Origin of the sequence: Parasphingorhabdus flavimaris (assembly GCF_013371215.1) — a bacterium.
In the GTDB taxonomy this organism is placed as follows: domain Bacteria; phylum Pseudomonadota; class Alphaproteobacteria; order Sphingomonadales; family Sphingomonadaceae; genus Parasphingorhabdus; species Parasphingorhabdus flavimaris.
In genome coordinates this window covers 1-57,671 of the sequence record NZ_JABWMH010000005.1, presented here as the reverse complement: position 1 = coordinate 57,671, position 57,671 = coordinate 1, and the positions used below count along the sequence as shown (strand labels likewise).

Sequence of the window (57,671 nt, the reverse complement as noted above, 5' to 3'; positions counted from 1 at the left end):
GCGAATATTATGACGAGCATATCACGGTAATCGGTTCGGGCGACGCCGGTATCGAGAATGCGCTCGGCCTCGCCGCCGATGCGGCGCAGAATAATGTCGTCACCATTCTCAACCGCTCGGCGGAATTTGCCCGGGCCAAGAAAGCCAATGTGAAGCTGCTGATGGAAGCGGGCGAGCAGGGCAAGGTGATGATCCGCAACGAGACCACACCGGCCGAGGTCAGGGACGGCGAACTGGTGCTGGAAACCCGCGACGGGCAAGAGACGATCAAGTGCGACCGGATCATCGCGCGCATGGGCAGCGCGCCGCCGCGCAAATTTGTCGAGGAATGCGGCATCGAGTTTACCAGCGATGATCGCGAGGCCTATCCCAAATTGTCGCCCGCATTCGAAAGCACCAAGAAGGGCATCTATGTCATCGGCGCGCTCGCCGGCTATCCGCTGATCAAGCACTGCATGAACCAGGGCTATGATGTTATCGAGTTCATCAACGGCAACACCGACCTGAAACCTGCCGACGAACCGATACTCGAAGCCAAATTTGCCAGCCTGCCAAAACGCCGCTCGGTCGACGAATGGCTGGAATTTTTCCGCTCCAACGTCACCATCCTCAACGACCTGTCGCCGCTGCAGATGCGCGAATTCATGCTCGACAGCGAGCCGCAAAGCTATCGCCGCGGTGAGGTGATTTTCGAGAAAAACGATCCGGGAAGCTCGCTTTTTGCCATAGCCGAGGGCTCGGTCGCAGTGGAGATCAACCCCGACGATCCCTCGATCACCGTGCCGATCGAACAGGGTTCGATCTTCGGCGAAGTCGGTCTGATTTCCGGACGCCGCCGCGGGGCGACGATCAAGGCCGCCGAAGACGTGGTCGTGGTCGAAATCTCGCGCACCGCCGCGCTGAAATTGCAAGCGTCGGTACCCGCCGCAAAACGCGCCATCACCCGCATTTCGACCGAGCGCCAATTGCTGCAGATGTTCGGATCGGGCCTGACCAAGGAAGATATTGCCGAAGTCGTCGAATCCAGCGAGATCGTCAACGTCCGTGCCGGCGAGACGATCATCGAGGAAGGCGGGGACGGCAACGACATTTACGTCATTCGCGTCGGTTCGATGGTGGTCGAGAAGGAAATCGGCGGCAAGCCGGTGTTCCTGTCCTATCTGCCGGCCGGTTCCTATGTCGGGGAAATGACGCTGATCGCCGGTGGCTATCGCACCGCGACGGTCAAGGCCGCGATCAAGTCGGAAGTCATCAAGATCAATGGCGATGCGTTCAAGAAAGTCCTCGACGCCCATCCCGACCTGATGCGCAAGGCGAAGAAGGAAATGGCCGCGCGGCAGGATATCAACGCCTTCGTCGAAGCGAAGAAGGACAGTTTCTCAGGTGTTGTCGACATGTATTCGGGGATTGCCAATTTCCTCGTCGACAATGGTATCGGCGAAGCCACCGACGTGCTGCTGATCGACGAGAATCTCTGCGTCGGCTGTGACAATTGCGAGAAGGCCTGCGCCGACAGCCATGAAGGCCTGTCGCGTCTCGATCGCGAGGCCGGGCGCACCTATGCCCATCTCCACGTGCCGACCAGCTGTCGGCACTGCGAACATCCGCACTGCATGTCCGACTGCCCGCCCGACGCCATCCACCGCGGTCCCGATGGCGAAGTATTCATCGACGACAGCTGCATCGGCTGCGGCAATTGCCAGCGCTATTGCCCTTATGGCGTGATCCGGATGGACAAGGTTCCGCCGAAGAAGCCGGGCATATTGAACTGGTTGCTGTTCGGTTTCGGTCCGGGGCCCGGCGAACCCGACAAGCAATGGTCCGCCGAGCACAGCGATCCTGCAGTCGAAAAGCCCAAGAAAGCGATCAAATGCGACATGTGCGCCGGGATCAAGGGCGGCCCCGCCTGCGTCCGGGCTTGCCCGACCGGCGCGGCCATCCGCGTGGCGCCGGAAGAATTCCTGACCGTCTCCAAGCTGGAAGGGGAAGAGGTGTGAGGTTGTTGGTTTGGCTATTCCCCGTTCGTCCTGAGCTTGTCGAAGGACAGATGACAAGACGCGGTGCTTCGACAAGCTCAGCACGAACGGCAAAACTGGCCACCGATCCCGCAGCCAACGGGGGGACCATATAATGGCCAGCACCGCCATCACCGGACAGGCCGGGCGCAAGAAGGTCGCCATGCACGACGGCTTCCTCAAGCACGCCGGTTTCCGCTGGCTGAAGATTTCGTCGGCGATCATGCTGATCTGCATCGTCAGCTATCTGTTCATCGACGTGTCGCCGCGCCACAATGGCGGCAGCTGGTACGGCTATACGCTGGGAACGATTGGCGCGCTGCTGATCCTGTGGCTGACCATGCTGGGTGTGCGCAAGCGCGCCATGACGCCGGGCCAGTGGTCGCTCAAGGCCTGGACCTCGGCGCATATCTATCTCGGGCTCAGCCTGATCGTGATCGGCACGCTGCACACCGGGTTCCAGCTCGGCTGGAACATCCACACCGCCGCTTATGTCTTCATGATGATCGTGATCATTTCGGGCATTGTCGGCATTTATTTCTACGCCACCATCCCTAAGGCGCTGTCCGACAATCGTGACGAGATGACCGAGACCGAGATGCTCGAGAATCTGCGTTCACTCGACCGGCAATTGCATGAAGCAGCGCAGCCGCTGTCCGGAGAACATGCCGCTCTGGTGCTCCAGTCGCTCGAACAGGATCCGTTTGGCGGCGGATTTTTCCAGCGGATATCCGGTCGCTATCCCGATTGTGCTACCCGGCAGGCGCAGGCAGATTTGCGCCGCGAACGGGCCTATCAGCCGAAAATGGGCGGCGATGATCCGCTCGACAAGGTCGATGCGCTGCTCGAGAAAAAGGAGGCGACCCTGGCCCGGGTCCGGCGCCATCTCAAGCTCAAGGCGATGCTGCAAGTCTGGCTGTTCGTCCATGTCCCGATGACCTTCGCTCTGATCGCCTCGCTCACCGCGCATATCATCAGCGTATTCTTTTACTGGTAGGATGGAGAGCCAAAAATGACCTTCATAGTACGCCAGATCGCGACCACCGCCGACGGACGGGAGATCATCCGGTCCAATCCGTTCCAGACCAACGAAATCGGCATCGGTCGCAGCACCACCAACCCGATCCATCTGCCCGATCTTGCGGTCAATCCTGACCATGCCGTCATCAGCAAGCGTGATGACGGCCAGATCATCGTCGAAAGCACGTCGGGCCAGAATTTCACTCTCGATGGCAAGCAGCGGATTTCCGTCACCATCGATCCGGCGGCCGGGGCGGAGCTGGGCTTTGGCGGGCATGTCATCATCGTCGGCGAAGAGGGCGACGATATTGTCCTCACCGTCAAGCGGGTCGAGGCCCTGTCCGATTCCGCCGAGACGCGCAGCGAATCCACGCTCTATACGCTCAAGGGCTTGCTCCCGGGCAAGCGAATGACGGCCTGGGGCTTTATCGCCCTGGTACTGGCTGCATTTCTGGTCTGGCCGATCTACACCTGGGCGACCTGGCGCGGTGTCGAGGAACGGCCCGACCAGTTCCACGCCGACACCATGTGGTCGACCGGCGCCTTGAGCAAGGCCCACCACGGGCTCGAAAAGGATTGTCAGGCCTGTCATGTCGATGCTTTCGTCACCGTCACCGACAATACCTGCCTGACTTGCCATGAAGACGACGCCCATGATCATGCCGCGAAACCACGGTTGCTGACCGCGCGCGGCGGGCCGGAGGGGCTGGAGAAAATCGGGGCCGCTTTTGCCTCGGCTTTCAACAAGCCACCGGGCAGGTGTGTCGAATGTCACAGCGAGCATGAAGGTGGCGGTGCTATGCAACCGACTGCGCAAAAATTCTGTGCGGATTGCCACAATGGGATGGATGAACGTTTGACCGATACAAAACTCGAGAACGCATCGGACTTCGGGATCGAACACCCGCAGTTCCGGCCTGCCGTTCTGGTATCGCCGGGCGGCAAGAATCCGGAGCGCAAACGCATCTCGCTCGACCAGAAGCCGACCGAATATAATGGTCTGAAATTCCCGCATGACCTGCATTTGTCCAAGACCGGCGGTGTCGCTCAAATGGGACGGAGGCTGTCGAAGGAATTCGGCTTTGGTTCGGCGCTGGCCTGCAAGGATTGCCACACGGTCGATCCCAAGGGCGTGCGCTTCGAGCCGGTCGACATGAAGGAAGACTGCAGCATGTGCCACAGTCTCGCCTTTGACGAAATCGGCGGCACGGTCCGGACCTTGCGGCACGGCGAACCGGCGATGGTCCAGGCTGATCTCAGGGCCTATTATCGCTCCAGCCGCCCCAACCGCCCGATCAATCTCGGCGGCATGAAACGGCGGCGTCCGGGCGAGAATAACGAAGTGCGGGTCGCCAGCGACTATGCCCGCGCCGTGCAATTCCGTCCGAGCCGCGCCAATCTGGCAATCAACCAGGTATTCTCGCGTGGCGGGGCCTGTTTCGACTGTCATGGCGTCACGCCGCCGACCGCGCGCGGGCGGGTCGATTATGGCATCAAGCCGGTGACCCAGACCGATCGCTATATGGAAAAAGGCTGGTTCAGCCATGACGCGCATAATGACGAGGATTGCACGAGCTGCCACAATGCAACCACATCGAAAGCTGCGGAAGACCTGCTGCTGCCGGGCATCAAGACCTGTCGCGAATGTCATGGCGGGGAGTTCCAGAAATCGTCCGACGTACCGTCATCATGCGCCATGTGTCATGATTATCACGCCGATGATGGCGCGCCCTGGATGGTCAGGGATCAAAAGAAAGACAAGCAAGTCAAGCCGGAGAAACAGATTGCCGGTCGTTAGGGCCAAGGAAGATAGGGGAAACCGCCCATGCTAATGGCGCAGATCACGGATATTCATCTCGGTTTCGACCCGGATAATCCAGCGGAATTCAACCGCAAGCGGCTTGATCAGGCGATCAAGACGATATGCGACATGAAACCGCAGCCCGACTTTCTGCTGGCTACCGGCGATCTGGTCGACCGCGGCGATCAGGAAAGCTACCGGCGGCTTGAATCCGCGCTGTCAGCCGTACCTTTTCCGGTCTACATGTGTCTCGGCAATCACGATTTGCGGGCACCATTTTCCAGGCAGTTTCCCGATGTCCCGACCGTCGACGGCTTTGTCCAATATGAAGTCGACACGCCGGAATTGCGCCTGCTGTTCCTCGATACGCTGGAAGAGGGCAGGCATGGCGGGGCCTTTTGCGAGGTCCGGGCCCGATGGCTGGCCGACCGGCTGGCCGAAAACAAGGACAAGCCGACGATCCTGATCCTCCACCATCCGCCGGTGGAAAGCGGCATCGACTGGATGAACACCCATCCCGACGAGCCATGGGTGTCGCGGCTGGCCGACACGGTCGCCGGCCATCCCAATGTCAAGGGCATGATCACCGGCCACCTTCACCGCAATATCTCGACCTGGTGGCGGGACATCAGCCTGGCGATCTGCGCCTCGACCGCGCCGCAAGTGGCGCTGGACCTCAACCCGATCGATCCGGACCATCCCGACGGTCGCAACATGATCGTCGCCGATCCGCCGTCGATCGCCTTGCATTACTGGAACGGCCGCCAGTTGATCAGCCATTTCGAGACCGCCGAAGAGCATGTCCTGCTCGCCCGCTACGACGAAAATCTCCAGCCTCTTGTCCGCGCTTTGCTGGCGGAGAGACCCGAATAGCGGTCTTTTTCGTTGCGGTTCATCGTCGGCTAATAGTCGTTCGTCTAAAAGATGATTTCCAACGAAACCTTTTTTGCGTTTCCGCTTCGCATTGGCTAGACCATCCCCAAATACACATCAGGTGCTTTTGAGAGACCCGCGACAGCGGTTCGATATTTGGAGAAAAATACATGCGATTCACGATTACCAGCCGTAAAATCTTTCTGGGCGTATCCAGCGCCGCGCTGATCGGCGCGACCGCGTCACCCGCTTTAGCCGACAATCATGGGAAAAAAATGACCACAGCTGAACTGAACAAGATGAGCGCGATGCAGTCGGCGCCCGAAGCGACGACCGAAAACAGCGTCCTCCAACCCTGGACCGGCCCCTATGATGGCGTCCCGCCGTGGGATGAAGTCAATGTTGCCGACTTCCCGCAGGCCTTCCAGCAGACAATGGACAAGATCCAGACCGAAGTGAACGCGATCCGCGACAATCCGGCCCCCGCGACCTTTGAAAATTTCACCGTTCCGATGGAACTGGTTGGCAATGAAGCCAATAATCTGTTCGCCATCTGGGGCGTGCACAGCAGCAACCTGTCCAACGACCAGGTCCGCGAAATCCAGGGCGAATGGCTGCCGAAAGTCTCCGCTTTCTTCGACCAGCTGACTCTCGACCCCAAATTGCTCGCCAAGACCAAAGCGGTTTACGACAATCGCGCTTCCGCCGGCCTCGATGCCCAGCAGACCCGACTGGTCGAGCGCAACTACGAACAGCTGGTGCGCAATGGCGCTCTGCTGGGTGGTGCGGACAAGGAACAGCTGATCGCCTACAACACCGAATTGTCGAAGGCGTTCAACGACTTCTCCAACAAGGTACTGGCCGACGAGGAAAGCTTCATCTTCCTGACCGACGAAGCCGATCTGGCTGGCCTGCCGGACAGTTTTGTCGCCTCGCTCAAGGCGGCCGCGCAAGAGCAGGGCAAGACCGGCTGGGCGCTGAAAAACACCCGCTCGGTGATGCAGCCCTTCCTGCAGAATTCGACCCGTCGCGATCTGCGCGAGAAAGTCTACAACGCCTATGTCAATCGCGGCGACAATGGCGACAAGAACGACACCAACGCGACCATCGCCAAGATCCTGAAGCTGCGCGCCGACCGCGCCAAGCTTCTGGGCTTCAAGACCCACGCCCATTACCGCATGGCTGACACGATGGCGAAAGAGCCGGAAGCGGCTATGGACCTGATGATGAAGGTCTGGCCAGCCGCCGTCGCCCGCGTCGGTGAGGAAGTTGCCGACATGCAGGCGATTGCTGACGCGGAAGGCGCCGGCATCACCATCGAACCCTGGGATTATCGCTATTATGCGGAGAAGGTCCGCAAGGCGAAATATGACCTCGATTCCGCCGAGATCAAACCCTATTTCCAGCTCGACAAAATGATGGACGCGCTGTTTGATGCAGCGGGCAAGCTCTACGGCATGACCTTCACCGAAACCACCGGCACCATCCCTGTTTTCGATCCCGAGGTCCGCACCTTTGAAGTCAAGCGCGGCGACAAGGTCATCGGCGTCCAGTTTTTCGACAATTTTGCCCGCAACGGCAAGCGTTCCGGTGCGTGGATGACCACCTACAAGGACGCCTATAAACTGGGTGGCGAGAATGAATATACGATCGCGTCGAACAACAATAATTTCGTCAAGGGCGGCGACGGTGAGCCAACCCTGATCAGCCTCGATGACGCGACGACCCTGTTCCACGAATTCGGTCATGCGCTGCATTATCTCAACTATGACATCACCTATCCGGGCCTCGCGGGCACGCCGCGCGACTTTGTCGAATATCCGAGCCAGGTGAACGAGAACTGGTTGATGACGCCCTATATCCTGTCGACCTACGCGCTCCACTACAAGACCGGAGAGCCGATCCCGCAGGAGCTGGTTGAAAAGATCCAGGCGTCCAAGACCTTCAACGAGGGTTTCTCGACGGTTGAATATCTGTCCTCGGCGATCGTCGACATGAAGCTGCACAACCGTGCGGAAGCGGTCACCGACCCGGACGCGTTCGAGCGCGAGACCCTGACCGAAATCGGCATGCCGAAAGAGATCGTGATGCGGCACCGTCTGCCACAGTTCAACCATCTCTTCTCGTCGGACGCCTATTCGGCCGGCTATTACAGCTATCTCTGGTCGGAAACGATGGACGCCGACACCTGGGCCGCCTTTGAAGAGGCTGGCAGTCCGTGGGACCAGGAAACCGCCGAGCGCTTCCGTTCGATCCTGCTGGCGACCGGCAATGAAACCGACCGCAAGGAAGCCTATCGCAAGTTCCGCGGCCGCGATCCGGAGGTCAAATATATCCTCAAGAAGCGCGGGTTCCCTGTACCGGGTGAGTGAGGTTGAGGGCGTCGCGGCGAAACAGGCCGCGGTTGTCCGGATGGAATTTGAGAAGGGGGCCGTTCTTGGCCCCCTTTTTATTCGTCCCGGCGCCGTCGGGCGATCAGCGCCTGAATTTGCCGCAAGCGTTCCTCGGTCATCGAGAAGCGAAAGGTGAAGTAAAAGGCCACCAGCATCAGCGGCACGATCGCGGCGGCGCCGATCCAGACCAGCGCGTCGAGCGCCGACTGTTCAACCGCTCCCGGTCGCATGCCTTCTTCCAGCCCGACCATGTCGAGCGCGAAACCGCCATAAAGCGGCCCCACCGCGCCGCCGAGCTTGGTCGTGAACTGCAGCACCGCGTAGAAACCGCCCTCCTGCCTGAGGCCGGTTTCGGCTTCATGCTCGTCGGTCAGGTCGGCGGTCAGCGAGGTGATCGCCACGATCCGCAGGATGAAGAAGCTCATGAAAATGGCGTTCTGGATGACCAGGATCGCGAAGATCAGCGGATCGCCATTGTCCGGGATCAGGGCGAACCAGCGCAGCAGATAGGGCCAGGACAGATCGAGCAGCATCACGATCACCGCCCATTTGACAATGTCATGCTTGGCCATCCGCCGGCCGGCGGTCTTCAGGAAGACCATCGCGATCGGCACCGCGATCAGCACGGACAGGCCGAGCACCAGTCCCGTCTCGGTCGCCTGCAATTCCCAGAAATAGGTCCAGAAGATGATATTGAGCGCGACGGTGATGCCATAGGCCGCGGTCGCGCCCAGATCATAGGCGAGCACGTTGCGGAAATTGCGGTTCTGGAAGGTCGAGAGAAAATCAAGCCACAGTCCGGCAAATCCGGGCGTCGACGGCGCCCGCCTGGGGTCGATCCTGGTATGGCCGATGAATTTCCAAGTCCCGGCGATGCACGCCGTCGCGGTGATCCAGACGATCAGCGCCGACAGCCAGCCATAGGTCACGTAATTGCTCGCGACAAAGCGGCCATCGCCGCCCGCGCCCTCGTCGAACAGGAAATAGAGGCAGGCCGAGGGCAGCAGCAGCGTGGTGAGAAACAGGAAGGCGGTCCGCTGTCCCATCAGGGCGCTGCGCTCGTGATAATCCTGCGAGATTTCCGCCACCAGCGTATAATGCGGAATCGAGAAAAAGGTCAGCGCGGTGCGGATCCACAGCGAACAGCCCAGCAGCCATGCCGCCAGCCACAGCTGGCTGTCGAGCACGAATTCCGGCGGCGCAAACAGCGCGACAAAGCCCAGGCCCATCGGCACGGTGGCATAGATCATGAACGGATGCCGCCGCCCCCAGCGGCTCTTGTAGCGGTCGGACCAGCTGCCGACCATCGGGTCCGACACCGCGTCCCAGACCAGGCTGAGCGACAGCACGATCCCGGTCGCCGTCCCGCTCAGCCCCAGCACCTGCGTGTAGAACAGCAGCACGAACATGACATAGGCCGCTTCCTTCACCGCATAGACCGCCCCGCCAAGACCATAGGACAGGCGGTTGGGGAGGGTCAGGTGGAGGGGGGCGGGTTCCGGGTTTTTCAAAGTGGAGCGAAGGTGGCATATTCGGGGGCGGGACGCTACCGGAATTGCGGGGAGGGGGTTGAGATCAAGCCGCAATGCAGGCAGCTGGCAACGATTTAGTGCATTTGGTAAACTGTCACCGTTATTCCCCGTGCGACCAGGAAATCGCCGAGCGCTTCCGCTCCCTATTTATATCTGACGGCATTTAGTGCTTGTGGCTACTCGGGAGTCAGGCACATTGCACCCATGTGCAACCACTATCAAAATCATCCCGAAGCCATTCCCACATGGCAGGAATATATCGGCAGCGACATTGTTCCGCCCTTTTCCGAAATAAAGATCGATATCTGGCCGAAATATCAGGCCGCGGTTGTGAGGGTCGATCAGGGGCAGAAAATGCTCGACAGCATGCAATGGGGTGTGCCGCTGACCATGAAGGGCAAGCGGCCAGGAACCACGGTAACCAAGCGCATCACCAATGTCCGCAACCTGTCCAGCCCGTTCTGGCGATCGATGCTGACAAGGCCCGAACAGCGCTGCCTCGTTCCCTTCACCCGCTTTGCTGAGCCCAAGCCCAATGCGGGGCGGGAGGAATGCTGGTTCACGGTCAAGGAAGCGCCGGTGTCCGCCTTCGCCGGAATCTGGCGGCCATCGGATGAGGGCAATGTCTTCGCTTTTCTGACCTGTGAGCCGAACCCGCTGGTCAAGCCCGTCCATCCCAAGGCGATGCCGGTGATCCTGCAGCCCGATGATTATGACCGCTGGCTGGCTGGCGATGATGCCGAAGCGCTGGCGACGCCCTTTCCGTCACAATTGATGACGATGGCGGACGCATAGGTCGTTCGCGGCAGACCATTTCCTGAAACAAGAAAAGGGCGCCCCGTCCATCGAACGGCGCGCCCTTCTGTGGTTAGGCTAGCTCCAGCCTAGAAGCGGAAACCAACGCCCGCGACGACCTGGTGGCGGTCGAGGTCGACGCCGATTTCATTGTTATCATTGAACAATGTGTCGTTATATTTGAGCGAGCTATAGTTGGAATAGCGATACTCGAGCTTGACGAACGCGCCGGAGCCATTGCCGTTGCCGCCGGTGCCGATCACCTGCTCGACGCCCGCGCCGAGACGATAGCCGTCAACCTGCTGGCTGTCGTCAAAGTTCAGGTCGACGCCATCGGCTTCTGCGCGGTCCTGGAAGCGGGATTCGACCGCGGTGTTGGTGTAGCCGCCCTTGGCATAGAGCAGGGTGGTCGGGGTGACCTTGGCACCGATACGCGCACCGATATAGAGATCGCGCTTCAGGTTGATGCGATATCCGAACGGCGCGTTGACGTCTTCATCGCCTTCCTGGCTGCCGGTCGAGTCCATATATTCGCCTTCGAGGCCGAGAACGACCGGGCCGGCGTCAATGTCATAGCCGAGAGCGACGCCATAAGCGAAACCGTCGACCGACTGGTCGAGCGTGTTATTTTCGAAAATGCCGTCATTGTCGGTGTCGACATCAACGTCGCTGCCCGAACGCAGCGTATCATAGCCGCCGAGGATTTCAGCGCGGGGACCGGTGAAGGTGGAGTCGGACTGGGCGGCGGCAGGAGCGGCCACGGCAAAGGCACCAACAACGGAAGAGAGGATCAGGGGGGTGATCAGGGGGGATTTCATCATTTTACTCCAATTAACTAACTATGGAACGAAAGCGTTCCGGTGATGTCCGCTATCATTGCGGCTTTATCGTCGACAGCTGGCCAAATACTGGGCGCAATTGATCGGCGAGTAGGGTGAACGGTCCACAGGCCAATGTCGTTCCATCACAAACCGGATAAATTTCGATAAGCTTGGAAAGTTGCAAAAATAGCACGTTTTGATGGTGGAGCCGGGCTGGCGAGGCCGCCCCGTCAGGGTGCTGGAGCAACGAGGGCTCTGCCACCGTCTGGACCATCTGTTGGAACGATAATTTCGTGGTTCCGCAACTATCTATCCAACATCACGCAAAATAACCGGTCCTTGGCCCAAACTTTGACGAACTTTGGCCATTTGGGGCGCTATTTCGACAAGCCGCATTTCGCCCCTATCCGACTTCTGCTAGGTCAGGGCAGAGACAGACAGGAGCCTCCGCCATGACCGCAATCCCCGCCCTCCGCACGCCGGAAGACCGTTTCAACAATCTCCCCGACTTTGATTATCCGGTGGAATACGCCGATGACCTGCCCGGCTATGAAGGATTGCGCGCCGCCTGGGTCGATACCGGGCCAGCTTATGCGGAGAAGACTTTTCTCTGTCTGCACGGCGAGCCGAGCTGGTCGTTCCTCTATCGCAAGATGATCCCGCATTTCACCGCCACCGGCGCGCGGGTGGTGTGCCCCGATTTCTTCGGCTTTGGCCGCTCCGACAAGCCGACCGATTTCGCGACCTATAGCTTCGACTTCCACCGCATTCATATATTGGCTTTGGTCGAGCGGCTCGACCTGAAAAATATCACCCTGGTGGTGCAGGACTGGGGCGGGCTGATCGGGCTGACTCTGCCGGTGGACGCGGCGTTCAAGGCGCGGCTGTCGCGGCTGATCATCATGAACACCGCGCTCGGCCTCGGCACCGGAGCGGGCGACGGCTTCAACGCGTGGAAGCAATATGCGCTGACCGTGCCGGAATTTGACGCCGGCCAGATTATCGCCCGCGGCACGCCCGAGATGGGCGAGGCAGAGATTGCCGCCTATAATGCCCCTTATCCGGATGACCGCTATCAGGCCGGCGCGAGGACCTTTCCGGCGCTGGTGCCGGTCGAGCCGGACATGGACGGGGTTGCGGTCAGCCAGCAGGCGGCGGCCTTCTGGAGCGGCGAATTCTCAGGCCCCAGCTTCATGGCGATCGGCGGCTCCGATCCGGTGCTCGGCCCGCCGGTGATGAAGATGATGCATGGTCTGATCAGGGGCTGTCCCGAACCGCTGCTGATCGAGGAGGCAGGGCATTTCGTGCAGGAATGGGGCGATGTCGTCGCGCCGGCTGCGCTCAAGGCATTCGGGGATATATAGGGCGGGCGGTGATGTTCGGATCGAATCCGTTAGCCCTGAGCTTGTCGAAGGGTGCTTCTCGTCCCGGAGGCGTGGTTCGACAGGCTCACCACTAACGAAATCTATCGGATCGCCGCCAGCTGGTAGAGGAAGTCAGCATAGCCCATGGTGGCGTCGACAAGGCCGGCGACCTTGGCATTGGTCGACTCGACGACATAATATTCATCCGGCGCATGCGCGCCCGCGCCGTGGCCCATGCCGAAATGACCGGCGGGAATGGAGACCGGCGGCGCGGTGAAGGTGGCTCCCGGCCATGATCCGGCGAGCCGCGGATTGAGCGTCGCCGTAATGCCTGCGCGTTCATAGGTGGCCAGCTCGGTGCGGATCAGGCGGCTGTTTTCATCGGTCTCGGTCGGGTCATAACCGCCGCTGACATTGACCTCGACGTCGGGGAATCCTCTGGCATCAAGATGGGCGCGCAATTTGGTTTCGGCTTCTGCGCGGGTCTGGTTGGGAACGAGGCGCAGGTCGATCTTGGCGGTGGCGGCGCCCGGCAGAATGGTCTTGCCGCCGGGTCCGGTATAGCCGGCGACCAACCCTTCTATATTGACTGTTGGTTCCTGGGCGAGGCGTTGCAGCGCTTGCTCGAACGGCAGGTCGTCAATCCAAGTCTCGACGCCCAAAATCGCCTTGCGCTGGGCTTCGTCGGAATTGCGGGCGGTCTCGGCGATCAGGGCCTTCTCGCGCGCGGTCAGCGGCCGGACATTCTCGAACCAGCCGTCGATCGCCGGCGTGTTACCATCTGGCGTGACCAGAGTCTGCAGCGCCTGCACCAGCCGCCAGGTCGGACTGTCGACCATCGCCTTCAGGCTGGAATGAATATCGCCCTTTGGTCCGCGGCCCCATTTTTCGCCGCTGGCTACCAGTTCGAGTTCGACGATGCCCTTGGAACCGAGATTGACGCTGACATTGCCGTTCTTGTCCTGCCAGCTCGCCGGAATGAAGATGCCCTCGCACTTTTTCAGCGCCGCGAGTACATTCGGCTTGGTCGCGACCTGCTTGAAATGCGGCGAGCCAATCTCTTCCTCGCCTTCGGCGATTAGGACAATATTGACGGGAAGTTTTCGGCCCGCGGCGCGGATCGCATGCAGCGCGGCAAGGAAGGTCGCTTCCGGCCCCTTCTGGTTGACCGCCCCGCGGCCCATGATAGCCTTGCCAAAACCGGGCCGGTCGACGATCGCTCCAGCTAGCGGAGGGGAAGACCATTCCGCCGGGTCAAATTGCTTGACGTCATACATGAAATAGATGCCGAGCGTCCGTGGAGCGCCTGCATCGAGCGTCGCGAAGACGCCAGGATACCCGTCGGTTGGAACGATTTCGACATGCTGGAATCCGGCATCCTGGGCCAGCGATGCCATATAGTCTGCTCCTTCGGGCATGTTGCGGTCTTCCGCTGCAATCGAGGGGAGCTTGATCCAGTCCTGAATCCGTTGAATTGACGCTTGGCGACCCGCTTCCGCAGCCCTGCGAATTGCGGACATATCGCTACTGGCCGACAGCGCCATGGCGGGCGAAAGAAACATTGCGCCCGCTCCAGCCATGGCCGCGCCGCGCATAGCCTGACGGCGATCAATCAAAGGGTTGTTGTCTGCCGCAGTCATAAGCATTCTCCCTGTCAGGAGATCATGAATGACTGTAAATCGAAATTATCGCAAGCCTGAACAGCCGACGATTCCTCAGGCCGCCATTGCGGTCTTGCTGAAATGTTCGGTGAAGCGCGGCTGCATCGGCTGACTGGCGACCATCGCCAGCGGCAGAGCGGTTTCGCAGTGCGCGCATTCGGCGCTGAACCGGCCGACGTGCCAGTGCGACTTGCCGCAGCCGGGGCAGCGATTGACGATATCAAGATGATAAAGTGGCTGATAGCCGCGCTCGTGTCCCTGCTCGGCCAAAGATTGAACAGGCTGATTGATGAATGATCTAGGAGATAAGTACATCGTTTCTTCCTTCCTTGGCTGTGCCGAACTTACATCGCTTACTTCGCACCAACTCGCATTTCGTTGCTGTACCAGCGATGAACCGTTCGTTTTGGTAGATGAAATGATAATCGGTTCGTCCAGAATCGATAGGAGTAATTCGACATATCCCGGTGATTTCTGTCACAATCGTGTTCAAATGCCTGATTTTGAGCGGGAAAAATTTCCCGACCGAGTCCCGAATTGAACCAGGGGATTAACGGGCAGGGTTGAAGGACAATGTTAATGCGGTGCCCGGTTCAACCTGCGGGCGACTCAGCGGATCGCAAGGCGCGGCCTGCGCGACCCTCCGTTCAGCACGAGCGGTATCAGCCTGTGCCCAGCTTGCGCCAGGCCAGATCGGCAAATTCGCAGAGCAGCGGGCGGGTTTCGCGCGGATCGATGATATCCTCGACGCTGAACTGCTCGGCGGTGCGGAAGGGCGAGGTGACCTTGTCGAGCTTGGCCTTGATCTCGGCCAGCCGCGCGGCCGGATCGGCGGCGCTTTCGATATCGCTCTTGTAGGCGACCTCGAGACCGCCGGCGATCGGCAGCGAGCCCCAGTCGCCCGACGGCCAGGCGAAGCGATACTGGAAATTCTCGGCATTGCTCATCGCGCTGCCGGCGATGCCATAGGCGCGGCGCACGATCACGCTGGCCCAGGGCACGGTCGCCCGATAGACCGCGTTCATCGCCTGTACGCCATAGCGGATGGTGCCGGTGCGCTCGGCCTCGCCGCCGATCATGAAGCCGGGATTGTCGACGAGATGGACGACCGGCAGATGGAATTGCTCGGCCAGCTTGGCAAAGCGTTCGACCTTTTCCGAGGATTTGGCTTCCCATGACCCGCCGAGAAAGGACGGATCATTGGCGAGAACCGCCACCGGCCAGCCGTCGAGCCGGGCAAAGGCGGTGATCGCGGCGCGGCCCCAGCGCTTGCCCATCTCGAACACGGACCCTTCGTCAAACACCGATGTCATGATCTTGCGCATCGAATAGACCTGCTTGTCGGCGCGCGGAACGGCGGAAAGCAGGCTTTCGTCGCGGCGGTCGACGGGGTCCCAGTTTTCGGTACGGGAAGAGAGCTGGTTCACATTGCTGGGCAGATAGGACAGGAATTTGCGGGCGGTGACAAAGGCCTCCGCTTCGCTGGCGACTTCTTCGTCGACCACGCCGTTGGTGGTGTGAATGTCGGAACCGCCCAGCTGCTCCTTGCTGAGATCATCGCCGATCGCGGCGGCAACAGCGGGACCGGCGGCGAATATCTGCGACAGGCCCCTGACCATGATCGAATAATGGCTGGCCACGGTGCGCGCCGCGCCCATGCCCGCCGTTGGTCCGAGCGCCAGCGCCACCACCGGCACCGTGTCCTGGTTCTTGATGATATCTTCCCAGCCCGGTACCGCCGGGACATAGGTGAAGCCCATATCCTCTAGGCTTTTAACCGACCCGCCACCACCGGTGCCGTCGATCATCCGGATCATTGGTATTCCCAGCGTATGCGCCATCTTCTCGCATTGCGTGAACTTGCGGTGCAGCGCCGCATCCGCCGCGCCGCCGCGCACAGTGAAATCATCGGCGGAGGCAACCACTGGCCGCCCGTCGATATTCGCGCGGCCGAAAATCAGGTTGCTCGGCGCAAAATCCTCGAACGTGCCATCCTCGGCATAGGTCCCGCGCCCGGCGATCTTGCCGATCTCGCGAAAACTGTCCTCGTCGACGATTCCCGCAATCCGCGCCCGCGCATCCAGCTTGCCGCGCCCGTGCTGGCGGGAGACTTTTTCCTCGCCACCCATTTTTTCGGCCAGCCGCTGGCGCTCGGCCAGTTCTTCAAGTTCGGGTTTCCATGTCATGTTAAGGGTTTAACCGAGTGATTAAGCTAGGGGAAGCGGGAAATTATCTGCTGTGCTTGTGCAGTGGGATAGGAGGTTCCATCCACCCCAAAGCTGCGCTTCAGCGAGAAAATATGACGGCTCACTCATCCCCGTAGATCGCGACGCTCTGCTCGCCCTCGCTGGTCGCGCGCCCGCGGTACATGCCGGCGGTGTTAAAGCTGTAGCCGGCCTGACCCCAGGGCGTCGCGTAGATGATGCCGCCGTCGCCGCCCAGTTCGCCGAGTTCGGCGATCACGTCATCGGCGATCTGCTGGATTTCCGCGTCGGACAACATGAATTCGCTGGCGTGGATGATATAGGTGTAATTGCCATCCTCATCCTTTGGCACGGTTAGTTGTGCTTCCTCGATCGCAATCGGCCAGCGCATGCGGATGCGGGCGCAGATTTCGTGGGCGACGCCGAGGCGGATGAAATATTCGCCCGATCCGGTGGCGGAGATCGCGCAGCTGCGGTTGTCGGCATAGGTGCCCGCGCCGATCACGGGACTGTCGCCGATCCGGCCCCAGCGCTTTCCGGTCATGCCGCCGGTCGAGGTGCCGGCGGCCATATTGCCCCCGCGATCGTGCGCTACTGCCCCCACCGTACCGAATTTATAGTCGACATCGGCGGCGCTGATTTCCCTGGCGAGAACGGCTTCAATCTGCTGCAGCCGGTGCGGGGTGGCATAATAATCCGGTGTCACCTGCTCCAGCCCCTGTTCGCGGCTGAACTGGTTGGCGCCTTCTCCGGAGAGCATGACGTGCGGGCTGTTGTCCTTGACCGCGCGCGCCAGCAGGATCGGGTTTTTGGTGCCGTTGATCCCGGCGACCGCGCCGGCTGACAGGTCGCTGCCGTCCATGATGCTGCTGTCGAGTTCGTTGGTCCTGTCCCAGGTGAACACCGCGCCCTTGCCGGCGTTGAAATTGGGATTGTTTTCCAGCGAGATGATGGTGGCGGTGATGGCATTCATGGCGGTGCCGCCGTCTTTCAATATGTCGGAGCCGATGGTCAGGGCCTTGTTCAGCGCAGCCCTGATTTCCGTGTCTTTCTCAGGTGTTATCTTGTCCCGGTCGATGGTCCCGGCACCACCGTGAATGGCGATCGACCAGTTGGCTTCCTCTTCCATATCATCCTGCGCGCTTGCAGCTGCCGTCATGGTCGAAAACAATATTGCCGACCCGAACAGGCCGAATAAATTCCGGATCATTAAACATCTCTCCCGATTGGCTCTTATCATTGTGTCGCCGATTGCGTATATGTCCGATAAACCAGCCCTTCTGACAAGAGCAAAGATATGACCATAGACAATCCATCGCTGCGTCCCTGGCGCGATATCGATCGGCGCAAGTCCCGCCAGATCATGGTCGGTGATGTTCCGGTCGGTGGCGATGCGCCGATTACCGTGCAGACGATGACCAACACCTTAACCTCCGACGCCAAGGCGACGATCGACCAGATCCGCCGCTGCGAAGAGGCGGGCGTCGATATCATCCGCGTGTCCTGTCCCGATGTCGAGAGCACGGCTGCGCTGAAAGAGATCGTGCGTGCCAGCAATGTGCCAATCGTCGCGGATATCCATTTTCACTACAAGCGCGGGATCGAGGCCGCCGAGGCGGGCGCGGCCTGTCTGCGGATCAATCCGGGCAATATCGGTTCTGCGGCGCGGGTGAAGGAAGTCATTGATGCGGCGAAGTCCAACGGCTGCGCGATCCGGATCGGGGTGAACGCGGGCAGTCTGGAAAAGGACCTGCTGGAAAAATATGGCGAGCCTTGTCCCGAGGCTCTGGTCGAAAGCGCGCTCGACCATATCAAGATATTGCAGGACCATGATTTTCACGAGTTCAAGGTGGCGGTGAAGGCATCCGACGTGTTTCTCGCGGTTGCAGCCTATTCACAGCTTGCCGATGCAGTCGATTGCCCGCTGCATCTCGGCATTACCGAGGCTGGCGGCCTGATCGGCGGCACGGTGAAAAGTTCGATCGGCATGGGCAATCTGCTCTGGGCCGGGATTGGCGACACGATCCGCGTAAGCCTGTCGGCGGAACCCGAAGAGGAAGTGCGCGTCGGCTATGAAATGCTCAAGGCGCTTGGCCTGCGCACGCGCGGCGTCCGGGTGGTCAGCTGCCCGAGCTGCGCGCGGCAGGGTTTTGACGTGATCCGCACGGTGCAGACGCTGGAGGAACGGCTGCAGCATATCCGCACGCCGCTGTCGCTCTCGGTGCTCGGCTGCGTCGTCAACGGGCCCGGCGAAGCGCGCGAGACCGACATCGGTATCACCGGCGGCGGCAAGGGCAAGCATATGGTCTATCTCTCCGGCGTCACCGACCATCATGTGGCGGATGATGATATGGTCGATCATATTGTGAAGCTGGTTGAAGCGAAGGCGGCGGAGATCGAGGCGGGGATTAGCGAGGCGGCTTGAAGGGTTGTGCGGTCATAATGACCGTTCGCCCTGAGCCTGTCGAAGGGCCTTTCCGGGCTATTGCTTTGTCGGTGTTGCGAGGGCCAAGGTGCTTCGACAGGCTCAGCACGAACGGGATTACGAGAAGTTCATTTTGTGCTAAAGAGCAATTCTGCCAATTTTAGCTGACGGATGATCCATCATGACCCCGACCCGCAAACGCGCAACCGACTTCCACCCTCATATTCTCGAGATATTCGACGGTTATGTCCATGGCGTGATCTCGAAGCGCGATTTTATCAAGCAGGCCGGGAAATTTGCCGCCGCCGGAGTGACCGGGGCGATGATCCTTGATCAATTGCAGCCCAATTATGCCTGGGCGGCGCAGGTCGAGCCGGATGATCCGGCGATCATTGCCGAGCGGATCAGCTATGACAGCCCCGAAGGCCATGGCACAATCAACGCGCTGATGGCCAAGCCGGCGGGGGCGACTGATAAGCTGCCTGCGGTTCTGGTGATCCACGAAAATCGCGGGCTCAACCCCTATATCGAGGATGTCGCGCGGCGGGTGGCCAAGGCCGGTTATCTGGCGCTGGCGCCCGACGGCCTGTCCCCGCTGGGCGGCTATCCCGGCAATGATGACGACGGGCGGACGATGCAGCGGACGCTCGACGGCGCGAAACTGATGGAAGATTTCTTCGCCGCTTTTGAATTTCTGCGCGATCATGACGGATCGACCGGCAAGGTGGGCGCGGTCGGTTTCTGCTATGGCGGTGGCGTCTGTAATGCGCTGGCCGTGGCCTATCCCGATCTGGCCGCATCGGTACCCTATTACGGACGCCAGCCGGACGCGGCGGATGTCCCAGCGATCGAAGCGCCGCTGATGATCCATCATGCCGGCAATGACGAACGGATCAACGCCGGCTGGCCGGCCTATGAAGCCGCATTGTCGGAGCATCAGAAAGAATATAGCGTCCATTTCTATCCCGATGTGAACCACGGTTTCCACAATGACACGACGCCGCGCTATGACGAGGAAGCGGCGAGATTGTCGTGGAAACGGACGCTGGCCTTTTTCGCTGCGCATCTGCGCGGCTAGCGGGCAAGGCGGGCAATCAGCTTGTGTCGCTTAGCGGCATGGTCTCGCTCTCCAGCCAGTTGCCGACATCCGACAGCTGCTCGGGCCGGGCATTCTGTAAAACCTGCGCCGCCAGATCCACGAGTGTGACTGTCTTCAAACTGTCCCGAAACGCGCGCTCGGCGACAGCGAAAGCCGAAGCAATTTGGCAGGGGTTCCTGCAGTCCTTTCGCTTCAGGCCACAGGGCCCGTTCTGCCGGATTTCGGTGCAACGGAAAGCGGGGGCATGGCCTTCGATCGCCGCGGTGATATCCCAGAGCGAGATGCCGGTGGCGGGCTTTGCCAGCCGGTAGCCGCCATGGGCGCCGCGCGAGGATTGCGCGATCCCGGCCTTGCTGAGCGCCTGCAACTGCTTCGCCATATAGGCGGTGGGCACGTCGTGATAGCGGGCGAGCGCTTCGGCTTTCAGGCCGCGGCCTTCCGGCAATGCGATCATCATCACCGCGGCATGGGCGGCCCACTCAACCCCTTTGGAAATCTGCAAGATTTGACTCTCTGTTTAATTCGGACAATATATATCCGAATAACATGGACTCGGGTTGATTTGAAGGACAAAATTGCATGCTGATGGGAAAACCCGACTTGCTCGACCGCGTGGCGCAGATGTTGGTGCTGGGTGTGGGCCTGTTCGCTTTGTTGTTTGGCCTGTTCATGATCATTTGGCCGCTCGACTGGTATGTCGCCATCCCAACGGTGATCACCACCGGACCGCCGAACCAGCATTTCATCCGCGATATCGGGATTGCCTATGCGGCCTGCGGGGTCATCCTGCTTTACGCGAGCATCAATATCCACATGCGCTGGCTCGCCGCTTTTGCGGGCGCATTATGGCTGTCGCTGCACGGGGTTCTGCATATTTACGAAGTCTCGGTCGGGATCTGCTCGCCCGACGCCTTTGTCGCCGATGCGCCCGGTGTGCTGGGGCCGCCACTGCTGGTGTTCCTGGCGCTTGGCATCTTGTTTGTCCGTCAGCGCGTGGCGCCAGCGGGTATTCCAAAACCGCTATTGCTCAAGGCCTCGACAGCGGGAGCCGATGAGAGCGAAAAGCAATATCTTGAGGAAATCGCTGCCGCGCCCGGTCGTGCATTTGAAAAATTCGCCCATTTCCTGCCCGCGTCCCTGCATCGCCATGCCGCTCCCGCGCATCTTTGCCACGCGGCGCGCCTGGGCGCCAATATGGTCGAGGATTGCGGTCCCTGTGCGCTGAGTTCGGCGCAATGGGCGCTGTTCGACAATGTGCCGCGGGAAACGGTCAATCGCTGGCTGAGAGGCGATCCGGATATGCCGGAAGACGAGGCGCTGGCGCTGCAATTCGGCCGGGCGATTGGCTTGCAGTCGATCGATGCCTTTGAACTCGGTGACCGGATCGAGGCGCAATATGGCCGTGATGTCCGTTTCGAGCTGGCGATGGCTGCTGCAATGGTGCGCGCCTTTCCCGCGATGAAACGCGGGCTTGGCCTGACAAAAGCCTGTTCCCTCACGCCGCTGGAAGTGTAATAGCCGGTGGATGAGATTCTTGCTGCTTGCTCTGGCCGGTCTGGCCCTTGTTCCCCTGTCTGCCGTGTCGGCAGAACCGCATGGTGGTGATCACCCCGAAGCCCGGCCGTTCGATCAGGAAGCAGACGCCTCGGCGCTGATCGATGCGGCGCTGGCGCGTGCCCAAATTGCCGAAAAGCGGGTGATTGCCGTGATGGGGGCCAACTGGTGCCATGACAGCCGCGGACTGGCGGGATGGTTCGCCGAGCCGCGTTTCGACGCGATGCTGAAGCCCAAATATGAAATTGTCTATGTCGATGTCGGCTACAAGGACCGGAATATCGATATCGCGAAGCGCTTTGGTGTGAAAGCGATCAAGGGTACGCCGACGGTTCTGGTGCTGTCGGCGGACGGGGCGTTGCTCAACCGCAGGTCAGCACCGAAATGGCGCAATGCCGCGAGCCGCACGGAAGAGGATATCTTCACCTATTTCGCACAATTTTCTCCCGAACTCTGAACCGAAGGAAAGCAGGTGCCCCGCGCATTGACCTATGTTCTGATCCTGTTGGCGGTAATCGCCGTGGCTCTATTTTTTTTGCCGCTGAGGCTTGCTGTGGGTGTGGCCGGGCTGGAAGGTTCGCGCTTCTCGGCGAAGGCCATCTCCGGATCGGTCTGGAACGGACGGATCGAGGGCGCGCAGATTGGGCCGTTTCCGCTCGGCGATCTAGACGCCGGGGTCCGGTTCCTGCCGCTGCTCACGGGAAGGTTGCTGATGGATCTGGAGCGACCGGCGACTCCCGGCGATGACGGACTGGTCGCGACTGTCGGCAAGGCGGGCAAAAGCCTGCTGGTGCAGGATGTCACAACGGTACTTGGCGTTGGCCGCCAACTGGCGCCGCTGCCAGCCTCGGATATCGACCTGCGCGGGGTTAGCATCAGCTTTGCCGGAGGTCGATGCCAGTCGGCGAGTGGCCAGGTGCGGGTGTCGCTGGATGGGAATATTCCGGGACTCGACCTCAAGCAGGGCTTGCTAGGCAATGCACAATGTCAGGACGGCGCGCTTGTGCTGCCGCTGCAAAGCGGTTCCGGCATGGAGCAGTTGACGCTGAAACTCGAAGGCAACGGCTTCTATACCGCACGGCTGTTCCTGTCGGGTAGCGACCGTGCATGGACATTGCTATTGCCGACGCTGGGCTTCCGCAACGTTCCGGGAGGCTATGCGATCAAGGTGGCTGGCCGGTTGAACCGTTGACATCAATTAGCAGCGGGGAGTCTCCCGTCACGTCAACGTCTATAGTGATAAAGGTTATATCTTTTTTTGCGGAGGGTTTTTCTGCCGGACAGTTTTTCGAACAGCGATCTCAGCCCTTGCATCGGGACATTGATCATCCACCCTCCCGTCTTTACCATTAGCAAACCGATTGTTGCGGGCGGGACAAGAGGAAAAATATAGAAATGTTTCAGCACAAGCCTCGATGCAGAGGATTGGTTGGTCTTGCGGACTAGCAGGGCTGTAAATAAAAACGACAATAGCATGTAAAGACTGATTACGAGCGCCAAACCGATGGGTGTTTGCACAGTTAGATTCCTTCTATCTATGTTCGCACTGCTCCTCTGGTCATAGAGTATTCCGAATCATTAGCTCAAAATCGACCCTTTACATCAGTTTACATCTGGTCGGTTCTCAATTCAAGGTGGCTATTCCAGGTGGGCCAGAATAGTCCCAGACAGTTGATTCAAGAAGCTATAGACCTCGTTTGAAACCTCAGGAGCAAGACCGGAAAATGTCAGGCAAATTGAAATTCTCGATTCTCGATCTTTCCTCGGTGTTGCAGGGAGGTGATGTCAGAGGCGCACTCGACCGGTCGCTGGCGCTCGCGCAACACGGCGAGGCTCTCGGTTACGAACGGTTCTGGATGGCGGAGCATCACGGAATGGAAGGCATTGCCAGCGCAGCAACGGCGGTGGCTCTGGCGCATATCGGGCAGGGGACCAAATCGATCCGGATTGGTGCCGGCGGGATAATGCTGCCTAACCACGCGCCGATGGTGATTGCCGAGCAATTCGGGACGCTCGAAGCGCTCTATCCGGGACGGGTCGATCTGGGCCTCGGTCGCGCGCCCGGTTCCGATCAGCGTACAGCCCAGGCGTTGCGCCGCAATCTGACTAGCGACGCGAATGAATTCCCGCGTGATGTCTTGGAGTTGCAGGCCTTTCTCGCGGGGGATGACAGGCTCGGCATCAAGGCGACGCCGGGACAGGGGACGAATATTCCGCTATATATATTGGGCAGCAGCCTGTTCGGCGCGCAACTCGCAGCGGCTCTCGGCCTGCCTTACGCCTTCGCATCCCATTTCGCGCCGCAGATGCTCGATGATGCACTGACAATTTACCGGCGTGACTTCAAGCCGTCAGAACAGCTTGCCGAGCCATATGTGATCTGCGGTTTCAACATCTTTGCCGCAGATAGCAGCGAGGAAGCGGAGTTTCATGCCACTTCGATGCTGCAGAGCTTTGTCGCGCTGCGCACCGGCAATCCGGGCAAGCTGCCACCGCCGGTTGAAGGCTATCGCGAAAGCCTGCCGCCTCAGGCCCAGGCCATCCTCGAGCAGACGCTTCAGGGTAGCGCCGTCGGATCGCCGGATGAAGTGAAGCAGGGTATCGAGCGGTTCATCGAACGCACCGGCGCCGACGAGTTGATCATAGCGGGGTCGATCTTCGATCAGGCTGCCCGCGAAAAAAGCTATGCCATCGCCGCCGATATTCGCGATCAGATCGCGGGCTAGGGCCAATTTCGTTTCACACAAGTCTTGATTTTATGAACGGGTCTGCGCATGACTCTGGCCGATCAAAAATCCGGAATAGACGTCCCCGAGGGAGAAGAAATATTGCCACGTTCAGGTAGAAATTCAGCGCTTAGAGACTTCCTGAAAAGTGAAGCAGCGGGCGGCATATTGCTGATGTTTTCCGCCGCGCTGGCGATGGTGGTGGCCAACAGCCCGCTTTATGAAATGTACCATCATTTCCTGCATGAAATTAAGGGGCCGGTCCTTTCTGCAAAACTGGGTCCCATGACCCCGCATTTGTGGATCAATGACGGGTTGATGGCGATCTTCTTCCTGCTCGTCGGACTGGAAATCAAGCGGGAATTTGTCGACGGCCGGCTCAATAGCTGGGATCGCCGACGTCTGCCGGTGGTCGCTGCTGCGGCCGGGATGGCGGTTCCGGCGCTGATCTATCTGGTCATCGTCAAGGATTTTCCCGCACTCTACAACGGCTGGGCGATACCGGCGGCGACCGATATTGCCTTTGCAATCGGCGTGCTGGCCCTGCTCGGACCGCGCGCGCCGACTTCGCTCAAATTGTTTCTGGTTACCGTCGCGATCGTCGACGACATGGGCGCAGTGGCGATTATCGCTCTGGTCTATACTGCGGAGATCAACGGCGCTGCCCTCCTCGCCAGCGCGGCGATACTGGCGATCATGTACACGATGAACCGCAACGGCGTACTCAAGCTCTGGCCCTATCTGATTTTCGCTGCATTGCTCTGGTATGCGGTGTTGATGTCCGGCGTCCATGCGACGATAGCCGGCGTATTGGCGGCGATGGTCATCCCGATCGTGGTCACGCCGACCTCGCCGGATGCCGAAAATTCTCCGCTTCACCGGCTCGAACACGCGATTTCGCCGTGGAGCGCATTCCTGATCGTGCCGGTATTCGGCTTTGCCAATGCCGGCGTCTCGCTTCAGGGCATCGGCATGGACCAGATTTTCGCACCTTTGCCATTGGGTATCGCTGCCGGCCTGTTCTTCGGCAAGCAGATCGCGATTTTCGCCAGCGTCTGGATTTCGGTCAAAACCGGCTTCGCCGGACGGCTGGGCGGCGCGAGCTGGCTGCAGGTCTATGGGGTCGCGATGCTCTGCGGCATCGGTTTCACGATGAGCCTGTTCATCGGGGCACTGGCCTTCCCGGGCAATGAGCTCCTTATCGAGGAGGCCAAGATCGGCGTGCTCGGCGGATCTCTGCTTTCCGCGGTCGTCGGTTTCTGTGTCCTGCGCTTTGCGCCGCAGGGACGGCATCTGGAATCGCTGGACGAGGATGAAGCCGAGGAGCTGCTCGAGGCATTGCCGAATAGCGAAGCGCAGAAGCTGAAAGACGCTCTGTGAAAAACACCGGGCTTGTTGCCGCTGCCTGTCTGGCTATCTCGGCCTGTGCGCCGGCTGTCGAGCCATTGCCTGCCCCCGTTGTCACCGACACGATCGGCCTGAAAGCAGCGAATGAACTTGGCGATATCGCCGCTGACTATGTGAAGCTTACGCTTGCTCTCGGCGAAAAGGAAGCCGGCTATGTTGATGCATATTATGGCCCGCCGAAATGGGCGGAAGCGGCCAAGAACGATCCGCGCGATATGCGCGAACTGGGCAATGCGATTGTCGATCTGATGCTCCGGCTTGACGCGCTCGCCACCAGCGATGATCCGCTGCTCGAGGCCCGCAAGCGCTTCCTCTCCGCCCAGCTCGAAGCCGCGCTCACCCGCCATGCGATGATGCAGGACGAGGTCTTTCCATTTGCCAAGGAAGCCAAGGGCTTGTTCGGAGTGACGCCGGAGCTCAGGCCGCTGGCCGAATTTGATCCCGTCCTCGAGGAGATCGAGAATATAGTCCCCGGCGAAGGGCCGCTGAGCAAGCGCGTGGCGGCTTTTGAAAATGATTATATCATCCCCAAAGACCGGCTGAAGAATGTGTTCGACACCGCGATCGCCGAGTGCAAGGCACGGACCGCAGCCTATTTCGATCTGCCCGCCGGCGAGAATTTCAAGATGGAGTTCGTGACCGGAAAAAGCTGGAGCGGGTATAATTATTATCAGGGCAATTATCAGAGCCTGATCCAGATCAACACCGACCTGCCGATCTTCATCGGCCGCGCGGTCGATCTCGGTTGTCACGAAGGCTATCCCGGCCATCATGTCTTTAATATGCTGCTCGAGCGCAATCTGACCAATGGCCGCGGCTGGCAGGAATTCTCCGTCTATCCGCTCTATTCACCGCAAAGCCTGATCGCCGAGGGCTCGGCCAATTATGGTATCGAGCTGGCGTTCAGCGGGCAGGAGCGGCTGGATTACGAGCGCGACGTGCTTTACCCGCTCGCCGGCCTAAATCCCGACACGGCGGCGGCCTATTGGGCGCTGCAGATCGCCAAACAGGCATTGAGCGGCGCGCGGATGACGATTGCACAGCAATATCTGGATGGTGAAATCACTCGCGATCAGGCGATTGCCCTCAATCAGAAATATCAGCTGGTCTCGGCAGAACGCGCGGCGCAGATGACCGACTTCAACGAACAATATCGCAGCTATGTGATCAACTATGGCCTCGGCATGGAAATGGTCCGCGACTGGATCGAAGCCCAGGGCGACGCGCCGGTGTGGCGCTGGAAGGCGATGGAGCGGTTGCTGAGCGAACCGGTGTTGCCGGAGGATCTGTTAGGCGAATTGGCTGAAGAATAACGAACTGGAACTTTTCTGAGTTCAGCGGGCTATTCCACGCCTGTCTTCCCTGGAAAAGAAGAGGAAGCTGTCGGCCCAACCGCCGAAAAACCCAGCCAAATTTACCCCCGTAATAATTGTGAACATCCCTGCCGAATCCCTCTTGCGCATTGCAAAAATCGGCGTAATCCAAGCGCAGTTTTTCGGGACAGGATCGCTGCATGGCTTTCAGTTTTTTCGGACGTATCAAACCCCTCGACGCAATTTTGGCAACAGCAGAGAAAAAGGCGCTAGCCCGCACTCTCGGCCCGGTTCAGCTCACCTTGCTGGGTGTCGGAGCGATTATCGGGACCGGCATTTTCGTCCTGACCTCAGAAGCGGCGCAGAAGGCCGGGCCGGGAATGATGTGGAGCTTCGTCATCGCCGGGCTGGTCTGCGCGGTTGCCGCGCTCTGCTATTCGGAACTGGCCTCGATGGTGCCGGTGTCGGGCTCGGCCTACACGTATACATATGCCGTGATGGGCGAGCTGCTGGCCTGGATGGTAGGCTGGGCGCTAATCCTGGAATATGCAGTGGCGGCGAGCGCGGTTTCGGTCGGCTGGTCGGGCTATTTTGTCGGCCTGCTGGCCAATGCGGATATCCATTTGCCCACGGCGCTGACTATTGGCAGTTATGCGCCGGGCGGGCTGATCAACCTGCCGGCGTTGATCATCGCTTTGCTGGTTACCTTTCTGCTGATGATCGGGACCAGCGAAAGCGCCAAGGTCAACGCGGTGCTGGTCGCAATCAAGGTTTCGGCGCTGACCATGTTCATCGTGCTAACCCTGCCGATGATGCAAGGGCAGAATTTCGATCCCTTCATGCCCAATGGCTGGTTTGGTGAAAGCCGTGGTTTCGGCGCGGTTGGCGCTGCGGCTTCGATCTTCTTCGCCTATGTCGGTTTCGATGCGGTCTCGACTGCGGCGGAGGAGACCAAGAACCCTCAGCGGAACGTACCCATCGGTCTGATCGGCAGTCTTGCCATCTGCACCATTTTCTATCTGCTGGTCGCGGCCGGGGCCATTGGCACGGTCGGCGCGCAACCGATTGTGGACGCCGCGGGTAACACGCTCGCTCCAGGAAGCAGTGCATTTGCTGCACAGTGCCAGACATTGCTGACCGCCGGGAAAGAGCCGCTGGTGTGCAGCCACGAAGCGCTGGCCTTTGTCCTGCGGACGATCGGTCATCCTGCTCTGGGCAATGTCATCGGCATCGCTGCCTTCCTTGCGCTGCCTTCGGTGATCCTGATCATGCTGTTCGGCCAGACCCGGATTTTCTTCGTCATGGCGCGCGATGGCCTGCTGCCGGAAAAGCTTGCGACCATCCATCCGAAATGGAAAACGCCCCATATCGTGACGGCCATAACCGGCGTTGCCGTTTCGGTCTTTGCGGCATTTCTGCCGGTCGGGAAGCTGGCTGATATCTCGAATTCGGGAACTTTGTTCGCCTTTCTGATGGTCGCCGTCGCGGTGCTTATCTTGCGCAGAACCGATCCTGACCGGCATCGTCCGTTTCGTACGCCACTGGTCTGGATCGTTGCTCCGTTGGCTATTTTCGGCTGTCTGGGGCTTTTCTATAACCTGCCGCTGGAAGCGAAGCTGGTGTTGCCGGTCTGGGGAGGTCTCGGGCTGTTGCTCTATTTCGCTTATGGATATCGAAAGAGCCATGTCGGGCGCGGCAGTATTGAAGTCCACGAATCGGATGCGGATGCGCCACCCCAGCCTGTTCCGCCGATTAGTGACCATTGATCGGCTTCCTGCGTCCGCAAAATTCGGCCTGCCATTAACTATCTGCTAACCAATTTCGTTCAGTCCGGTTCCTGGAACATGAAATGCGTCTGCAAGTGGCGCTTTATGGACAGGGACCAGAATTATGACCACGCAGGGAAAACCCGCAGACACACCGGTAGATGTGGCAATCATTGGCGCGGGGCCGGCTGGCCTGACCGCTGCCTATTTGCTGAGCAAGAAGGGCCTCAAGGTCACCGTTATCGAGAAAGACCCCAAATATGTCGGGGGGATCAGCCGGACGGTGGAGCATGAAGGTTTTCGTTTTGACATTGGCGGACATCGCTTCTTTTCCAAGAGCCAGGAAGTGGTCGATCTGTGGAACGAAATCCTGCCCGACGACTTCATTCAGCGACCGCGGATGAGCCGCATCTATTATGAAGGCAAATTTTACAGCTACCCGCTGCGCGCCTTTGAAGCGCTGTGGAACCTCGGCATCTGGCGCTCGACGCTTTGCATGCTAAGCTATGGCAAGGCCAAGGTCTTCCCGAACAGGAATGTAAAGAGCTTCGAGGACTGGACCGTCAACCAGTTCGGCTACAAGCTCTATTCGATCTTCTTCAAGACCTACACCGAGAAGGTCTGGGGCATGCCTTGTGATGAAATGTCGGCGGACTGGGCGGCGCAGCGGATCAAGGGCCTCAGTCTCTGGAACGCGGTCACCGATGGCCTGAAGCGCTCGCTCGGCCTCAACAAGAAACCCAATGACGGACAGGAAGTCAAAACCCTGCTCGAGACCTTTCGCTATCCCCGCCTCGGCCCCGGCATGATGTGGGATGCGGCCAAGGCCCATGTCGAAGCCAAGGGCAATGAAGTGCTGATGGGTTACAGCCTCAAGCAGCTCGCCCAGGATGCCGACGGCAACTGGCGCGTGAGCGCGACGAGCGCTGACGGCGAGACCATCATCAATGCGAAACACGTGATTTCGAGCGCACCGATGCGAGAGCTTGCGACCCGGATTCATCCGCTGCCGCAAAGCCTGCCGGAAGCACAGGATCTCAAATATCGCGATTTCCTGACCGTGGCGATCATGGTCAAGTCGGAAGACCTGTTCCCCGACAACTGGATCTATATCCATGATGACCGGGTGCAAGTCGGCCGCGTGCAGAATTTTCGGAGCTGGTCACCGGAAATGGTGCCGGACGAGAATATCGCCTGCGTCGGGCTGGAATATTTCTGCTTCGAGAATGACGGCCTATGGTCGTCGTCCGACGAAGATCTGGTCGAACTGGCCAAGAAGGAAATGGCGATCCTTGGCCTGTGCAAGCCCGAAGATGTCGTCGGCGGCGCGGTTGTCCGTCAGGAAAAAGCCTATCCGGTCTATGATGACAGCTACGAAGACAATGTCGCTACGATGCGCGATGATCTCGAAAGCCGCTTCCCGACCCTGCACATGGTAGGCCGCAACGGGATGCACCGCTATAATAATCAGGATCACGCGATGATGACCGCGATGCTGACAGTGGAAAATATCGAGGCCGGCACCCGCAAGTGGAACGTCTGGAATGTCAACGAAGACGCCGAATATCACGAAGCGGGCGACGAAGGCGCGCAGACGATAGTCGCCGAAGAAATCAGTGAAGACCGTGCCGCCGCTCTCGAAAGCATGCGCGATGTTCCGACCCGGATCGAGGAAGAAAAACCAGCGTCACGGGCTGCCTGAAATGGAACGCAGCGGTACAGACAGGCGGTCGACGGTCGGTGGTTGGGTGGGCAGTCTGCCTGCTCCACTGGCGCTGCTCAACCGTTTCTCGATTACCCGCTATTTGCTGGCCAGCGTCGTCAGCCTGGCCTTTGACGTTGCCCTGTTCATGGTTCTGGTTGCCTTCCTGTTCGACCCCGGCTGGGCTTCGGCGGCGGGTTATAGTGCGGGGATTGTCGTGCACTGGCTGATTTCTTCCAGTTTCGTTTTTCCGGGCAAGGCGCGCGACGGCGCGGCGCTGCAATTGCAGCGGATCGGTTTCCTCGGAACTGCGGTGCTCGGGCTGGGGATAACCGTCAGCATCGTGAGCTGGCTGGTTGAAGCGGGCGCACTTCCGGTCATTGCGAAAGCGGCGGCCGTGATCGTCAGTTTCTTCTGCGTATATTTGACCCGCAAATACGGAGTGTTCCGGTGAGCTACATGGACAATGCCATCGAAGCGCCTGCACCCGCTCGTCTGATCACCCCGGATTTGGCAAAATTCATGAACTGGGCTCTGGTCTGGATCATCTTGGCCAATATTCCCTTCGTGGCAATGTGGATGGTGGGTGCGCCGCCGCGCGCGCTACCTATCGCGCTGGCAGGATTTGCCGGTCTGATCGCCAAGAGGATGTCGCACCCTTTGCAGTGGCTTGCCTTCGTCGGGGTGATGATTTTTTCCCTCCTCTCGTTTGTATCGGGCCTGTTCAACCTGACCCTGAATTCTCTGGTCTATTCGCTGCAATTTTTTGCCGAGATCAAACCGAGCAATTCGATCGAGTATATTGCCGCAACAATCGTGATTATCGGTATCCTGATCGGCAGCTGGTTTCTGCTCAAGCGCGACACCAACTTTTCCAAACCGCTGCATATTCTGCTCGGCGGCGCGTTGATCTTCGGGCTTGTTGGAGCGGATGCGGCGGTGGGCGAGGGAATGCGCGGCCATTATTTCCGACCGGCCCCTGCAGGCACGGCCTTTGAATCGGCCGTCAGCAAATCCGGTTTCGCCGCCCGCGCGGATGGCAAGCGCCATTTGGTTATAATCATGGTGGAATCGCTTGGCTTGCCCAGGGAGAACCAGGCAATGTCCGACAAGCTGTTCGCTTACTATAATGATAGCGCGATCAACGCGCGCTATCATGTGAGCCAAGGCAACAGCAAATATTATAACAGCACCACGGCTGGTGAAATGCGCGAACTATGCGGTCGTTGGGGTGATTATTACGAACTGCTCGAAACCACCGATCCCGAGAAATTGAACTGCTTACCCGCTCAACTTGCCAAAAAAGGCTATGTCACGCAGGCAATGCACAGTTTCAAGGGCCCGTTTTTCAAGCGGGATGTCTGGTATCCTAAAATCGGCTTTCAAAAGCGCGAATTTGCCGCAGAACTCCAAGAACGCGGCGCAGAATGGTGCGGCGGAGTTTTCGCCGGCGCCTGCGACCGACAGGTGCCGAAAATGCTGGCCGAAAACCTGAAGCGGGCGAAGCAGCCTGTTTTTCAATATTGGCTGACGCTGAACACCCATTTGCCGGTTCCGACCGAGCTGAACCTCAACGTAGATAATTGCGAACAAGTGTCGGCCGAACTGGCCCGCGACTATCCGATGATCTGCCGCCAGTTCGCGATTTTTGACGATATCGACAAGGCGCTGATCAAGGAAATCACGGCGCGTGATTTTCCGGAGGCGGACATATTGCTGGTCGGTGATCACATGCCGCCGTTCTATGACCGGCACCATCGTTCACAATTTGATCCAGAGCGGGTTCCGTGGCTTTACCTGAAGGCCAAAGGCTCACAGCCCGAGGGGTAAATCTGTTGGAACGTTTACGCGGTAACATCCCACTATTGCTGATCTGGCTCGCGGTCTGTGCGGTACTCATATCCGTGACCTACAGCCAAATCATTACGGGTATCGGCTGGGATCCGGACGATCAGCTTCGCATGGTTCAACTACGGGACTGGCTGAGCGGACAGAGCTGGTTCGACACCACACAATATCGCATCGGCGCGCCGGACAGCCAGCCGATGCACTGGCCGCGCTGGATCGAACTGCCGCTGGCATCGGTGTTCCTGTTGCTCAAGCCACTGCTAGGTGTGACGAACGCGGAAATCGCGGCGATGGTCGTCGTGCCATTGGTCACTCTGGGCATCACGATGTGGCTGGTCACGAAAATCACCGAGGAGGTTTTCGATCGCAATCTCGCGCTTCTGGCCGCTGCGCTTCTGGCGACCGCGGTCCCTATTCTTGCCCAGATTCGGCCGATGCGCGTGGATCACCATGGCTGGCAGATCGTGCTTGCGCTGACGGCAATGTGGACGATGTTCTGGCCGGACAATCGCAAGGCAGGAATTGCACTGGGTGCAGCCCTGGCGCTTTGGCTCTCGATTTCGCTGGAGGGATTGCCGCTGTCGGCGGCATTTGTCGTGCTGCTGGTCTGGCGATGGGTCTTCCAGACGGAAGAAGGAGTTCGGCTGTTCTGGACGCTCTTGTCCTTCCTGATATTCAGTTTTCTGCTATATTTTGGCGCACAGGGCAGCTTCGACAGCGCAATCAACTATTGTGACGCGATTTCTCCGGCGCATTTATGGGCCTGCACCACTGCTGCCGCGATCATTTTGCCGGCGATCAGATATCTCCCGGCCAATATGGCCGTGCGGACCGGCGGCCTCGCCGTCGCCGCCGTAGCCGGACTGGCCGTTCTCCACGCTTTTGCTCCACAGTGCATGGGCGGTGCATTCAATACGCTCGATCCATTGGTCCGCGAATATTGGCTGGTCAATGTCCTCGAAGGCTTGCCGATCTGGTATCAGAAATGGAAGACGATGGTTGGATTGCTCGGCGGCGCGATCGTTGTCGGTTTGGGCAGTCTGATTTATATCGTGCGGTCGCAACCTGAACAAATTGATCGCGGGAAATTGTTTATCCTCGGCTATGCGTTTCTCTGGGCATTGCTGCTCTCGGTGTTTGTACAGCGCGCCACCGCTGTTGCCGCCGCCTTTGCCGTACCGCTCATGGTTTGGGCCGTGCATCAGGCATTTGTAAAGGCACGCGGTGTCAAACGTCCGCTGCCCCGTATATTCGCAACCGCGGCGGTCGTGTTTCTGATCATGCCCGGGCCGCTCGCCATCGCTGTCGTCAACGCAGTCTCCGGAGAGGACAAGACGAGCGACGGGAAGGTCGAAGGCGCTGGGTGCCGTGACGGTGATTCACTTGAACGGCTCAATGGTTTGCCGCAGTCCAATATCGTCGCTCCATTCAATTTCGGACCGCGGATATTGCTGCTGACTCCGCATAATGTGCTCGCGACAAGCCACCATCGAAACGACAGGGCGATGGCTGATCAGATCAGGGTTTTCACATCGGCTCCCGAGGAGGCCCGCCGGATACTGGACGCGCATTCGATCCGTTATATCGTCGCCTGCTACGACGAAGCCGAACTCAACATATATGCGAAAAACTACCCGGAGGGCTTGTGGGCACAATTGGTAGACGGGCAAAAACCGGACTGGCTGAAGCCTGTCCATATTCGGGACAGCAATCTGGATATTTGGATGGTAAGGTCAAAAAAGTTGAGTAACTCTATGTAAAGGCTGTTATGTAAAAAATAAAAATGTCGCAATAAATCAGAACCATGGAGAATGGAATGGCAGCGGTCACCGGATTGGGAGGGGTTTTTTACACGGTGAAAGACCCGGCGGCTACACGTCAATGGTATAAGGAATTTCTGAATCTGGACGGAGAATATGGCCCGATGCTCAACTGGGCGGAGGACAAAAGTGACCGGCCGTTCAGCCTGATCAGCCATTATGCCGAAGACAGCGGTTATCTGAAACCGAGCGAGGCTTCGTTCATGATCAACCTCCGGGTCGACGATCTGGACGCTTATGTCGAGCAACTCAAAGACAAAGGCATCGAAATTCTCGGCCAGATTGACGAAGGCTATGGCAAATTTGCCTGGATCCTCGATTGCGACGGGATCAAGCTCGAATTCTGGCAGCAGGTCGAAGCGCCGGAAAGCTGATCGTCGAACCTAAGCGGGGATAAACTTGAGCGCGAGTCCGTTGAGACAATGCCTCTTGCCGGTCGGGCGGGGGCCATCATTGAAAATATGACCGAGATGTCCGCCACAGCGCGCGCAATGAACTTCGGTGCGGGGATAACCGATTTTCAGGTCCCGCGATGTCCCGATCCGATCCGGGGCTATCGGTTTCCAAAAGCTTGGCCAGCCGGTCCCGCTGTCATATTTCGCGTCTGATCCATAGACTGCGAGATTGCATCCGGCACAGGCAAATACGCCCTTGCGTTTCTCCTTGTTGAGCGGGCTCGAATAAGCGCGTTCGGTACCGGCTTGCCGCAAAATTCGGTAACGGGCCGGGCCTAGCCGCCGTTTCCATTCTTCGGGCGTTCGATTGATCTTGAACGTTCCGCCGGGCCGGGCGTTAGCGTCGTTGAACAAGCCCGAGAGGCTGATCGCGCCATAAGCACCGGCAGCGACTAGGGTTCCGGATATGACGGTGCGCCGATCGAGTGTTTTCATCTGCAATCCTTCTCAACATCCCTGATCTATTCGCAACAGGGAGCATTTTGGTTACAGAAAAATGCCTGAATGGAAGCTGATCAATATTTCGAGAGCTCGACTTCCAGTTCGCGGAACCCGTGAACGAAGCAGGCATGAACGCGGCGATGTTTGCCGGTTGGGTTAACCTGCATCCGGCGTTTGTGCATTTCTTCGAGCAATATCCTGATCTGCATTTCGGCAAGCCGGGCGCCGACACAGCGGTGGATGCCATAGCCGAATGCGAGATGGCGTCTGGCATTGTCGCGGTCGACAATGATCTTGTCCGCTTCGGGAAAGACTTCTTCGTCGCGATTGGCGGAAATATACCAGAGGACGACCTTGTCGCCCTTCTTGATCTGGTTGCCGAACAGGTCGTGATCTTCCAACGCGGTGCGTCGCATGTGGGCGAGCGGTGTTTGCCAGCGGATGATTTCCTGCACCGCATTGGGAATGAGATCGGGGTTCTGCTGCAGCTTTTCCCGTTCCTCGGGAAACTGGCCCAGACCATAGGCGACGCCCGACATGGTGTTGCGGGTCGTGTCATTGCCACCGACGATCAGCAGCACCAGATTGCCCATGAATTCCATCGGATCCATGTCGCGCATATGCTCGGAATGGATCATCATCGAGATCAGGTCAGGGGTCGGTTCCGCATCCACCCGCTCATTCCACAGCTTGGTGAAATAGGCGCCCATTTCGTAGAGAATATGCCGCCGTTGCTCGGTCAGATCTTCCGCGCAGGACAGTTCGACATCGCCGGCCCAGTCGGACCAATAAGTCAGCAGCCTGCGATCTTCCCATGGGAAGCCGAAAAGAATAGCAAGCATGCCAGTAGTGAGTTCGATCGAAACCTTGTCTACCCAATCAAATTTTTCACCCCAAGGCAGGCTGTCAAGTACTTCACCCGTGCGTTGACGGATTTCATCCTCCATCCGTTTCATCTCGGTTGGCGTGAAAGCCGGGGCGACCGTGCGGCGCTGACCGGTATGTTTGGGCCGGTCCATGGCGATGAACATCGGCAGTTGAAAATCGGAGTCGTCGAAATCCGGCTCGGCAATGGTGATGCCGCCATGGGAAACATCGGAGGAATAGATGTCCGGCAGTGCCTCGACATGCTGGATAGGCTTGTAGGTGGTGATGTTCCAGAAATCTCCGTGGACACCGCCCTCAACCTTGTTGATCGGCGCGGTTGCCCGCATTTCGGCAAAAGGCTTGCGCCACAAGTCCTTGCTGTACAGTTCAGCCCGGCTGACGTCCCAGGGATTGGCTTCGCTGTCTGCGACCGGGGGATTGCGCTTGTACCATTCTTCCAGAGCCTCGTCGGCGGTGGGGGACGTGGTAAGATTATCGAGGTCGATTTGTGGAACGGATGCCATTGGTCTCTCCTGCCGTTGCTTGTATCAGCAATCGGTTGCGTTTCAAAACTTGTTTAGTCTGCCTCTATTGACAGTAATGTCAATGCCTTTTCGGCAAATGTCCTGAATCCGGAGATTATTTACCGGTGACTCTGGCAAGCAGGCTCTTTTTTCGCGCGGCCTGTCCGGACTTCATCACGTTGCGGCGGAAAAGCATGACCGAAAAGCGGATGATGATCATGGTGAAGATCCCCTGCCAGACCAGCGCCAGCCCGTGTTGCCAGATATTGTCCATCTGGGCCGCACGCGCGATCATCGCGAACGGCGAACTGAACGGGAAGAGGACCGCAAGCCATTCCGCTGGGTCGCCCAATTTGGTGATCGAGGAATAAGCGAGAAAAAAGACCAGCAATTGACCCATGGTGACCGGCATCGAGAGTGTCTGTACCTCGCGAACGGTGGTCGCCATTGCGCCGATTCCGAGAAATAGCGAGCCCAGCAGGAGATAGGCCATTGAGAAATATAATATCATCAGCAGGCCGAACAGTGGCCAGCCGACTGCAGGCGAAGGCAGGGCAGCCCAGTTTCCGCCGACCAGAAGAGCAATCGAAAAGCCGACTGTACTCCATACTGCTATTCCGACGAGGGCCATGCCCAGCATCGCGAAAAGCTTGCCGAGGAATATCGCGTCCATCGGGATGGCTGCGGCAAGAATTTCGATGATCTTGTTGGTCTTCTCCTCGACGAGGTTGGACAGCACCATGCCGGCGAGGATCATCGTCAGCAGGATCAGGATCGCCTGGCCGGCCTGGGCCGTCAGCAACTGACCGCGCTCGCTCGAGCTACCGGTCTGCCCGACAAGTCTTGTCTCGATTTCCACCTCGGCGAGCTGCGACGAAGCGGTCTCCACGAGCAGCGTAATCTTGCCGCGCCACTTGTCGACGTCCCGCTTCGAGCCGGTCAGGACTGGCTTGGCCAGTGATCCGGAGAGGATCGCATTCAGCGATTTCTCGCTATCGAGTTTCGCAAGGATGTCGGCTTCTTCCCCTGAAAAATCTTCCAAAACCACCATATCGGGTAAGGATTGGGAGCCAAGGCTGCCGGATAGCCGCGTGCGCGCCGCTAGCAACATTTCTGTTTCTGCTGGACTCAGGGCTATACCGATGACGGGATTATCAATGTCCCGGGAAACCTGCGACCCAAGCCCGCCAGCGGCAATGCCGATTCCCAGTGGAAACAGCGGCCCCAGCAAAAAGAAAAAGAAAGATTTGGAAAATATGATCGCGGCGAAATCGCGGCGGGCGATGACAAAGGCAGCGCGGATGGTTTCGATCATGCGGTTTCATCCCCGTTGTTGTTCCCGGCATCGGCCTCCATTTTCCGGGCAGCCGCGTCACCGGCGATCTGGACAAAGGCATCGTGCAGGCCGGGGCGTTCTATCGAAAGCGATTCAATCCCGGCGCCGCCTTCGACCAGTGCATGGAGCAAGGGTTCGACACCGCTTTCCGGCAAGGTGAAATGCCAATTATGTCCCAGCGGTTTGCATTCTGCGGGGATCGCCGTGCGCCAGGGGCCGTCGAGATTGCGGGTCTCGAGATGCACCTGCGGCCGCAGCCGGTCGCGCGCGGTCGAAACCTTGCCTTTGAAGGAAATTTTGCCATCGGCAATGATCGCGATTTCCTCGCACAAGCGTTCGGCATGAGCGATGACATGAGTCGAGAAAATGATCGTGACGCCTTTGTCGGCCTGGGCCCGGATCAGCCGTTCCAGCTTGCCCTGATTGAGCGCGTCGAGACCGGAAAATGGTTCGTCAAGGATGATCAGATCGGGGTCGTGCACCAATGTGCCGAGCAATTGAACCGTTTGCGCCATGCCCTTGGACAGCTGGCGGATCTGCTTGTCGGCGGCATCGCCAAGACCATGGTCTTCCATCATCGCCCGACCGCGCTTGCGGCCTTCTGCCAGCGGCAATCCGCGTAGCGCGCCCATGAAGGCGATCGCGTCAAAGGCTTTCATTGATTGGTAAAGGCCGCGCTCTTCTGGCAGATAGCCGACCTGATGGGCCATGGAAATCGGCTCCGGCGATCCGAGCAGGAAGCGCTCGCCCTCGTCGGGGTCGATGATCCCGAGGAGCATCCGCAAGGTCGTAGTCTTGCCCGCTCCATTGGGTCCCAATATCCCGAAAATACTGCCTTTTCTGATCGTCAGATCAATGCCGTCGACAGCGGCTTCGCCATCAAATCTCTTGACGATATTGCGAGCTTCGATGGCATATTGAGAATGTGGCGCGTGCATTTACGGCTTTCATATCTGTCGACAGTGCTTGATAGGGAAAGTCTATGCCGAATGACAAGTTAACAGCAGACAAAGCACTTGAAAAAAGGGCCAGAGAAGAGGGTTTTGCTGCGGTCGGCATTGCTCCTGGCCGGTTGGCACCGATAACGCGGCAGCGTCTGAAACAGTGGCTTGCGGAAGGCGGTCATGCCGACATGATCTGGATGGAGAGCCGCGCTGACGAACGGTCAGACCCGACCCGTTTGTGGCCTGATGTCCGTTCAATCATCATGCTGGGCATGAGCTATGCGCCGGGCACGGATCCATTCGCGCTGGAAGATATTTCCGATCACGGCCGCATTTCGGTCTATGCGCAGGGCAAGGATTATCATGATGTCGTGAAAGGCGCGCTCAAGCGGACCGCACGCTGGCTGATCGAGCAAGCGGACTGTGAAGTGAAGGTCTTTGTCGATACCGCGCCGGTGATGGAAAAACCGCTGGCAGAGGCTGCCGGCATCGGGTGGCAGGGCAAGCATACCAATATTGTCAGCCGCGAACATGGCAGCTGGCTGTTTCTGGGCGCAATTTATACCACTCTCGAACTCGAAGCTTCGAAGCCGGGCAAAGACAGTTGCGGCAGCTGCTCGGCCTGTCAGGATATTTGTCCGACGGGCGCTTTTCCTGCTCCCTATCAGCTCGATGCAAGGGCCTGTATTTCCTATCTGACGATCGAGCACAAAGGGCCGATCCCGCACCAGTATCGCAAGGCGATGGGTAATCATATCTATGGCTGTGATGATTGTCTGGCGGTCTGTCCGTGGAACAAATTCGCCCGAGCGGGAGCCGCCAACAAGGCCTTTCTGCCACGGGCGGAACTGGCTGCTCCAGCCCTGGCTGATCTGCTGGCGCTCGACGATGCCAGTTTTCGCCGGGTTTTTTCAGGATCGCCGATCAAACGCTCCGGCCGCGACCGGATGGTGCGCAATGCGCTCATTGCCGCGGGTAATAGCGGAGATGCAGCATTGGTCGAGCCGGTTCAGGCGCTCCTGAACGATGGTGACGATGCGGTACGGGAGGCGGCCGGCTGGGCGCTTGACCAGCTGGCGCTAGCGCAACCTTAGGGCATTGACGCAACTGACCCGGTCAACTGCAGCGCCATCGCTCCGGCGAGCATCAATATGGGTGACCCGACCCTCGCCGCCGTCTTTGGGCGGATAGAGATATGCATCGAGGATGCATGCGCCGCTGGCGAACTGGAGCTTGCGGGCCGGCGGTTCGGAAATATCCAGCTGGGGATCGCCGAACAAGCGGATCAGCTGACCCGATGACTTGCCCATGACGATATCCAGGCCGGTTACGGACTGGAGCGGAGAAGCCGGTGCTGCCGGCAGGCTGGTGTTTCGGGAGGTCGTCGTGGAAGCACAGGCGGCCAGAGCGGGCAGGCTGAGCAATATCAGGAATTTGGCATTCATGCGGATCATTTTTCCTTCTTCCGATGCACCAGATGGGTAGCCATAGCGGCTCCCAAAAGCGGCGCAAGGAAATTGACGAAAGGTATTGCGAGCAACAGTGCAGCGATCAATCCGAGGATGAAGCGCTCGACTTTCCCCAAGGCCCAGGATCGGTCGGGATTCTGAAAGTCGGGGAAGTGGCGAGCCGCAACCATATCCTGAAGATCGCGCCCCAGCAAGATCGCGTTGACCGCGAAAAAGGCGATCGGCGCGCCGATACCGGTGACAAGAAGCACCGCGTAGAGCGGCGCGGCGAGAATATTGTAGCCGAGCGCGCGGCCAGCGGAAGCAAATCCCATTTTGATGCCGAGCACATAGCCCGGCGGTTTCGCAGTCTCTGCCCGATCCGGATAATATCGGCGTTCAACGGCGTCGACAATATCATCCGAGAAGATATTGAGGACAAAGATGGCGACAATGCGGAACAGCAACAATCCGGTCAGTATGGCAATGATCGCGGCAGCAGCAGCGGCGGCAAAACCGCCATCATTCCAGCCAAGCCAGGCAAATAGCCAAACCAGCCCGAAATATGCCGCCACCCCGAAAATCGCGAACAACAGGAGGCTCAGCAATATGACCTTCAGCAGGATCGCCAATATGGTGCGGTCGCCAAGCTGGGCGAGGGAGCGGGTGAAGGCCTGAAACATTTGCGCTTCATGTCACGATTGCCCGGCCAGCGTCAATTCTGCTTGATGGCATGGGGGCAAAGCCGTAACGCACCCCCAACCGGACAATCTACCCCAGAAGGATTTTTATGACCACGGAAGCCCGCTATGATATCGTCGCCATCGGCAATGCAATTGTCGATGTAATTTCCCAGGCCAGTGATGATTTTCTCGATGAGGAGCAGTTGGTCAAGGGCAGCATGGCTCTGATCGATTCCGCGCGTGCACAGGAACTATATCGGGACATGGGCCCAGCGCGGGAAATCAGCGGCGGCTCGGGTGCCAATACGTTGGCCGGCGCATCGACATTGGGACGGCAATGTGCATTGATCGCGCAAGTGGCGGATGACCAGCTTGGTGAGGTTTTTGCCCATGATATTCGCGCCACCGGGATCGACTTTGACGTGCCACCGCTGGGCATCGAACCGCCGACCGCACGCTGTCTGATTTTCGTCACGCCCGATGCGCAGCGCACGATGAATACCTTTCTCGGTGCCTCGCAATTTCTGCCCCCCGCTGCGGTCGATGCCGATTTGATCGCCAGCGGCGCGATCCTGTATCTCGAGGGATATTTGTGGGACGCCGATGAACCCAAGGCGGCGATGGCGCTGGGTATCGATATTGCCAGAGAAAACGGTCGCAAGGTTGCGTTCACCCTGTCCGACACTTTCTGCGTCGACCGGCACCGGGCCGAATTCGTCGGCCTGATCGATGATCGCAAGATCGATATATTGTTCGCCAATGAGGCGGAAATCAAGATGCTGGCCGAGACCGACGATTTTGACGCGGCGGTTGCGGAAACGGCTGCGAAGGTCGAAATCTTGGTCGTAACGCGAAGCGAACAGGGTGCCATTGCCGTGCGCGATGGCAAGACAGCCGCGGTAGCCGCTGAACCGGTCGAAAAGATCATCGACACGACGGGTGCCGGCGACCTTTTTGCTGCTGGCTTTCTGAGCGGTTATATCGAGCAGCGTCCGATGGAAGAATGCCTGACTATTGGCGCGATTGCCGCAGCAGAAGTAATCTCGCATTACGGCGCGCGGCCGGAAGCCGATCTGCGGGAGCTGGTAAAAAACCGTCTTGGCTGATCAGCCTTTCATTTTGAACAATTTCCGGTCTTCCGGTCCAAAGCCCCATTTCCAGATGACCCAGGCGTAGCTGCCGAGGATCATCGGGATGCCGACGATCAGTTCCATCCACTCGGGCAGATAGGTGGCAAGATAGCCGATCGCGCTCGCAACGGCGACCGCGATCAACAGGGTCCAGCGCCATCCGTTGACCGGTGCGTCGAGCAGTTTTGACAGGAAAATCGCCTTGACCACCGAAGCATAAGCAAGGGCGACCATCAGGGCGGCGGCGACGGCTGCTGCCTGGAACAGCGGGCCCCAGCCCAGAAAGACGCAAATCTGGATGAAGGCGACGCTAAGCGCTGCCTGTAACAGCAACATCGATAGCGAGATCAGCAAATTGCGATGCCGGGCGATATAGACCAGCGCAGATTCGCTGACCACAGCGGTTGCGGCTACGGCTTCTGCAGCCAGCAGGAAGGCGAGGGCACCGGTCCCGCCGACGAAGCCGGGCCCGACCAGGCCCATAACGGCTTCCCCCGGTATTGCCAGTGCAAGCGCGATGCCGATCTGTGCGGCAATGATCCAGTAACCGACCTGGCTGACCTGGCTGGCGATGGCTTTCAGATTGCCTGCTTCCAGATTGCGGGTGATGACGGGGCCGAGAATCGGATCGAAACTGGTTTTCAGCTTCTGCGGCAGGCTCGCCACCTGCTGTGCGATATAATAGATTCCGACGATCGCAGGCGAGGCGAACAGGCCGAGAATGGCCAGATCGAGCCTGCGTGATCCCCATTCGGCAGCATCGGCCGCGGCGAGCGGCATGTTGCGCCGGGCGATTTTTGCGATTTTCATCGGTTTCGGTCGCCAACCGTGGGGCAGGCCATAGCTTTTGAACAAGGGCCAGAGCGACGCCAGCAATGCCGCAATCATCGACACGACATAGGAAAGGATCAGGCCGTCACGGAGCGAATAATATGAGAAGAGAAATGCGGCGATGCTGATTGTCCAGGGCTCGACAACCGACCGGGCGCGCACAGTTGAGGCGATATCGTAACGATAGGCGAGGGCGGCCAGCGCAATATCGGCGCCTACGACGGTAAATATGACCAGCGGCAGGAACCGGTCGAGTCCGTTGATCTCGCTGTTCGGGAACATGATGAACGGAAAGGCTATGAGGATAGCCGCCGCGACGCCGGATGCCAGGAAACTTACCAGCAAGCCGTCCCAGACCACGTGGACGTGAGGGCGCTGGGTCTTGCTGAGCTGCGCTGCCAGTCCCCGCTTGAGGCCAAGGGTCGCGAGCTGCGCTGCAAATTCCACCACCAAAATCGCATAGGCAAAGCGCCCGAGCGCTTCCGCTCCATAAATTCGACCGGCAATGAACAGAAACGGCAGACGAGCGGCCAGACGAAGCAGAAAACCGAAAATATTGGTCCGTCCACCTTTCGCCAGCGCAGCAATGTCGTCCTTGCTCTTGTCAGCGGTCGCATCACCTTCGATTGGTGCTGCATCAGCCGTACCTGATGTTTCAGGACTGTTCAAATCGCTCTCCGGCTGGCCCGCTTCTGGGTAAGCCGTCTATAGCAGTTTCGGTTTTTTGTCATCATCATGCCTTGCTGGTCTATCTGCTTTCGGAGACCAGCGGCCTTTTCATCAGCTGGGTGACCACAGACTGAACGTCTGCCTTGCCGGCAAGTAAAGCACAAACAGCGTCAACGATCGGCATATCGACCTGGCGCGCTCTCGCATCCTGCTGAAGAACAGGCGCGGTCGATGCTCCTTCGGCTACGGTCTTCCGGTCCGACAGAAGTGTTATAGCGGATATACCTTCACCCAATCCCTTGCCGAGCGAGAAATTGCGCGAGCTGGTCGAGGAGCAGGTTAGCACCAGATCACCCAGCCCGCACAAGCCGGCCAATGTATCCGCCCGGGCTCCGCGTGCTGCGCCGTAGCGAAGCATTTCGGCAAAGCCGCGACTGATCAGCGATGCCCGCGCATTTTGACCGAGGCCGGCACCGTCGACCACGCCGCAACCGATCGCCAGCACATTCTTGACCGCGCCGCCGATTTCGGCACCGGCGACATCGTCGGAATAATAGGGGCGGAAGCTCGGCTTTGCGATCAGCGGATTGAGCTTGTCCCACAGGGTTTCACTCTCGCAGGCGAGCGTCAGAGCCGTTGGCAGGCCTTGAGCGACTTCATGGGCAAATGTAGGCCCCGACAATATCGCGAGCGGATTGTCCGGCCGGACTTGCCGGGCGACTTCGCTGAGCAGCATCTGGCTCTGCGCCTCGATCCCCTTGCAGCAGAGAATCAGGGAGGCATTTGTTTTGGGCAGAGTCTGAAGTGTCGCCCGCAGATGCTGCGCGGGCGTGACCAGCAACAATATATCGCAGGCCGCTATCGCGTCCCAGTCTTGGGTCGCGCGGATATTTTCGCGGAGCCGGTGGCCAGGGAGAAAAGTCTTGTTTTCGTGGGACTGGTTGATTTGATCGACAATCTCTGGCTCGCGGGCCCACAATAGTAACTGGTCCTGCCCTTCGGAGAGAACTTGCGCCAATGCGGTGCCCCATGCTCCCGCGCCGATTACGCCGATTTTCGCATGTATTCCGGTCATGCTTTCACCCCTGCGCCGCGCGCTTTCTCGGCGGTCGGGTCGAGCGGCCAGCGCGGTCGCGCGACAAAATCCAGGGAATCGGTCAGACCGGCTGCGAAACGCTCGGCACCAGCCCAGGCAATCATTGCGGCATTATCGGTGCACAGCCAGTTGGGTGGTGCTGTGAAGATCATGTCGTGACCCTCCGCCACCTGTTCGAGCATGGCGCGGATCGGACCGTTGGCGGCGACCCCGCCCGCGACCACGAGATGCGCGCAGCGGCCATGATCATGAATCGCTTTCTCGAGCCGGTCGCGCAGGCAATCGACCACCGCCTGCTGAAAGGAAGCTGCGAGATCTTCGGGGCGATGTGCGCCGCTCTTGTGGGCCCGCACCACGGCGCTTTTCAAACCAGCGAAAGAGAAATGCGGTTCGGCAGAACGGATCAACGGTCGCGGCAGCGGAACCGCCTCGGGATCACCTTCCCGCGCAATGGCTTCGACCTTTGGTCCGCCGGGATAACCGAGACCCAATATTTTCGCCGTCTTGTCAAAGGCCTCGCCCGCAGCATCGTCGATGGTGGTCGCCAGTCGCCGATATTGGCCGACGCCCTCGACGCGCAATATCTGGCAGTGGCCGCCGGACACCAGCAGCAGCAAATAGGGATAAGACAGATCCGGATTGACCAGTCTCGGCGACAGAGCATGACCCTCGAGATGATTGACCGCAATCAGCGGCTTGCCCGCAGCCATCGCGAGGGCCTTGCCTGTCACCAAGCCGACCATGACACCGCCGATCAGGCCGGGACCCGCGGTTGCAGCAATAGCATCGACATCATCCAGCGACTTTCCTGCTTCGTCCATCGCGGCTGTGATCAGCGGGGTCAGTATCTCGGCATGGGCGCGGGCTGCGATTTCGGGAACCACGCCGCCATAGGGGGCATGTTCGGCTTCCTGGCCTGCAAGTTTATGCGCCAGTATCTCGCGCTCGGATGTGACCAACGCGGCTGCCGTTTCGTCGCAGCTCGATTCAATTCCCAGGATGAGGCTCATGACGCTTTTACTTAGGCGCTCAAGCCATTAGGACAAGCGCTATCATGACCAAAGATACCAAAAAAGAGATTCTGGCTGCCATTGACCGGCCCCTGCGCATCGGAACACGCCAGTCCCCGCTAGCGATGGCGCAGGCCACGATGGTCGCCAATGCGCTATTGTCAATCCACGGATGGCGACCGGATCAGGTCGAGCTGGTGCCGATGATCGCGAGCGGCGACAAGATACAGGATCGCGCACTGGCCGACATCGGCGGCAAGGCGCTGTGGACCAAGGAACTGGACCGCGCGCTTGGCAATGGCGAAATTGATTGCGCCGTGCACAGCATGAAAGATGTCGAAACAATCCGGCCGGGCGAATTCATTCTGGCCGCGATGCTGGAGCGCGCCGACGTGCACGATCGGCTGATCGGAGCGGATTCGATCGATGCCTTGGCAGAGCGTGCCGTGGTCGGGACCGCCTCTCCGCGCCGCAAGGCCCAGCTTCTGCGGCAGAGGAATGATCTGGATATAAGGTTGATTCGCGGCAATGTGCAGGCCCGTCTGAAAAAAATCGAGGACGGGGAATATGACGCCACATTGCTTGCTGCAGCCGGTCTGAAACGGCTGGACATGGATGATATCGGCGCGGAAATTTCCAACGAGATCATGCTTCCGGCACCGGCACAGGGCGCGATCGGTGTCGAGGTCAGGTCCGAGGACAGCCATGTCCGGCGCCTGATGCATGCCATCTCATCGACCAATACATTTCGCGCGGTCACCGCCGAACGCCTTTTTCTGGAACAATTGACTGCAGATTGTCACAGTCCGGTTGCCGCGATGGCGACTGTCGACGGTGCGACGATCCATCTGCGCGCCGAAATCCTGCTGCCGGACGGTTCGCAATTCGTTGATGGTAAGTCCAGCTTTGATACCGGAGATGTTTCTGCTCCGGGCATATTGGCAGACACGCTGCTAGGGCAGGCGAGCGCGGAACTGAAAGCCGTATTTGGCCGATGACACCGAAGCTGCTGATCCTTCGGCCGCTCGACGGGGCATTGCAAACCGAACGGCGAGCGAAGGATTTGGGATTGTCCGCGGTTGTCGACCCATTGTTTGCGGTCGAATCGATTGCCTGGTCGGGGCCGGCGGCGGAGGATTTTGATGCGTTGCTGCTGACCAGCGCCAATGCGCTGCGATTTGGTGGTCCTCGGCTGGCGGAATATCGGTCCTTGCCGGTGCTGGCGGTAGGCGAGAAAACGGCAGTCGCAGCAATGGCGGCCGGCTTTCAAGTTGTACAGAGCGGCAATACGGATGCGCGCGATCTTCTGGACCAGCTGGGTGACGCCGCATATCGAGAGATATTATGGCTGGCGGGCGAGCAGCATATGGAGCTTTCGGTCGAAGGCCGACACCTGGAAATCATACCGGTCTACCGGTCCAAAGCGATGGCGCTGGGCCCGGAAGCGATAGCCTGCCTTGCCGAGGAAGCGATCATAGTGCTGCATTCGGCCCGCGCTGCCAGCCATCTCGTATCCGAATTGGAAAGATTGCGGTTGCCTACACATATCCACCATGTGCTGGCCTTCTCGGAGAAAGTGGCTGAAGCCGCAGGGCAGGGATGGAAAAGCGTCCAAAGCGCGGAACATCCGGATGACGACGCTTTACTGTCTTTGGCGAGCGCACTATGTCTGTCAAATTGAGCGCATTTGGCCCTTTTGGCGGCCGAACCGAAAAAAAGGAGCCGGAATGAGCCGGGATTACGAGAGGCATTCGCCGACAGCTGGCAAGAGCAACCTTACGCGCAATGTACTGATATTGATGATCGTGGCCTTCGTCGGCGGCGTTATCCTGACCGGATGGATATTGTCGCGCTATAATCCCTTTGACAGCAAGTCAGATGCGGAAATAGCCGCTGCCGCCAATGGCGACAAAGCGGCAACGACGGGCCCGGACCCGGTGACCGCGCTGGCGAACCGGATTGATGCGGATGGCAGTGTCTTGCCCGCGCAAACGCAATCGACCGAGGGTGCCGCCCCGGTCCTGACACCCGAGCTGGAACGTGCGCTGGCCGTGCGGGTCGCCGATCTGGAAGATCGCTTGTCGCGGATCAACGTCCAGGCGCAGGCCGCATCGGGCAACGCTGCCCGTGCCGAGGGCCTGTTGATTGCCTTTGCCGCGCGCCGCGCGCTGGATCGCGGTTCGCCGCTTGGCTATATCGATCCCCAGTTACGGCTCCGCTTTGGCGATGCCCAGCCCAAGGCAGTTACGACGATCGTCAATGCCTCTCGGCAACCGGTTACGCTGGAAGAGTTGGAGGCAGGGCTGGATGATATCGGGCCTTCATTGGCGTCCGGCTCCAGTGGCGCAGGATTCTGGGCCGAATTCAAGCGCGAATTGTCCGATCTGTTCGTGATTCGCCGTCAGGGCACGCCGTCTCCAGCACCGCAACAGCGGCTGCTGCGGGCGAAGCGCTATCTTGAAACGGGGAATGTGGATGCTGCCATTGCGGAAGTCGAAAAACTGACCGGACTCGAAAAGGATGAAGACGCCTCGATATGGATGGAAAAAGCCCGGCGCTATAACGAAGCGCGGCGGGCGCTCGACGTTATCGAGACCGCAGCCATTCTGGAGCCGCAGCAATTGCGTACATCCGAGGGTGAAAGGGTGGATCAGCCTTCGCCATTGGCACCAACGACACCGATACCGGCGCCCTAATCGTTCAGAAACAGATCCGCGAGGTCTGATGGGACGCGCACCGCGCGGCCCCTGGCCTGATCGATAATCGCCCAGTTGGTTTTGGCGACAACCTTGATCTTGTCATCGGGCCCTGTGAAGCTGACATTGCGCCAGAAACGGGCGCCTTTGGGCGGTTCTGAAATCCAGGTCCGACCGGTCACGGTTTCGCCTGCCCCGACATTGCCGCGATAGTCGATCTCGTGCCGGGTCACGACCCAGATATAGCGATCAATGGCCTCCTGCGGCGCAATCGCATTCCAGTGCGCCGTCGCCATGTCCTGAATCCAGCGCACCCAGACCGCATTATTGACATGGCCGAGCTCGTCTATGTCGTCCGGCTGAGCGGTAATCGCAAGAGCGAAGGATGTTTCCGGTGGTGTCACTCGGCCATCCCCATTTGCCACAGGATGAAGGCGAACTCTTCGGCGGTTTCTTCCAGTGCATTCCAGCGCCCCGACTTGCCACCGTGGCCCGCGCCCATATTGGTCTTGAGCAACAGGATATTATCGTCCGTCTTGGTCGCGCGCAGCCTGGCCGTCCATTTGGCCGGCTCCCAATAAGTGACACGCGGATCGTTGAGGCCGCCGGTAATCAGCATCGGCGGATAGGCCTGCGCGCTGACCTGATCATAAGGCGAATAGCTGCGGATATATTCAAAAGCCGTCTTGTCGGTGATCGGATTGCCCCATTCCGGCCATTCACCGGGGGTCAGCGGCAGGCTCTCGTCCTGCATCGTGTTGAGCACATCGACGAATGGCACATGAGCAACGATGGCGCCCCACAGTTCGGGGTCGCTGTTGACGATTGCCCCCATCAGTTCGCCGCCGGCCGAACCGCCCGAGGCGGTGATCCGTCCCTCGCTGGTATAGCCCTTGGCAATCAGGCCCCTGGCAACATCAACGAAATCGTTGAACGTGTTGGTCCGCTTGGTCAGCTTGCCGTCGAGATACCAGTTGCGGCCCAGATCGTCGCCGCCGCGGATATGGGCGATCGCATAGACGAAGCCGCGGTCGACCAGACTGAGCCGTGTGGTGGAAAAGCTGGGCGGCACGGCATAGCCATAGGCACCGTAGGAATAGAGATGGAGCGGCGCGCTGCCGTCGATCTTGCTATCCTTGCGATAGACTAGCGACACCGGCACGACCGTGCCGTCGCGCACCTCGATCATCAGCCGTTCCGTGACATATTGACTGGCATCATAGCCGGAAGGAATTTCCTGCACCTTGAGCGTTTCGAGCGACTGGTTGTCGAGGTGATAGTCAAAGGCGGTGCTTGGCGTGACCATCGAATCATAGCTGAGCCGCAGCTTGTCGACATCATATTCGGGATTGTCGTCGAGACCGGCGCTGTAGCTCGCCTCGGGAAACGCGATGCGCCCGACCTTGCCGGGGTCGCCATAAGAACGGATTTCGATCTGATCGAGACCGTTTTCGCGACCTTCGGTCACGTAGAAGTCCTTGAAAGTACAGACATCGGTGAGATAAAATTCATCCGATCCGGCGATCAGGGTCTTCCAGTTGTCCGGGTCGGCAATCGGTGCCGTCGCCAGCCGGAAATTCACATGCTCGTCGTTGGTCAGGATATAGAGCATGTCATCATGCTCCTCGACTTCATACTCGCGACCAACTTTCCGCGCAGACACCAAAATCGGCTTGGCCAGCGGATTGTCCGTCGGCACCAGCCGCACTTCGCTGGTCTCGTGATCACCCGTCGAAATGGTGATATATTTTTCCGAATGGGTGAGGCCGATGCCGACACGGAAACCCTCGTCATCTTCGTGATATAGTTCGACATCGTCAATAATGTCGGTGCCCAGAACATGGATCCGGGCATTGTCGGTGCGCCATTGCTCGTTGGCGAGGCCGTAGAGCAGCATTTTGGAGTCGGCGGACCAGACCAGGCTCGACAGGGTGCCAGGGATGATGTCGGGCAGCAGCTCGCCGCTCGACAGGTCCTTGATCCGCGCCTCGAACCGTTCGGACCCGTTGTCGTCATAGGCATAAGCCAGCAACCGGCCGTCGGGTGAAACCGACGCCGCACCCAGCCGGAAATATTCCTTGCCCTCGGCCAGAACATTCTCGTCCAGCATCAGCTGGTCTTCGCCGCCCGAGACCGCCTTGCGCCAGTGCTGGCGATATTGCATGCCCTCCTCGAACTTGGCCCAGTAGAGCCAGTCGCCGTCCTTTTGCGGCACCGAGCTGTCGTCTTCCTTGATCCGCGCCTTCATCTCCTGAAACAGCGATTGGATAAGCGGCTTGCGATCCGCCATATTCTGCTCGAACCACTGGTTTTCCGCCTTCAGATAAGCGAGCACATCTTCGTCCTCGACCACCGGATATCGCGCATCTTTCAGCCAGTGCCACGGGTCATTGACGACATATCCGTGCCGTTTGTAGCTATGGGGGCGCTGTTCTGCAAATGGCGGACGAGTCAGCTTTTTGGTCATATTCTCTCTATATCTCCGGCCGGATTTAGGTGGCGAATGGGTCTCGGAACCCCTATGTGTTCCACTATAAGCTAATTCAAGGAGTTTGCTCGGCGATGTTGATGTCTACTTACGAAGCCCGCCTCAAGGCGTTGCGGGAACAAATGCAAAAAGACGGCCTCGACGGCTTTGTCGTTCCGATCTGTGACGAGCATATGAGCGAATATGTCGGCGAATATGCCCAGCGGCTCGGCTGGCTTACCGGTTTTGGCGGCTCGGCGGGCTCGGCGATCGTGCTGAAGGACAAGGCGGCGATGTTCATCGACGGTCGCTATGTCGTCCAGGTCCGCGACCAGGTCGACGGGACGCTCTACGAATATGTCAATGTGGCGGATCAGAAGCCGCATGAATGGCTGGCCGCCAATGCTCCAAAAGGCTCCAAAATCGGTTATGACAGCTGGCTGCACACCCGCGAATGGGCAGAGACGGCGAGTAAGGCGCTGGCCAAATCCGGCGCGGAACTGATCGCCGTCAGCAACAATCCGATTGATGCCGTCTGGGAAGACCAGCCGCAACGATCGCCGGAGAAACTGGCGGTTCACGGCGATCAATATGCCGGAAAATCGGCGCGGGACAAACGGGCGGATGTTGCGGCTTGGCTCAACGACAAGGGCTATGATGCCACCGTCGTCGCGGCGCTGGATTCGGTTGCATGGTTCTTCAACGTTCGCGGCAAGGACATTGCCAACACGCCAGTGCCGCTGGCCTATGCAATCGTGCGCGCGGACGAGACCGCGACTCTCTTTGTTGCGCCGGAGAAGCTGACCGACGCGGTCCGCGAACATCTCGGCAACCATGTCGAGATCCGCGACTATGACGAAATGGCCGAAGCCCTGTCGGACATGGGTGGCAAAACCGTTGCGGTCGATCCGGAGCGTTCCGTGGCCGCGATTTTCGAAGCGCTCGACAAGGCCGGAGCGACGATCGTCAAGGACCGCGACCCGACCATCCTTGCCAAGGCGATAAAGAATGAAACCGAAATTGCCGGCCACAAGGCAGCGCAAAAGCGCGATGGCGCGGCGCTGACCAAATTCCTGCACTGGATGGCGAACGAAGCGCCCAAGGGTGGCCTGGACGAATTGTCGGCCGCCGCGCGGCTCCGGGAGTTCCGCGCAGAAAATCCGGAGCTGAAGGACCTGTCCTTCCGCACCATTTCAGCCGCCGGCGATCATGGCGCCTTGCCGCATTATAGCGTGAACGAGGAAACCAACCAGCCGATCGAGATGAATTCGCTCTATCTGGTCGACAGCGGCGGGCAGTATCTCGACGGCACCACCGATGTCACCCGCGTGGTCGCGGTTGGCGAACCGACCGAGGAAATGCGCAAGCGTTATACACAGGTGCTGCAGGGCCATATCGCGCTCGACCAGGCGGTGTTCACCAAGGGCACGACCGGCGGCCAGCTCGACATATTGGCGCGGCAATATCTCTGGGCCGATGGCGTGGATTATGGTCACGGCACCGGTCACGGCGTCGGCAGCTATCTCTCCGTCCACGAAGGGCCACAGCGGATCGCCAGCTTTGGCGGGCTCAACGAGGCGCTGCAGCCGGGAATGATCCTGTCCAACGAACCGGGCTATTACAAGGCGGGCGAATTCGGGATCCGGATCGAGAATCTCTTTCTCGTCGAGGAAAGGGTGATCGAAGGCGGCGAACAGACCATGCTCGGCTTCGAGACGCTGACCTTCGCACCGCTCGAGCGCAAGCTGATCGACGTCGACATGCTCTCGCAGAATCAGCGCCAGTGGGTCGACGATTATCATGCCAGGGTTCGTGCCATGATCGCGCCGCAACTGGTCGGCGAAGCGCTGCAGTGGCTGGAAACGCAAACCGCGCCGCTCTGAACGATCCGGGGCAAGGGCGAAGCCAGTTGACAGGCCAGCCATGCTCGGCAAGGAACCGCCGCATGACAGAACAGAAAAACCCCCGCGACGGCTTTCGCCTGATCACCCCGCTGCGTGTGCGCTACGCCGAATGCGATTTGCAGGGCATTGTCTTCAACGCCCATTATCTCGCCTTCGCCGATGTCGGCATGACCGAATATATGCGCGCGCTGGTGGCGGCAGACCGTCCGCGGGACGAAAAGGATATGCTTGGCAGTTTCACGCGGCACTTTGGCGGCGACAATTGGGTGCGCCATGCCGATGTCGATTATCGTGCGTCAGCAAAGGCCGATGACCTGCTCGACATCGCGGTGAGAATCACCCGTTTCGGCCGGACCAGCTATACGTTGCTGGTGCATATCCTGCGCGGGGAAGAGCTGCTCAATGTGATCAAGCTGACCTATGTCTGGTTTGATCCGGCAACCGATCAGGTTACGCCGGTATCTGCAAAATTCATCGAGGCGGTCAGTGATTTCGAGATAATCAGGCCCGAGCGCGCGGTGGTCAGCGCCTAGCGCTGGACCTCAGGGTTGCTGCTTGGCGTCGGATTCGCCGGGTAGCATCTGTTTTGCCTGCGCTTTGCGCAAGCGCAGATTGGCCCGCAACTGCTCGGCGAGACGCGCGGCTTTCTCGCTTTCCTTGCGGAGTTTTTCGGATTTTGGCTGGGGTTTCGGCATGGTGCCTGATGGCATTATCCAGTGAAAAACGCAACTCCGCTTGACAAGATGCCAAGCATTTGGTCTTAGCGCCTCGGTTCGGTCGAAACCGCCCAATGCGGCGGCAATCGCCAGCGCATCAAAATGGTCCGGCTGCTGTAGCTCAGTGGTAGAGCGCGTCATTGGTAATGACGAGGTCGAGAGTTCAATTCTCTCTAGCAGCACCATTTGTTAAGCTTAGTGTGTATCAGTTCCCTACGGGAAGTGCACTAACGTGGGTGCGCGCTTGGGTATGGCGTGGGTGGTGCTTTGGCCGGGATGCTAGCATTCGTAATGCGGGAATCAGAGTCTCGAATTCTTAAAGCATCTTCCTTTCATTGTTTCGGCCAATCAGCGAAAGTCTGCTAGGCGCTCCGTGAAATCGAAATGCAGTTCGTTGCCTCGCAGCGTTACATTCTCGATTCGATAGAGTGCCACGTACCCGTTTCGGTTGATTGGAACTCCATCTTTATCCAGTTCATCTTCCGTCAGTATCGCGCGCCCTTCCTTCAATGCGTTAATGAAGGGCTCCCATTGCGGCTTGTCGCTAACCCCTGGGTCACAATGGTGTGGCCAAATGCCCCTTGTCCAACAGCGATGGACGCAAGGAAGCTTCTCTCCTTTCCACTCCGCAAACCATGAACCTCTCTCGCCTCGTGGCTTTGCCATCACGTCAATCCTCGTATCGAGCCTTGAACTCAGCTTTCGCAGCTGGAAGGTTGGCCGCCAGCATGTCATCAATTTCGGCCTCGCTGAGCGTTTCGAACAGGAGACCGCCAGCATGTTTGTCCATGACAAGCATGAAGACTTCGAACGCGCGGTCGTGCTCGTGAAGCCACTGTTCCTTTTCGAGCAAGCGGACAACGCCCTTCGCAATCGGAAGGCGGAAGGATGCATTCGACCGATCCAGAAACTGCAGGCGGATGTTGGCCCTTGCAAGAACCTGCTTGAGGACACGCTCGGGATTGGATGGGTCGATGCGACTGGCAATATGTCCATTCCACCAGAGACGAGCGATCGCATTGTCGTCCCTGCATTGGTCCAGTGTTTTTGCAAAGAAGTGATTGGCGACATCCTTGTCGGGATTGGAACGGATCCACCGCTTCCTCGAATATTCAAGACAATCGAGATGGCAAAGCCTTACCCAAACGCGTTCCTGTCTCGCCACAGCAGGTGTCATGCCCTTGATCGCGGAGTGAACCAGCAGAGAATTCCCGATCTCCGTTTCCGGAGAGTTGTTGGGATCGAGCTTGCTGGGAAACTCGGGGTCGTAGGTCACCTGTTTCAATTCAAGGCCCCATCCTTGTTCGGCGGCCTTCTTCTCGAAATTACCCGAGATGTAGAGTTCAAGGTTTTCGGGAACGCCGTCGAACAGCCGCTCAACGACCTTGTCTGATACATATTTCAGGGGCAGCATCATGTCGACGCTCCCTCGATTGACTCAAGACCGTGAAAAGGCATCGCAAGAAGCTTGCAGGCATCTGAGATCAGCGATGAAGTATCGTCGTCATATGAGACTTCAAGCTTTTCGCATCGTTCGATGAAGGGTGCTACCCAACGCTGGCCCTCATACTGACTGGTTCCCTTTTCCGACCGGAGAAGGGACAGCACTTCCATGATAACGGGAACGTACACCGCGTTCATGACTACCGGCCCCAGCCGGCTGTCGGCTCTCAGTGTCTCGACCAAGTCGTATGTTTCCCGCCCAGCTAGGATCGTGATCTTCGGTTTATCGAGATTCACCTCAAACTTGCCATTATCGAGGTCTTCCATAACCTCGATCGAGAAGATCGTTTCGAGGTTCGGCAGCGGAAGGTTTCCGACATCGATGTGAAGCTCCTCTCCCATCGCAAGTATCTCTCCCTTCCTGAGATCGAAACTTGCGGGGAATTCCTTGTGAATGTACTTCGGCTTCCAGTTGAAAAGCTCCTGCACGGTCCACACTAGCGGCCGAAGATTTACCGTTCCCAGCAATGCGCCCGGGGAGAATGTGTGGACTGACTTTCCGGTCGTGAGTGGTATCAATTCCCGAAGCCCGGTCGAGACGCAGAGCGTAAAGATGCCGATGGCGGCCTTGCCTTGATCGAGGAGCTTCTCGATTTCTTCGTTCGAAATAGAGAGATTGCAGGCAATCGAGATCCTGTCGCTATTCTTGTCTTCCTGATAGGCAATCTCAGCGGCAAGGATGCCGTCCTCGTGATCATCTCTCCAGTCGGCCAGGACCGGATGTGGGAAGTTCATGTGGTCGGAAAGTCTCATGATGCAGACTTCACTGTCTCACTGATGGTCATGGCAGACAACTCCATCGGACCGTGGAAACTCTCGGCAAGATTGAAGCAGATCGAAACCCGCTTGCCGGCTTCGAGTTCCAGTCGGATCTTGCCTTTTTCGATCTGTCCCAAACCGACTTTCGCTACTTGCAGTTCGGATGCCGTGGTCAGCCCTGATGCCGCAACCGTGATCTCGGCAGGTCCTGTTCCTTCGGGCGTGAAATGCAGCTCATGCACATAGGTCCCACCAGTCGTGATATCACAGATCCGGGTTGCTGCAAGCTGGATGGGCTTTCTGGGAGAACCGGTGCCCTCCCCTCCTGTACCTGTTCCCGATCCCTTGCCCTGGCCGCCGCCCCCTTCCTTCTCGGTCGTTTTGTCCTTGTCGCCGCTGCCGCCCAAATCGCCACCTTCTGGGTCGATTTGTATGTTCGGCATTTTTCGTGTTTTAGTTTTGGCCTGACCATAAGTGAAGCGCTCAGGGTCGGACTCACCGGACGAAGTCGTATCTTCGTCGCCAGCTTCAGCTGCAAACAGATGGGCGAGTTCATCGATGTCGTCGCTGTCCGATGTCTCCACCTTTGCAGCTTCCTTAATTTTCTCTCGGGCGGCCCTGACCAGCTGCTGTATCGACGTCTCCACTCGACCCTGTTCTTCATCGCTGATGATCCGGGAAGGTTCGAAAGCGTTATGTTCCGGGTTCTCGAGGCGTTTGAGCAAGGCACCAAACTTCCTTCCTCCTTCACTTCCGGCCGGCTCCAGAATGGCAACGAATTCTCTCGTCTGGGCAAAGTGGACGAGAGGCTGGTCGAAGCCTCGGAGGTGATTCGTGATGTACATTCCGTTCCTAACCATGAGAATATGGCGGGGAAGTTCCGGTTCAACCAGAATGCGCAGATCGGCCTCGCCGTAGCCCTCAACTTCGAACGTGAACTTCTGCGTCTCACCTGATGACAGGCATTTCAGGATATGGCGGGCGTAACCGAGTTGCTCGGTCAGCCCGACGTCTTTCGCGATCTCGTCCATGTCTGAAGAACCTAAACGTTGACTCAGCGTGGCCTTGTTGATCGTGATCCCTCCGTCATCGATCTCGAACTCCATTTTTCCGCGGAAGATCGCGGTGGTGAAATTCGTCAGGATCGAGATTTCCATCTTCCGCGCCCAATTTTTTTGCGCAGGAAAACAGACCACGAAGAGCGAGGTTCCACGTTCCTTTCGAACCATCCAGTCGGGAAGACCTGCTGGATCTGTTATTGGAGCGAAGTTCGGGTTTCCCCAGTACCCCTCTGCCCTGAAGGGTTCGGCCTCGCGTTCATGCGAGAGCAGCTGAAGTCTTGCCTGGATTCCGAAAAGCTCACTTCCCTGCGGATCCTCTGTCAGTGTCGAGTAGAGGACGGTCTGGACGTTCGACGTGGCAAAGGCCGCTTTCTTACCGATCCCGAAGGCGCCGCCGGAATCATCACTCCGCTTGTTGTTGACACCATCGGCTTTGACTAGAGAATTGAACACGCTCTCCGAGTCATCCATTGGTCCAGTCAGCCCGGTCGTGTTGAAATCGGCTATTTCCAAAACAGAAATCGCTTCTTCCCCGGTCTCCTTGACCGCCCTGCGGAAAAACTGAACTGTTCTGTCTTCCTCAGGATCATTGTCCATTCGCTTCGCCTTGTCTTCACTGTCTGCGAGACAATGCTTGCACGCCTTATGCAGTTCATCAGCGAAGGGCAGGTCGTCACGGTCGATATGATGTAGATTAAATTTCATCACCACCGGCTTGTCGCCGTCCTTGGAACCGGCGTCATTGGAGTTCTGGCCAGTCTCTCTGGCGCAGCTGACATGGGGTTTGCCTCGGAACTGCTCGATGCCACCGTCACCCAAACCCTCAGGTTTGCGAGCCGGATTGGGAAGAAACTGGACACTGTAAGCCATGTTCCCCGTCAGCACCTGTGGCACAAATTTGATGTTGTAAGTTAAGGAGGATTTGGGTCTCGTCGTAGTGACGAAGGAACGAAGATGAGACCCAAATCCTCAAAACCCAAAGCGAGTGCTGA

General features: G+C 58.7%; 50 protein-coding genes and 1 tRNA gene (1 of these 51 running past the window's edge). 29 read left to right on the top strand and 22 right to left on the bottom strand.

Going from position 1 to position 57,671, the window contains the following annotated elements; genetic code table 11:
* The 5 genes from HUO14_RS14825 to HUO14_RS14805 all read left to right on the top strand — a co-directional run.
* Nucleotides 1-1,997: the 3' portion of a cyclic nucleotide-binding domain-containing protein gene (locus tag HUO14_RS14825; protein ID WP_176280627.1), read on the top strand. The gene continues 454 nt to the left of window position 1, outside the view; the window shows 1,997 of its 2,451 coding nt (coding positions 455-2,451); its start codon lies off the left edge, out of view; it ends in the stop codon at nt 1,995-1,997.
* A 133-nt stretch (nt 1,998-2,130) separates the two neighbouring features.
* The gene (locus HUO14_RS14820) at nt 2,131-3,012 is read left to right on the top strand and encodes a hypothetical protein (protein ID WP_176280626.1); all 882 of its coding nucleotides are present in this window, start codon (nt 2,131-2,133) and stop codon (nt 3,010-3,012) included.
* A 15-nt stretch (nt 3,013-3,027) separates the two neighbouring features.
* A complete protein-coding gene (locus HUO14_RS14815; protein WP_176280625.1) occupies nt 3,028-4,833 on the top strand; it encodes a cytochrome c3 family protein in 1,806 nt (601 codons plus the stop codon).
* Between the two features lie 27 nt (nt 4,834-4,860).
* On the top strand, nt 4,861-5,709 hold the full coding sequence (locus HUO14_RS14810; RefSeq protein WP_176280624.1) for a phosphodiesterase: 849 nt from the start codon (nt 4,861-4,863) through the stop codon (nt 5,707-5,709).
* A 170-nt stretch (nt 5,710-5,879) separates the two neighbouring features.
* Entirely contained in the window at nt 5,880-8,081 is a 2,202-nt protein-coding gene (locus HUO14_RS14805; RefSeq protein ID WP_246255706.1) for a M3 family metallopeptidase, read from the top strand.
* A gap of 77 nt (nt 8,082-8,158) precedes the next feature.
* On the opposite strand, the gene HUO14_RS14800 is transcribed toward HUO14_RS14805, so the two are convergent.
* Complete coding sequence (locus tag HUO14_RS14800; RefSeq protein WP_176280623.1) at nt 8,159-9,613, bottom strand: MFS transporter; 1,455 nt, start codon at nt 9,611-9,613, stop codon at nt 8,159-8,161.
* Nucleotides 9,614-9,838: 225 nt separating this feature from the next.
* On the opposite strand from HUO14_RS14800, the gene HUO14_RS14795 reads away from it, so the two are divergent.
* Nucleotides 9,839-10,429, top strand: a complete 591-nt coding sequence (locus tag HUO14_RS14795; protein WP_176280622.1) for an SOS response-associated peptidase family protein — start codon at nt 9,839-9,841, stop codon at nt 10,427-10,429.
* Between the two features lie 89 nt (nt 10,430-10,518).
* Here HUO14_RS14795 and HUO14_RS14790 read toward each other — a convergent pair whose 3' ends face one another.
* Nucleotides 10,519-11,250, bottom strand: a complete 732-nt coding sequence (locus HUO14_RS14790) for an outer membrane protein (RefSeq protein ID WP_246255705.1) — start codon at nt 11,248-11,250, stop codon at nt 10,519-10,521.
* 452 nt (nt 11,251-11,702) lie between these two features.
* Here HUO14_RS14790 and HUO14_RS14785 point away from each other — a divergent pair, with 452 nt between their 5' ends.
* Nucleotides 11,703-12,614 carry a haloalkane dehalogenase gene (locus HUO14_RS14785; RefSeq protein WP_176280621.1) on the top strand — a complete coding sequence of 304 codons (912 nt, stop codon included), beginning with the start codon at nt 11,703-11,705 and terminating at the stop codon, nt 12,612-12,614.
* 101 nt (nt 12,615-12,715) lie between these two features.
* On the opposite strand, the gene HUO14_RS14780 is transcribed toward HUO14_RS14785, so the two are convergent.
* The 4 genes from HUO14_RS14780 to HUO14_RS14765 all read right to left on the bottom strand — a co-directional run bounded on the left by HUO14_RS14780 (nt 12,716) and on the right by HUO14_RS14765 (nt 17,689).
* Nucleotides 12,716-14,254: a M20/M25/M40 family metallo-hydrolase gene (locus HUO14_RS14780; RefSeq protein WP_176280620.1), complete on the bottom strand. Its 1,539-nt coding sequence runs from the start codon at nt 14,252-14,254 to the stop codon at nt 12,716-12,718.
* A 75-nt stretch (nt 14,255-14,329) separates the two neighbouring features.
* Nucleotides 14,330-14,590 carry a hypothetical protein gene (locus HUO14_RS14775; RefSeq protein ID WP_176280584.1) on the bottom strand — a complete coding sequence of 87 codons (261 nt, stop codon included), beginning with the start codon at nt 14,588-14,590 and terminating at the stop codon, nt 14,330-14,332.
* A gap of 347 nt (nt 14,591-14,937) precedes the next feature.
* Nucleotides 14,938-16,461: an acyl-CoA carboxylase subunit beta gene (locus tag HUO14_RS14770; protein WP_176280619.1), complete on the bottom strand. Its 1,524-nt coding sequence runs from the start codon at nt 16,459-16,461 to the stop codon at nt 14,938-14,940.
* A 121-nt stretch (nt 16,462-16,582) separates the two neighbouring features.
* Nucleotides 16,583-17,689 (bottom strand): isoaspartyl peptidase/L-asparaginase family protein, encoded by a 1,107-nt coding sequence (locus tag HUO14_RS14765; RefSeq protein ID WP_176280618.1) that lies wholly within the window; start codon nt 17,687-17,689, stop codon nt 16,583-16,585.
* Nucleotides 17,690-17,776: 87 nt separating this feature from the next.
* Here HUO14_RS14765 and ispG point away from each other — a divergent pair, with 87 nt between their 5' ends.
* Together ispG and yghX are read left to right on the top strand one after the other, a co-directional pair.
* Complete coding sequence (gene ispG, locus HUO14_RS14760; protein ID WP_176280617.1) at nt 17,777-18,904, top strand: flavodoxin-dependent (E)-4-hydroxy-3-methylbut-2-enyl-diphosphate synthase; 1,128 nt, start codon at nt 17,777-17,779, stop codon at nt 18,902-18,904.
* Nucleotides 18,905-19,085: 181 nt separating this feature from the next.
* A complete protein-coding gene (yghX, locus tag HUO14_RS14755; RefSeq protein WP_176280616.1) occupies nt 19,086-19,982 on the top strand; it encodes a YghX family hydrolase in 897 nt (298 codons plus the stop codon).
* 16 nt (nt 19,983-19,998) lie between these two features.
* Here the strand turns inward: yghX and HUO14_RS14750 are convergent, their stop codons facing one another.
* The gene (locus tag HUO14_RS14750; protein ID WP_217908040.1) at nt 19,999-20,505 is read right to left on the bottom strand and encodes an RrF2 family transcriptional regulator; all 507 of its coding nucleotides are present in this window, start codon (nt 20,503-20,505) and stop codon (nt 19,999-20,001) included.
* A 77-nt stretch (nt 20,506-20,582) separates the two neighbouring features.
* Here HUO14_RS14750 and HUO14_RS14745 point away from each other — a divergent pair, with 77 nt between their 5' ends.
* The 12 genes from HUO14_RS14745 (at nt 20,583) to HUO14_RS14690 (ending at nt 34,513) form a co-directional block, all read left to right on the top strand.
* Complete coding sequence (locus tag HUO14_RS14745) at nt 20,583-21,518, top strand: hypothetical protein (protein WP_176280615.1); 936 nt, start codon at nt 20,583-20,585, stop codon at nt 21,516-21,518.
* A gap of 10 nt (nt 21,519-21,528) precedes the next feature.
* Nucleotides 21,529-22,014 carry a thioredoxin family protein gene (locus tag HUO14_RS14740; protein WP_176280614.1) on the top strand — a complete coding sequence of 162 codons (486 nt, stop codon included), beginning with the start codon at nt 21,529-21,531 and terminating at the stop codon, nt 22,012-22,014.
* A gap of 15 nt (nt 22,015-22,029) precedes the next feature.
* Entirely contained in the window at nt 22,030-22,749 is a 720-nt protein-coding gene (gene gspN / locus HUO14_RS14735; protein ID WP_176280613.1) for a type II secretion system protein N, read from the top strand.
* Between the two features lie 532 nt (nt 22,750-23,281).
* Nucleotides 23,282-24,283, top strand: a complete 1,002-nt coding sequence (locus tag HUO14_RS14730; RefSeq protein WP_176280612.1) for an LLM class flavin-dependent oxidoreductase — start codon at nt 23,282-23,284, stop codon at nt 24,281-24,283.
* Between the two features lie 48 nt (nt 24,284-24,331).
* A complete protein-coding gene (nhaA, locus tag HUO14_RS14725) occupies nt 24,332-25,663 on the top strand; it encodes a Na+/H+ antiporter NhaA (protein WP_176280611.1) in 1,332 nt (443 codons plus the stop codon).
* Nucleotides 25,660-27,003, top strand: coding sequence for a hypothetical protein (locus tag HUO14_RS14720; protein ID WP_343046112.1), 1,344 nt, complete (start codon nt 25,660-25,662; stop codon nt 27,001-27,003). Before nhaA ends, HUO14_RS14720 begins: the two co-directional genes overlap by 4 nt.
* Before the next feature lie 200 nt (nt 27,004-27,203).
* Complete coding sequence (locus HUO14_RS14715; RefSeq protein ID WP_176280610.1) at nt 27,204-28,769, top strand: amino acid permease; 1,566 nt, start codon at nt 27,204-27,206, stop codon at nt 28,767-28,769.
* A gap of 124 nt (nt 28,770-28,893) precedes the next feature.
* Entirely contained in the window at nt 28,894-30,471 is a 1,578-nt protein-coding gene (locus tag HUO14_RS14710; RefSeq protein WP_176280609.1) for an NAD(P)/FAD-dependent oxidoreductase, read from the top strand.
* A 1-nt stretch (nt 30,472) separates the two neighbouring features.
* Nucleotides 30,473-30,925, top strand: coding sequence for a GtrA family protein (locus HUO14_RS14705; RefSeq protein ID WP_176280608.1), 453 nt, complete (start codon nt 30,473-30,475; stop codon nt 30,923-30,925).
* Nucleotides 30,926-30,930: 5 nt separating this feature from the next.
* The gene (locus HUO14_RS14700; protein WP_246255732.1) at nt 30,931-32,301 is read left to right on the top strand and encodes a sulfatase-like hydrolase/transferase; all 1,371 of its coding nucleotides are present in this window, start codon (nt 30,931-30,933) and stop codon (nt 32,299-32,301) included.
* A 5-nt stretch (nt 32,302-32,306) separates the two neighbouring features.
* Nucleotides 32,307-34,079 carry a hypothetical protein gene (locus tag HUO14_RS14695; RefSeq protein WP_176280606.1) on the top strand — a complete coding sequence of 591 codons (1,773 nt, stop codon included), beginning with the start codon at nt 32,307-32,309 and terminating at the stop codon, nt 34,077-34,079.
* Between the two features lie 56 nt (nt 34,080-34,135).
* Nucleotides 34,136-34,513 (top strand): VOC family protein, encoded by a 378-nt coding sequence (locus HUO14_RS14690; RefSeq protein ID WP_176280605.1) that lies wholly within the window; start codon nt 34,136-34,138, stop codon nt 34,511-34,513.
* 9 nt (nt 34,514-34,522) lie between these two features.
* On the opposite strand, the gene msrB is transcribed toward HUO14_RS14690, so the two are convergent.
* From msrB to HUO14_RS14670, 4 genes are all read right to left on the bottom strand, one after another.
* Nucleotides 34,523-35,029 carry a peptide-methionine (R)-S-oxide reductase MsrB gene (gene msrB, locus HUO14_RS14685; protein WP_176280604.1) on the bottom strand — a complete coding sequence of 169 codons (507 nt, stop codon included), beginning with the start codon at nt 35,027-35,029 and terminating at the stop codon, nt 34,523-34,525.
* A gap of 80 nt (nt 35,030-35,109) precedes the next feature.
* Nucleotides 35,110-36,426 carry a cytochrome P450 gene (locus tag HUO14_RS14680; protein WP_176280603.1) on the bottom strand — a complete coding sequence of 439 codons (1,317 nt, stop codon included), beginning with the start codon at nt 36,424-36,426 and terminating at the stop codon, nt 35,110-35,112.
* A 115-nt stretch (nt 36,427-36,541) separates the two neighbouring features.
* Nucleotides 36,542-37,741, bottom strand: a complete 1,200-nt coding sequence (locus HUO14_RS14675; RefSeq protein WP_176280602.1) for an ABC transporter permease — start codon at nt 37,739-37,741, stop codon at nt 36,542-36,544.
* Nucleotides 37,738-38,700: an ABC transporter ATP-binding protein gene (locus HUO14_RS14670; RefSeq protein WP_176280601.1), complete on the bottom strand. Its 963-nt coding sequence runs from the start codon at nt 38,698-38,700 to the stop codon at nt 37,738-37,740. Before HUO14_RS14670 ends, HUO14_RS14675 begins: the two co-directional genes overlap by 4 nt.
* A 44-nt stretch (nt 38,701-38,744) precedes the next feature.
* Here HUO14_RS14670 and queG point away from each other — a divergent pair, with 44 nt between their 5' ends.
* Entirely contained in the window at nt 38,745-39,800 is a 1,056-nt protein-coding gene (gene queG, locus HUO14_RS14665) for a tRNA epoxyqueuosine(34) reductase QueG (protein WP_176280600.1), read from the top strand.
* On the opposite strand, the gene HUO14_RS14660 is transcribed toward queG, so the two are convergent.
* Both HUO14_RS14660 and HUO14_RS14655 read right to left on the bottom strand, forming a co-directional pair.
* The gene (locus HUO14_RS14660; protein ID WP_176280599.1) at nt 39,786-40,151 is read right to left on the bottom strand and encodes a hypothetical protein; all 366 of its coding nucleotides are present in this window, start codon (nt 40,149-40,151) and stop codon (nt 39,786-39,788) included. The genes queG and HUO14_RS14660 overlap by 15 nt on opposite strands.
* 5 nt (nt 40,152-40,156) lie before the next feature.
* On the bottom strand, nt 40,157-40,837 hold the full coding sequence (locus tag HUO14_RS14655; RefSeq protein ID WP_176280598.1) for an EI24 domain-containing protein: 681 nt from the start codon (nt 40,835-40,837) through the stop codon (nt 40,157-40,159).
* Nucleotides 40,838-40,944: 107 nt separating this feature from the next.
* On the opposite strand from HUO14_RS14655, the gene HUO14_RS14650 reads away from it, so the two are divergent.
* Nucleotides 40,945-41,943 (top strand): adenosine kinase, encoded by a 999-nt coding sequence (locus HUO14_RS14650; protein ID WP_176280597.1) that lies wholly within the window; start codon nt 40,945-40,947, stop codon nt 41,941-41,943.
* Here the strand turns inward: HUO14_RS14650 and HUO14_RS14645 are convergent, their stop codons facing one another.
* The 3 genes from HUO14_RS14645 to tsaD all read right to left on the bottom strand — a co-directional run bounded on the left by HUO14_RS14645 (nt 41,944) and on the right by tsaD (nt 45,573).
* The gene (locus HUO14_RS14645; RefSeq protein WP_176280847.1) at nt 41,944-43,425 is read right to left on the bottom strand and encodes a lipopolysaccharide biosynthesis protein; all 1,482 of its coding nucleotides are present in this window, start codon (nt 43,423-43,425) and stop codon (nt 41,944-41,946) included. It lies immediately after the preceding gene.
* A 121-nt stretch (nt 43,426-43,546) separates the two neighbouring features.
* Nucleotides 43,547-44,542: an NAD(P)H-dependent glycerol-3-phosphate dehydrogenase gene (locus tag HUO14_RS14640; RefSeq protein WP_176280596.1), complete on the bottom strand. Its 996-nt coding sequence runs from the start codon at nt 44,540-44,542 to the stop codon at nt 43,547-43,549.
* A complete protein-coding gene (gene tsaD, locus HUO14_RS14635) occupies nt 44,539-45,573 on the bottom strand; it encodes a tRNA (adenosine(37)-N6)-threonylcarbamoyltransferase complex transferase subunit TsaD (protein WP_176280595.1) in 1,035 nt (344 codons plus the stop codon). Before tsaD ends, HUO14_RS14640 begins: the two co-directional genes overlap by 4 nt.
* 44 nt (nt 45,574-45,617) lie before the next feature.
* Between tsaD and hemC the strand changes: the two genes are divergently transcribed.
* The 3 genes from hemC to HUO14_RS14620 are packed head-to-tail and all read left to right on the top strand — an operon-like array spanning nt 45,618 to nt 48,269.
* On the top strand, nt 45,618-46,571 hold the full coding sequence (hemC, locus tag HUO14_RS14630) for a hydroxymethylbilane synthase (RefSeq protein ID WP_176280594.1): 954 nt from the start codon (nt 45,618-45,620) through the stop codon (nt 46,569-46,571).
* Nucleotides 46,568-47,254, top strand: coding sequence for a uroporphyrinogen-III synthase (locus HUO14_RS14625; RefSeq protein ID WP_176280593.1), 687 nt, complete (start codon nt 46,568-46,570; stop codon nt 47,252-47,254). The genes hemC and HUO14_RS14625 overlap by 4 nt, the downstream gene beginning before the upstream one ends.
* Nucleotides 47,255-47,300: 46 nt before the next feature.
* Nucleotides 47,301-48,269 (top strand): mitofilin family membrane protein, encoded by a 969-nt coding sequence (locus HUO14_RS14620; RefSeq protein WP_246255704.1) that lies wholly within the window; start codon nt 47,301-47,303, stop codon nt 48,267-48,269.
* On the opposite strand, the gene HUO14_RS14615 is transcribed toward HUO14_RS14620, so the two are convergent.
* Together HUO14_RS14615 and HUO14_RS14610 are read right to left on the bottom strand one after the other, a co-directional pair.
* Nucleotides 48,266-48,673 carry an acyl-CoA thioesterase gene (locus HUO14_RS14615; RefSeq protein WP_176280592.1) on the bottom strand — a complete coding sequence of 136 codons (408 nt, stop codon included), beginning with the start codon at nt 48,671-48,673 and terminating at the stop codon, nt 48,266-48,268. The two genes, HUO14_RS14620 and HUO14_RS14615, sit on opposite strands and share 4 nt — an antisense overlap.
* Nucleotides 48,670-50,736, bottom strand: a complete 2,067-nt coding sequence (locus HUO14_RS14610) for a S9 family peptidase (protein WP_176280591.1) — start codon at nt 50,734-50,736, stop codon at nt 48,670-48,672. Before HUO14_RS14610 ends, HUO14_RS14615 begins: the two co-directional genes overlap by 4 nt.
* Nucleotides 50,737-50,837: 101 nt before the next feature.
* Between HUO14_RS14610 and HUO14_RS14605 the strand changes: the two genes are divergently transcribed.
* Nucleotides 50,838-52,619, top strand: a complete 1,782-nt coding sequence (locus HUO14_RS14605; protein WP_176280845.1) for an aminopeptidase P family protein — start codon at nt 50,838-50,840, stop codon at nt 52,617-52,619.
* A gap of 62 nt (nt 52,620-52,681) precedes the next feature.
* On the top strand, nt 52,682-53,173 hold the full coding sequence (locus tag HUO14_RS14600) for an acyl-CoA thioesterase (RefSeq protein ID WP_176280590.1): 492 nt from the start codon (nt 52,682-52,684) through the stop codon (nt 53,171-53,173).
* 9 nt (nt 53,174-53,182) lie between these two features.
* Here HUO14_RS14600 and HUO14_RS14595 read toward each other — a convergent pair whose 3' ends face one another.
* Entirely contained in the window at nt 53,183-53,335 is a 153-nt protein-coding gene (locus tag HUO14_RS14595; RefSeq protein ID WP_176280589.1) for a hypothetical protein, read from the bottom strand.
* A gap of 131 nt (nt 53,336-53,466) precedes the next feature.
* On the opposite strand from HUO14_RS14595, the gene HUO14_RS14590 reads away from it, so the two are divergent.
* Nucleotides 53,467-53,541: transfer RNA gene (locus HUO14_RS14590), tRNA-Thr, on the top strand.
* A 485-nt stretch (nt 53,542-54,026) separates the two neighbouring features.
* On the opposite strand, the gene HUO14_RS14585 is transcribed toward HUO14_RS14590, so the two are convergent.
* The 3 genes from HUO14_RS14585 to HUO14_RS14575 are packed head-to-tail and all read right to left on the bottom strand — an operon-like array spanning nt 54,027 to nt 57,549.
* Nucleotides 54,027-54,773, bottom strand: coding sequence for a DUF6339 family protein (locus HUO14_RS14585; protein ID WP_176280588.1), 747 nt, complete (start codon nt 54,771-54,773; stop codon nt 54,027-54,029).
* Nucleotides 54,770-55,612, bottom strand: coding sequence for a hypothetical protein (locus HUO14_RS14580; protein WP_176280587.1), 843 nt, complete (start codon nt 55,610-55,612; stop codon nt 54,770-54,772). Before HUO14_RS14580 ends, HUO14_RS14585 begins: the two co-directional genes overlap by 4 nt.
* Nucleotides 55,609-57,549, bottom strand: a complete 1,941-nt coding sequence (locus tag HUO14_RS14575; protein ID WP_176280586.1) for a hypothetical protein — start codon at nt 57,547-57,549, stop codon at nt 55,609-55,611. The genes HUO14_RS14580 and HUO14_RS14575 overlap by 4 nt, the downstream gene beginning before the upstream one ends.
* Between the last annotated feature and the right edge of the window lie 122 nt (nt 57,550-57,671).

Coding starts and splice junctions, on each gene's coding strand:
- HUO14_RS14820 (WP_176280626.1), top strand. CDS start 2,131: ATGGCCAGCACCGCCATCACCGGACAGGCCGGGCGCAAGAAGGTCGCC.
- HUO14_RS14815 (WP_176280625.1), top strand. CDS start 3,028: ATGACCTTCATAGTACGCCAGATCGCGACCACCGCCGACGGACGGGAG.
- HUO14_RS14810 (WP_176280624.1), top strand. CDS start 4,861: ATGCTAATGGCGCAGATCACGGATATTCATCTCGGTTTCGACCCGGAT.
- HUO14_RS14805 (WP_246255706.1), top strand. CDS start 5,880: ATGCGATTCACGATTACCAGCCGTAAAATCTTTCTGGGCGTATCCAGC.
- HUO14_RS14795 (WP_176280622.1), top strand. CDS start 9,839: ATGTGCAACCACTATCAAAATCATCCCGAAGCCATTCCCACATGGCAG.
- HUO14_RS14790 (WP_246255705.1), bottom strand. CDS start 11,250: ATGATGAAATCCCCCCTGATCACCCCCCTGATCCTCTCTTCCGTTGTT.
- HUO14_RS14785 (WP_176280621.1), top strand. CDS start 11,703: ATGACCGCAATCCCCGCCCTCCGCACGCCGGAAGACCGTTTCAACAAT.
- HUO14_RS14780 (WP_176280620.1), bottom strand. CDS start 14,254: ATGACTGCGGCAGACAACAACCCTTTGATTGATCGCCGTCAGGCTATG.
- HUO14_RS14775 (WP_176280584.1), bottom strand. CDS start 14,590: ATGTACTTATCTCCTAGATCATTCATCAATCAGCCTGTTCAATCTTTG.
- HUO14_RS14770 (WP_176280619.1), bottom strand. CDS start 16,461: ATGACATGGAAACCCGAACTTGAAGAACTGGCCGAGCGCCAGCGGCTG.
- HUO14_RS14765 (WP_176280618.1), bottom strand. CDS start 17,689: ATGATCCGGAATTTATTCGGCCTGTTCGGGTCGGCAATATTGTTTTCG.
- ispG (WP_176280617.1), top strand. CDS start 17,777: ATGACCATAGACAATCCATCGCTGCGTCCCTGGCGCGATATCGATCGG.
- yghX (WP_176280616.1), top strand. CDS start 19,086: ATGACCCCGACCCGCAAACGCGCAACCGACTTCCACCCTCATATTCTC.
- HUO14_RS14745 (WP_176280615.1), top strand. CDS start 20,583: ATGCTGATGGGAAAACCCGACTTGCTCGACCGCGTGGCGCAGATGTTG.
- HUO14_RS14740 (WP_176280614.1), top strand. CDS start 21,529: ATGAGATTCTTGCTGCTTGCTCTGGCCGGTCTGGCCCTTGTTCCCCTG.
- HUO14_RS14730 (WP_176280612.1), top strand. CDS start 23,282: ATGTCAGGCAAATTGAAATTCTCGATTCTCGATCTTTCCTCGGTGTTG.
- nhaA (WP_176280611.1), top strand. CDS start 24,332: ATGACTCTGGCCGATCAAAAATCCGGAATAGACGTCCCCGAGGGAGAA.
- HUO14_RS14715 (WP_176280610.1), top strand. CDS start 27,204: ATGGCTTTCAGTTTTTTCGGACGTATCAAACCCCTCGACGCAATTTTG.
- HUO14_RS14710 (WP_176280609.1), top strand. CDS start 28,894: ATGACCACGCAGGGAAAACCCGCAGACACACCGGTAGATGTGGCAATC.
- HUO14_RS14705 (WP_176280608.1), top strand. CDS start 30,473: ATGGAACGCAGCGGTACAGACAGGCGGTCGACGGTCGGTGGTTGGGTG.
- HUO14_RS14700 (WP_246255732.1), top strand. CDS start 30,931: ATGGACAATGCCATCGAAGCGCCTGCACCCGCTCGTCTGATCACCCCG.
- HUO14_RS14690 (WP_176280605.1), top strand. CDS start 34,136: ATGGCAGCGGTCACCGGATTGGGAGGGGTTTTTTACACGGTGAAAGAC.
- msrB (WP_176280604.1), bottom strand. CDS start 35,029: ATGAAAACACTCGATCGGCGCACCGTCATATCCGGAACCCTAGTCGCT.
- HUO14_RS14680 (WP_176280603.1), bottom strand. CDS start 36,426: ATGGCATCCGTTCCACAAATCGACCTCGATAATCTTACCACGTCCCCC.
- HUO14_RS14675 (WP_176280602.1), bottom strand. CDS start 37,741: ATGATCGAAACCATCCGCGCTGCCTTTGTCATCGCCCGCCGCGATTTC.
- HUO14_RS14670 (WP_176280601.1), bottom strand. CDS start 38,700: ATGCACGCGCCACATTCTCAATATGCCATCGAAGCTCGCAATATCGTC.
- queG (WP_176280600.1), top strand. CDS start 38,745: ATGCCGAATGACAAGTTAACAGCAGACAAAGCACTTGAAAAAAGGGCC.
- HUO14_RS14660 (WP_176280599.1), bottom strand. CDS start 40,151: ATGAATGCCAAATTCCTGATATTGCTCAGCCTGCCCGCTCTGGCCGCC.
- HUO14_RS14655 (WP_176280598.1), bottom strand. CDS start 40,837: ATGTTTCAGGCCTTCACCCGCTCCCTCGCCCAGCTTGGCGACCGCACC.
- HUO14_RS14650 (WP_176280597.1), top strand. CDS start 40,945: ATGACCACGGAAGCCCGCTATGATATCGTCGCCATCGGCAATGCAATT.
- HUO14_RS14640 (WP_176280596.1), bottom strand. CDS start 44,542: ATGACCGGAATACATGCGAAAATCGGCGTAATCGGCGCGGGAGCATGG.
- tsaD (WP_176280595.1), bottom strand. CDS start 45,573: ATGAGCCTCATCCTGGGAATTGAATCGAGCTGCGACGAAACGGCAGCC.
- hemC (WP_176280594.1), top strand. CDS start 45,618: ATGACCAAAGATACCAAAAAAGAGATTCTGGCTGCCATTGACCGGCCC.
- HUO14_RS14625 (WP_176280593.1), top strand. CDS start 46,568: ATGACACCGAAGCTGCTGATCCTTCGGCCGCTCGACGGGGCATTGCAA.
- HUO14_RS14620 (WP_246255704.1), top strand. CDS start 47,301: ATGAGCCGGGATTACGAGAGGCATTCGCCGACAGCTGGCAAGAGCAAC.
- HUO14_RS14610 (WP_176280591.1), bottom strand. CDS start 50,736: ATGACCAAAAAGCTGACTCGTCCGCCATTTGCAGAACAGCGCCCCCAT.
- HUO14_RS14605 (WP_176280845.1), top strand. CDS start 50,838: ATGTCTACTTACGAAGCCCGCCTCAAGGCGTTGCGGGAACAAATGCAA.
- HUO14_RS14600 (WP_176280590.1), top strand. CDS start 52,682: ATGACAGAACAGAAAAACCCCCGCGACGGCTTTCGCCTGATCACCCCG.
- HUO14_RS14595 (WP_176280589.1), bottom strand. CDS start 53,335: ATGCCGAAACCCCAGCCAAAATCCGAAAAACTCCGCAAGGAAAGCGAG.
- HUO14_RS14585 (WP_176280588.1), bottom strand. CDS start 54,773: ATGATGCTGCCCCTGAAATATGTATCAGACAAGGTCGTTGAGCGGCTG.
- HUO14_RS14580 (WP_176280587.1), bottom strand. CDS start 55,612: ATGAGACTTTCCGACCACATGAACTTCCCACATCCGGTCCTGGCCGAC.
- HUO14_RS14575 (WP_176280586.1), bottom strand. CDS start 57,549: ATGGCTTACAGTGTCCAGTTTCTTCCCAATCCGGCTCGCAAACCTGAG.